Annotated in this window: 55 protein-coding genes and 1 pseudogene (2 of these 56 cut by a window edge); 16 read left to right on the plus strand and 40 right to left on the minus strand. The window is 59.1% G+C overall.

All coding sequences use genetic code 11. The annotated features are described in order from the left end of the window. Both PM3016_RS21700 and PM3016_RS21705 read right to left on the minus strand, forming a co-directional pair. On the minus strand, positions 1–788 hold the 5' end (the start) of the coding sequence (locus PM3016_RS21700; RefSeq protein ID WP_014370937.1) for a polysaccharide lyase family protein. 1207 nt of this gene lie to the left of the window's left edge; the window shows 788 of its 1995 coding nt (coding positions 1–788); it begins with the start codon at positions 786–788; its stop codon lies beyond the left edge, outside the window. Positions 789–843: 55 nt separating this feature from the next. Further along, positions 844–1755 (minus strand): AraC family transcriptional regulator, encoded by a 912-nt coding sequence (locus PM3016_RS21705; protein ID WP_013918684.1) that lies wholly within the window; start codon positions 1753–1755, stop codon positions 844–846. Positions 1756–2206: 451 nt separating this feature from the next. Here PM3016_RS21705 and PM3016_RS21710 point away from each other — a divergent pair. Next, positions 2207–3566: pseudogene (locus PM3016_RS21710) on the plus strand (LLM class flavin-dependent oxidoreductase). A 160-nt stretch (positions 3567–3726) separates the two neighbouring features. Here the strand turns inward: PM3016_RS21710 and PM3016_RS21715 are convergent. The 4 genes from PM3016_RS21715 to PM3016_RS21730 form a co-directional block, all read right to left on the minus strand. Continuing rightward, complete coding sequence (locus PM3016_RS21715; protein ID WP_014370939.1) at positions 3727–4239, minus strand: DoxX family membrane protein; 513 nt, start codon at positions 4237–4239, stop codon at positions 3727–3729. 217 nt (positions 4240–4456) lie between these two features. After that, positions 4457–4933, minus strand: coding sequence for a VOC family protein (locus PM3016_RS21720; protein WP_014370940.1), 477 nt, complete (start codon positions 4931–4933; stop codon positions 4457–4459). A gap of 68 nt (positions 4934–5001) precedes the next feature. Continuing rightward, on the minus strand, positions 5002–5694 hold the full coding sequence (locus PM3016_RS21725; protein WP_014370941.1) for an RNA polymerase sigma factor: 693 nt from the start codon (positions 5692–5694) through the stop codon (positions 5002–5004). A 17-nt stretch (positions 5695–5711) separates the two neighbouring features. Continuing rightward, a complete protein-coding gene (locus tag PM3016_RS21730) occupies positions 5712–6113 on the minus strand; it encodes an NUDIX hydrolase (protein ID WP_014370942.1) in 402 nt (133 codons plus the stop codon). Between the two features lie 307 nt (positions 6114–6420). Here PM3016_RS21730 and PM3016_RS40875 point away from each other — a divergent pair, with 307 nt between their 5' ends. Beyond that, positions 6421–6543, plus strand: coding sequence for a hypothetical protein (locus PM3016_RS40875; RefSeq protein WP_013918690.1), 123 nt, complete (start codon positions 6421–6423; stop codon positions 6541–6543). 99 nt (positions 6544–6642) lie between these two features. On the opposite strand, the gene PM3016_RS38770 is transcribed toward PM3016_RS40875, so the two are convergent. Genes PM3016_RS38770 through PM3016_RS21740 form a run of 3 tightly spaced genes read right to left on the minus strand, consistent with a single transcriptional unit; the run spans position 6643 to position 8000 of the window. Beyond that, positions 6643–6798, minus strand: coding sequence for a hypothetical protein (locus tag PM3016_RS38770; protein ID WP_016362757.1), 156 nt, complete (start codon positions 6796–6798; stop codon positions 6643–6645). Positions 6799–6808: 10 nt separating this feature from the next. After that, on the minus strand, positions 6809–7522 hold the full coding sequence (locus PM3016_RS21735; protein WP_014370943.1) for an SDR family NAD(P)-dependent oxidoreductase: 714 nt from the start codon (positions 7520–7522) through the stop codon (positions 6809–6811). Between the two features lie 13 nt (positions 7523–7535). Further along, a complete protein-coding gene (locus PM3016_RS21740) occupies positions 7536–8000 on the minus strand; it encodes a VOC family protein (protein ID WP_014370944.1) in 465 nt (154 codons plus the stop codon). A gap of 201 nt (positions 8001–8201) precedes the next feature. Between PM3016_RS21740 and PM3016_RS21745 the strand changes: the two genes are divergently transcribed. Beyond that, positions 8202–9041: a DUF817 domain-containing protein gene (locus PM3016_RS21745; RefSeq protein ID WP_014370945.1), complete on the plus strand. Its 840-nt coding sequence runs from the start codon at positions 8202–8204 to the stop codon at positions 9039–9041. A 303-nt stretch (positions 9042–9344) separates the two neighbouring features. Here PM3016_RS21745 and PM3016_RS21750 read toward each other — a convergent pair whose 3' ends face one another. The 18 genes from PM3016_RS21750 to PM3016_RS21830 all read right to left on the minus strand — a co-directional run bounded on the left by PM3016_RS21750 (position 9345) and on the right by PM3016_RS21830 (position 30595). Further along, positions 9345–10940 carry a DUF5050 domain-containing protein gene (locus PM3016_RS21750; RefSeq protein ID WP_014370946.1) on the minus strand — a complete coding sequence of 532 codons (1596 nt, stop codon included), beginning with the start codon at positions 10938–10940 and terminating at the stop codon, positions 9345–9347. 135 nt (positions 10941–11075) lie between these two features. Beyond that, positions 11076–11276, minus strand: coding sequence for a heavy-metal-associated domain-containing protein (locus PM3016_RS21755; RefSeq protein ID WP_014370947.1), 201 nt, complete (start codon positions 11274–11276; stop codon positions 11076–11078). A 160-nt stretch (positions 11277–11436) separates the two neighbouring features. After that, positions 11437–12402 (minus strand): hemoblobin-interacting domain-containing protein, encoded by a 966-nt coding sequence (locus PM3016_RS40025; RefSeq protein ID WP_238540280.1) that lies wholly within the window; start codon positions 12400–12402, stop codon positions 11437–11439. Continuing rightward, complete coding sequence (locus PM3016_RS21760) at positions 12399–14621, minus strand: carbohydrate binding domain-containing protein (RefSeq protein ID WP_238540281.1); 2223 nt, start codon at positions 14619–14621, stop codon at positions 12399–12401. The genes PM3016_RS40025 and PM3016_RS21760 overlap by 4 nt, the downstream gene beginning before the upstream one ends. A gap of 220 nt (positions 14622–14841) precedes the next feature. Then, complete coding sequence (locus PM3016_RS21765; RefSeq protein WP_014370948.1) at positions 14842–15873, minus strand: LacI family DNA-binding transcriptional regulator; 1032 nt, start codon at positions 15871–15873, stop codon at positions 14842–14844. Between the two features lie 416 nt (positions 15874–16289). After that, positions 16290–16637: an ArsR/SmtB family transcription factor gene (locus tag PM3016_RS21770; protein WP_013918698.1), complete on the minus strand. Its 348-nt coding sequence runs from the start codon at positions 16635–16637 to the stop codon at positions 16290–16292. A gap of 194 nt (positions 16638–16831) precedes the next feature. Further along, positions 16832–17755, minus strand: coding sequence for a sensor histidine kinase (locus tag PM3016_RS21775; protein ID WP_014370949.1), 924 nt, complete (start codon positions 17753–17755; stop codon positions 16832–16834). After that, positions 17752–18486, minus strand: coding sequence for a response regulator transcription factor (locus PM3016_RS21780; RefSeq protein WP_014370950.1), 735 nt, complete (start codon positions 18484–18486; stop codon positions 17752–17754). The genes PM3016_RS21775 and PM3016_RS21780 overlap by 4 nt, the downstream gene beginning before the upstream one ends. Positions 18487–18598: 112 nt before the next feature. Continuing rightward, complete coding sequence (locus PM3016_RS21785; protein WP_013918701.1) at positions 18599–19372, minus strand: ABC transporter permease; 774 nt, start codon at positions 19370–19372, stop codon at positions 18599–18601. Continuing rightward, positions 19369–20289 (minus strand): ABC transporter ATP-binding protein, encoded by a 921-nt coding sequence (locus PM3016_RS21790; RefSeq protein ID WP_013918702.1) that lies wholly within the window; start codon positions 20287–20289, stop codon positions 19369–19371. Before PM3016_RS21790 ends, PM3016_RS21785 begins: the two co-directional genes overlap by 4 nt. Positions 20290–20781: 492 nt before the next feature. After that, on the minus strand, positions 20782–21975 hold the full coding sequence (locus PM3016_RS21795; protein ID WP_014370951.1) for a serine hydrolase domain-containing protein: 1194 nt from the start codon (positions 21973–21975) through the stop codon (positions 20782–20784). 1088 nt (positions 21976–23063) lie between these two features. Beyond that, positions 23064–23384, minus strand: a complete 321-nt coding sequence (locus PM3016_RS21800) for a hypothetical protein (RefSeq protein WP_014370953.1) — start codon at positions 23382–23384, stop codon at positions 23064–23066. A gap of 542 nt (positions 23385–23926) precedes the next feature. Further along, on the minus strand, positions 23927–24568 hold the full coding sequence (locus tag PM3016_RS21805) for a polysaccharide deacetylase family protein (RefSeq protein WP_014370954.1): 642 nt from the start codon (positions 24566–24568) through the stop codon (positions 23927–23929). 118 nt (positions 24569–24686) lie between these two features. After that, positions 24687–25529: a carbohydrate ABC transporter permease gene (locus PM3016_RS21810; RefSeq protein ID WP_164923410.1), complete on the minus strand. Its 843-nt coding sequence runs from the start codon at positions 25527–25529 to the stop codon at positions 24687–24689. A gap of 73 nt (positions 25530–25602) precedes the next feature. Next, positions 25603–26484, minus strand: a complete 882-nt coding sequence (locus tag PM3016_RS21815; protein WP_014370955.1) for a carbohydrate ABC transporter permease — start codon at positions 26482–26484, stop codon at positions 25603–25605. 101 nt (positions 26485–26585) lie between these two features. Next, positions 26586–27917 carry an extracellular solute-binding protein gene (locus tag PM3016_RS21820; protein WP_014370956.1) on the minus strand — a complete coding sequence of 444 codons (1332 nt, stop codon included), beginning with the start codon at positions 27915–27917 and terminating at the stop codon, positions 26586–26588. Between the two features lie 123 nt (positions 27918–28040). Continuing rightward, positions 28041–28820, minus strand: a complete 780-nt coding sequence (locus PM3016_RS21825; protein WP_014370957.1) for a response regulator transcription factor — start codon at positions 28818–28820, stop codon at positions 28041–28043. Then, a complete protein-coding gene (locus PM3016_RS21830) occupies positions 28820–30595 on the minus strand; it encodes a cache domain-containing sensor histidine kinase (protein WP_014651726.1) in 1776 nt (591 codons plus the stop codon). The genes PM3016_RS21825 and PM3016_RS21830 overlap by 1 nt, the downstream gene beginning before the upstream one ends. Positions 30596–30802: 207 nt before the next feature. Here PM3016_RS21830 and PM3016_RS21835 point away from each other — a divergent pair, with 207 nt between their 5' ends. After that, a complete protein-coding gene (locus PM3016_RS21835) occupies positions 30803–31759 on the plus strand; it encodes an endo-1,4-beta-xylanase (RefSeq protein WP_014370959.1) in 957 nt (318 codons plus the stop codon). A 354-nt stretch (positions 31760–32113) separates the two neighbouring features. Here PM3016_RS21835 and PM3016_RS21840 read toward each other — a convergent pair whose 3' ends face one another. Continuing rightward, positions 32114–32770 carry a hypothetical protein gene (locus PM3016_RS21840; protein ID WP_014370960.1) on the minus strand — a complete coding sequence of 219 codons (657 nt, stop codon included), beginning with the start codon at positions 32768–32770 and terminating at the stop codon, positions 32114–32116. Between the two features lie 570 nt (positions 32771–33340). Here PM3016_RS21840 and PM3016_RS21845 point away from each other — a divergent pair. Beyond that, positions 33341–34285 (plus strand): ribose-phosphate diphosphokinase, encoded by a 945-nt coding sequence (locus PM3016_RS21845; RefSeq protein WP_013918713.1) that lies wholly within the window; start codon positions 33341–33343, stop codon positions 34283–34285. 157 nt (positions 34286–34442) lie between these two features. After that, positions 34443–35894, plus strand: coding sequence for an IS1182 family transposase (locus PM3016_RS21850; RefSeq protein WP_013915070.1), 1452 nt, complete (start codon positions 34443–34445; stop codon positions 35892–35894). Positions 35895–36062: 168 nt separating this feature from the next. Here PM3016_RS21850 and PM3016_RS21855 read toward each other — a convergent pair whose 3' ends face one another. Then, positions 36063–38045 (minus strand): glycoside hydrolase family 127 protein, encoded by a 1983-nt coding sequence (locus PM3016_RS21855; protein WP_014370961.1) that lies wholly within the window; start codon positions 38043–38045, stop codon positions 36063–36065. A 668-nt stretch (positions 38046–38713) separates the two neighbouring features. On the opposite strand from PM3016_RS21855, the gene PM3016_RS41170 reads away from it, so the two are divergent. Further along, positions 38714–39073, plus strand: coding sequence for a helix-turn-helix transcriptional regulator (locus PM3016_RS41170; protein WP_014370963.1), 360 nt, complete (start codon positions 38714–38716; stop codon positions 39071–39073). 123 nt (positions 39074–39196) lie between these two features. Here the strand turns inward: PM3016_RS41170 and PM3016_RS21865 are convergent, their stop codons facing one another. Further along, positions 39197–39385 carry a hypothetical protein gene (locus tag PM3016_RS21865; protein WP_014370964.1) on the minus strand — a complete coding sequence of 63 codons (189 nt, stop codon included), beginning with the start codon at positions 39383–39385 and terminating at the stop codon, positions 39197–39199. Positions 39386–39654: 269 nt separating this feature from the next. Between PM3016_RS21865 and PM3016_RS38775 the strand changes: the two genes are divergently transcribed. Together PM3016_RS38775 and PM3016_RS38780 are read left to right on the plus strand one after the other, a co-directional pair. Next, on the plus strand, positions 39655–39825 hold the full coding sequence (locus PM3016_RS38775; protein ID WP_013918717.1) for a hypothetical protein: 171 nt from the start codon (positions 39655–39657) through the stop codon (positions 39823–39825). A gap of 4 nt (positions 39826–39829) precedes the next feature. Then, positions 39830–39985, plus strand: a complete 156-nt coding sequence (locus tag PM3016_RS38780) for a hypothetical protein (protein WP_013918718.1) — start codon at positions 39830–39832, stop codon at positions 39983–39985. Between the two features lie 430 nt (positions 39986–40415). On the opposite strand, the gene pdxR is transcribed toward PM3016_RS38780, so the two are convergent. After that, the gene (pdxR, locus tag PM3016_RS21870) at positions 40416–41828 is read right to left on the minus strand and encodes a MocR-like pyridoxine biosynthesis transcription factor PdxR (protein ID WP_014370965.1); all 1413 of its coding nucleotides are present in this window, start codon (positions 41826–41828) and stop codon (positions 40416–40418) included. Positions 41829–41941: 113 nt separating this feature from the next. Between pdxR and PM3016_RS21875 the strand changes: the two genes are divergently transcribed. Then, positions 41942–42907, plus strand: a complete 966-nt coding sequence (locus tag PM3016_RS21875; protein ID WP_014370966.1) for a DMT family transporter — start codon at positions 41942–41944, stop codon at positions 42905–42907. A gap of 121 nt (positions 42908–43028) precedes the next feature. Here the strand turns inward: PM3016_RS21875 and PM3016_RS21880 are convergent, their stop codons facing one another. Continuing rightward, a complete protein-coding gene (locus tag PM3016_RS21880; RefSeq protein WP_238540282.1) occupies positions 43029–43319 on the minus strand; it encodes a hypothetical protein in 291 nt (96 codons plus the stop codon). 256 nt (positions 43320–43575) lie between these two features. Here PM3016_RS21880 and PM3016_RS21885 point away from each other — a divergent pair, with 256 nt between their 5' ends. Both PM3016_RS21885 and PM3016_RS21890 read left to right on the plus strand, forming a co-directional pair. Continuing rightward, positions 43576–43845, plus strand: coding sequence for a hypothetical protein (locus PM3016_RS21885; RefSeq protein ID WP_014370968.1), 270 nt, complete (start codon positions 43576–43578; stop codon positions 43843–43845). Positions 43846–43972: 127 nt separating this feature from the next. Further along, positions 43973–45496 (plus strand): glycoside hydrolase family 26 protein, encoded by a 1524-nt coding sequence (locus tag PM3016_RS21890; protein ID WP_014370969.1) that lies wholly within the window; start codon positions 43973–43975, stop codon positions 45494–45496. 173 nt (positions 45497–45669) lie between these two features. On the opposite strand, the gene sdaAA is transcribed toward PM3016_RS21890, so the two are convergent. The 4 genes from sdaAA to PM3016_RS21910 form a co-directional block, all read right to left on the minus strand. Further along, positions 45670–46563 carry an L-serine ammonia-lyase, iron-sulfur-dependent, subunit alpha gene (gene sdaAA, locus PM3016_RS21895; RefSeq protein WP_013918726.1) on the minus strand — a complete coding sequence of 298 codons (894 nt, stop codon included), beginning with the start codon at positions 46561–46563 and terminating at the stop codon, positions 45670–45672. Positions 46564–46613: 50 nt separating this feature from the next. Beyond that, positions 46614–47306 carry an L-serine ammonia-lyase, iron-sulfur-dependent subunit beta gene (gene sdaAB / locus PM3016_RS21900; protein ID WP_013918727.1) on the minus strand — a complete coding sequence of 231 codons (693 nt, stop codon included), beginning with the start codon at positions 47304–47306 and terminating at the stop codon, positions 46614–46616. 479 nt (positions 47307–47785) lie between these two features. Further along, complete coding sequence (locus tag PM3016_RS21905) at positions 47786–48415, minus strand: hypothetical protein (RefSeq protein ID WP_013918728.1); 630 nt, start codon at positions 48413–48415, stop codon at positions 47786–47788. Positions 48416–48611: 196 nt separating this feature from the next. Further along, complete coding sequence (locus tag PM3016_RS21910; protein WP_013918729.1) at positions 48612–49634, minus strand: aldo/keto reductase; 1023 nt, start codon at positions 49632–49634, stop codon at positions 48612–48614. A 258-nt stretch (positions 49635–49892) separates the two neighbouring features. On the opposite strand from PM3016_RS21910, the gene PM3016_RS21915 reads away from it, so the two are divergent. The 4 genes from PM3016_RS21915 to PM3016_RS38790 are packed head-to-tail and all read left to right on the plus strand — an operon-like array spanning position 49893 to position 53929. Then, positions 49893–51443, plus strand: coding sequence for a spore germination protein (locus PM3016_RS21915; protein ID WP_014370970.1), 1551 nt, complete (start codon positions 49893–49895; stop codon positions 51441–51443). 1 nt (position 51444) lies between these two features. Continuing rightward, the gene (locus PM3016_RS21920) at positions 51445–52536 is read left to right on the plus strand and encodes a GerAB/ArcD/ProY family transporter (RefSeq protein WP_014370971.1); all 1092 of its coding nucleotides are present in this window, start codon (positions 51445–51447) and stop codon (positions 52534–52536) included. Continuing rightward, positions 52533–53774, plus strand: a complete 1242-nt coding sequence (locus tag PM3016_RS21925; protein WP_014370972.1) for a Ger(x)C family spore germination protein — start codon at positions 52533–52535, stop codon at positions 53772–53774. Before PM3016_RS21920 ends, PM3016_RS21925 begins: the two co-directional genes overlap by 4 nt. Further along, a complete protein-coding gene (locus PM3016_RS38790; protein WP_013918734.1) occupies positions 53771–53929 on the plus strand; it encodes a hypothetical protein in 159 nt (52 codons plus the stop codon). The genes PM3016_RS21925 and PM3016_RS38790 overlap by 4 nt, the downstream gene beginning before the upstream one ends. Before the next feature lie 49 nt (positions 53930–53978). Here the strand turns inward: PM3016_RS38790 and PM3016_RS21930 are convergent, their stop codons facing one another. From PM3016_RS21930 to PM3016_RS21945, 4 genes are all read right to left on the minus strand, one after another. Next, positions 53979–55232, minus strand: a complete 1254-nt coding sequence (locus PM3016_RS21930) for an LbetaH domain-containing protein (protein WP_014370973.1) — start codon at positions 55230–55232, stop codon at positions 53979–53981. A gap of 123 nt (positions 55233–55355) precedes the next feature. Next, positions 55356–56240: a hypothetical protein gene (locus PM3016_RS21935; protein ID WP_014370974.1), complete on the minus strand. Its 885-nt coding sequence runs from the start codon at positions 56238–56240 to the stop codon at positions 55356–55358. A 21-nt stretch (positions 56241–56261) separates the two neighbouring features. After that, positions 56262–57305 carry a coiled-coil domain-containing protein gene (locus tag PM3016_RS21940; RefSeq protein ID WP_014370975.1) on the minus strand — a complete coding sequence of 348 codons (1044 nt, stop codon included), beginning with the start codon at positions 57303–57305 and terminating at the stop codon, positions 56262–56264. Next, positions 57298–57394, minus strand: partial view of a cell division protein FtsX gene (locus PM3016_RS21945; RefSeq protein ID WP_014370976.1) — the 3' end only. Its footprint extends 779 nt past the window's final position; only the last 97 of its 876 coding nucleotides appear in the window; its start codon lies beyond the right edge, outside the window; it ends in the stop codon at positions 57298–57300. The genes PM3016_RS21940 and PM3016_RS21945 overlap by 8 nt, the downstream gene beginning before the upstream one ends.

Genomic DNA, 57394 nt, shown 5'->3' on the forward strand with positions numbered 1-57394 from the left:
CCCGTCACATTGAGATCACCGGCATATTCGATGTGATTGTACTTGGTGTACACCTCGCCGCTGGGCAGCTTGATGCTCGCATCCATCACCTCTTCCCCGGCTTCGAGCTCTGCAGGGGCCGGCAGCGGTCCGCGCCGCTCGTCATCCACGGCGTACGAGTCGAAGAGGTTCGGATCGACGCGGAAGGCGTACCGGCCCTGGCCGATGGTGACGCCCCCCTCTACAGCTTCGGGATACCCGACTACCGAGTAGAAGTAAAGGCCGGGTTCATTCTTCACCAGCACAAAATGCAGCTCATACGAGAACGGCAGGACGGCACGGTCATCCACGGTCAAGGCGATATCGATGTGCTCTTCGTCCTGTGCCACGACTTTGTAGGTAAGCTCATCCTTCGGACCGAACTTCAGGTTCTTGCCGTTCTGCGAGTAGTTCAGTATGTAATAGCCGGCTCCGCCGCCCGCGAGCAGGTTCGGGCTGTCTTCCCCGTACGTAATGGAGGTCACGGTAGCGCTGCCCTTGTCGATGGTGACGCTGACTCTGCTGTTCTTCAGCGTGACGCTGCTCCCCTGGTCGATCAGGGCGAGCTTCTCCTTATGACGGCCGAGCTCTGCTCCCTGGCCGGATGCTTCCGCCGCCTGGTCCGCCGCCGTTCCCTGTGCGGCCTGCGCTCCGGCCGCAGCGGGAAGCGGTACGGCTCCCAGCAGGACACTGCCTGCGAGCAGCAGGGAGGCGGCCGTCTTTCCGGCAGCGGCTCCTCTGCGTTTGTTCCGTTGAGATAGTCTTTTCATATGGTTCTCTCCTTTACTCCTCTGGTATATAGGCATGAACCGCTCCGTCCCGCTGTCAGGAGGAACGTTTGCTTCTTGCGATCCGGCGGTATTCACCGGGCGTGTGCCCGACCGTTCGGCTGAACAGCTTGCTGAAAAAAGACGGGTCACCGAAGCCAACGGCCGCCGAGATGCCTTCTACGCTGCGTGCCGTCTCGTGGAGCATGATCTTCGCTCTCTCGATTCGGATTCCCTGAAGCGTCTCGGTGATGCTGCGGCCGGTCTCCTGCCGGAATACCCGGTTCAGGTGCCGCGAAGAGATGGCGAACACCTCGGCCAGCTCGGCGGCCGTGATCCGCTGGGGATAATGCGATTCCAGATAAGCCAGCACCTTGCGGACCAGAATCTCGTACCCTCCGGCTTGGACGGCTCCCGGCTTCTCCGCCCCCCGTACAGACGACTCCTCCCGCAGTTGAACGCGGGAGAGGGTGATCAGGATATCGATCAGCCGCTGGCGGACGATAATCCCGCTCCCCGGCTTCCGCTCCCGGATCTCCGTCATCATGCTCTCCAGGAGCCCGACGATCACAGCGGAATCCGAAGAAGGGAGCGTGAGCTTGCGCGGAAGCCGGCCGGCCCCCTGGTAGAGCGGAGCCACATAGGGAAGGCTGAGCAGCGCCTCGGCATCGGCAGGCAGGGACTGCCACACGGTCTCCGGCTGGAACAGGCAGTTGATGATCTCAAGCTCGCGGTCCTGCGCATCGGGGAAGGCGTGGCTCTCGCCCGGGGCGACCGCATAGATATCCCCGGCCCGGATGTCGAAGGCTTCGCGGTCGATCAGGTGACGGCCCCCTCCGTGCACGACATAGACGAGCTCGATGAAGTCATGGCCGTGTTCGGGAAGCGGATTGTGGCTGCCGTGGGAGGAGCGCTGCACCCATACGCCCCAGCCCTTTTCGGCATAGCCGGCGAAAGATTTGATTTCCACGCGTACGCACCTCCAGAGATTTGAAATGGTCGGAATGGGTCACTCACTAATTCCGAGTATGTATCTGTGAATTGTTTTAATTGTTTCTATCATAAACCAACTTCTGCCATAATGTCATGTTGATTTCGGACAAGATTCCGGTGGATCGGGACAAAAAGAGGCAGAGACCAGCTGGAATGTCCTATAGAAAAAGTCGATTGACAGGTTGCAGCAGCCTCTTTATACTTGTTTTATCTTATATATTTAGTCGGATTAATATCCGAAGCTCATCTTACCGGACCGCCGGAGATGCCAGCCTTCCCGTTCACCTGACGTGGGGGCCGGTATCTCCTTTTTTATTGGTTTAGATTTTCACTAGTCAGCGAGGGTGTATCTTTTTGGGAGCGACCTTTATGCGAAGCATAACGGAGCGCAAAAAGATACACCCGAGCGTTCAGGAGGCAATCCCCACATGACAACCCCGAACCGCCAAATGCGCCTCGGCGCCTTCCTCTCCGGAGCCGGCCACCACGTAGCCGCCTGGAGATATCCCGATGCCCGCGAGCGCGGCATCCTGGATTTCGAACACTACAAGCATCTGGCCCAAACCGCGGAGCGCGCCAAGTTCGATATGATCTTCTTCGCGGATATTCTGGCGGTCTCCGATGATCTGGACACCGCCGTCTCCTATATGTCGCCCATCCGGCCCGAGCCGGTCACCCTGCTCTCCGCGCTCTCGGTGGTCACCGAACGGATCGGCCTCACCGGCACGCTGTCCTCAACGTACAGCGAGCCGTTCAATGTGGCCCGGCAGTTCGCAATGCTCGACCACCTCAGCCGCGGGCGTGCCGCCTGGAATGTGGTGACGACCTCAAGCCGCGGTGCGGCTGCCAACTTCGGACAGGAGAAGCACCTGGAGCACCATCTCCGGTACGAGCGGGCCCGCGAATACGTCGACGTCGTAACGAAGCTGTGGGACAGCTGGGAGGACGATGCGCTGCTCTTTGACAAAGAGCTGGGGCTCTTCGCCGACCGCAGCAAGGTGCACCGCGTCGATCACCGCGGAGACTGGTTCTCGGTGAAGGGACCGCTGAATATCGCGCGCTCCCCGCAGGGGCGCCCGGTGCTCATTCAGGCCGGCTCCTCCGAAGACGGGCGGGACTTTGCCGCACAGACGGCGGAGGTTATCTTCACGGCGTGGCAGACGCTTGGCGAAGCCCGGGCCTTCTATGACGACGTCAAAGGCCGGGCCGTCCGGTACGGCCGCAGCCGGGAGGACGTTAAGATCCTTCCCGGCGTGATGCCGATCATCGGAGCAACGGATGCCGAAGCCCGGGAGAAGTATGATCACTTCCAGAGCCTGATCCACCCGAAGGCCGGCATCACCCTGCTCTCGGGGATGATCGGCCATGATCTGTCGGGATACGATCCGCACGAACCGTTCCCCGACCTGCCCCGATACCGCCGACGGTGCCAAAGGCCGCCTGCATCTCATCAAGGACATCGCAAAACGCGATGCCCTCTCCATCCTGGAGGTCAGCCGCCGCATTGCGGGGGCCCGCGGCCACCGGACCATCCACGGCTCGCCCGGCAGCATCGCGGATCAACTGCAGGAATGGTTCGAGGGCGGCGGCTGCGACGGCTTCAACATCATGGCGCCGTACTTCCCCGGCGGCCTCGAGGAATTCGCCGACCGCGTGATCCCCGAGCTGCAGAGCCGCGGCCTGTTCCGTACGGAGTACGAGGGCCGCACCCTGCGCGAGAACCTGGGCCTGCCGCGCCCGGCGAGCCGATATGCGAAGAAGGAGCCGGCGGTACAGCCTAAGGCCTGATGCTGCGCCTCTGGCGCCTGTTATTCACAGTCCGCCGGCCTCTTGTCAAAATAGTCGCTCCGAACAGCCAAAAGGGACTTCACACACAAGGTGAAGTCCCTTTCGGACTGGAAGTTCGTTTGAGCTGCTGCCCGCCGTTCCTGCTGCTGTCTGCATCCGGTTATGCACTTTTTAACGAGGGCTCGGAGCTCTTTCTTGGATTCAACATCTGCTGAAGATAAGGCAGGATCCAGCGGTCTGCGCCGATTCTGGAAGAGTTGGCGGCCGCAGCGACAAGCAGCAGCTCCAGCACGATCATCTGGGGATTCGTACTGAGGGTACCCGAGAACAGGTACGAAAAATTCATAAGAATACCCATCAGCGCGGCGAACGTGGTGAATGTACCGAGGAGAAGGCCGAGACCTACGAGCAGTTCACCCCAAGGGACCACTACATTGAACAGGCCCACATTCGGGATGGCAACCCCCTGCAGGAAATCCGCCCACCAGGACTGCACCGAAGGATTCTCTCCCTCAGCTTTCTTGACCGCACCCTGCAGGAAGCCTTCCGCATTGAACGAACCGCCGGCAATCTTCCCCCATCCCGCCTTCAGCCAGATCCACCCGAGATAAATTCGTAAAGCAGTCAAAACAAAGCTGACAAGCAAATTGTTCTGCAAGAACCGGATCAACATTAAAATCCCTCCCCACTCTTTTGGTCGATCTATAAAATATTTGTATTACCCTTATTATTAAAAATATCCCGTATTCTGTCAATCTACTTTACATAAACTTTGCAATTCATTAGACACAAGGCTGACGCAAAAAGACCGCCTGCAAATACAGGCAGCCTAAGGTGAAGGTTCGTTGCCGTTCCGGTTCTCTCCCATTGCTGTTAAGTACTACGACTGGTCAGGACGTGACCGGCTGGAACAGACGGGAGCGCAGCCTCTCCGTTTCCTCCGGTGTCCGGTGAACACGGACGCATTCGTTCACATCGAATTTATTGCCATCCGGGTCATAGAAGACAAAGTTGATGCCGCAGCTGCCGCGGTCCTCCGGCCCCTCCGTCTGGACGCCGCTTGATTGCAGGCGCTCATACAGCACTTCGATCCGCCTCACTTCGAAGGTCATCCGGAACATGGCTTCGCCTGCCTTGTTCGGGAACTGATTGTCGATCGGCCCCTCCGTTTCGACCAAATGCAGCCATTGGCCGTCCGACAGCTTCAGAATGACCTGCGATTCCGCCGGGTTGAACGGGACGGCATACTCCAGCCCAAAATGGCGCTGCCACCACGCCGCGGAATCCAAGGGACTGCGTACCGGGATATAAACGGAACACACCGCCTTTAATGCACTGCCTGCTACCCCATGATTTTTGCTGTTCATACGCAGCATCCCTTCGTTTATGATCCATGCACTCAATAAACGGTCCAACGAGGCCAAACCAAACAACGTTATGTACTTTTTTTCGAAATCACTTGAAACCAATGGCCGTCGGGGTCCCGGAACGTAAACTGCAGCCGGTCTCCTTGCACTTGAAGCCGGGTAAGCCGGATTCCTTCCCTCGACAATCCGATGTATGCCCTCAGGATAGCCTGGGGGTCTCGCCGGCGGAAGGCGTCGGCCAGCGCATCCATATCGACGGGGGCCTCCGTCTTCCGGCCCGCGGCACGGGAAAGCGGTGACGGCCCCTGGGCCAGCTGCCGGAGCCTGACCCTTGCTCGGCCCAAGCTGACCTGGACGGCGGCCTCCTTCATCTGAAGGTACCCGGCGGTTTCTTTGGCCGTAAAATCAAATACGTCCATCAGCAGCAGGATTACGCCCAGTCGGGGTGGAAGCCGCTCGGCCAGCTGCTCCAGCAGCTCCCGGGTCGTTAAGGATGGATCCGCAGCAGCCTCCTCCTTCGTCTCTTCCCAGGGAACGCCTTGGATTTTATGCTTTCGCTGTTCATCGATCCAGGCATTCTTCGCGATCCGGTATACGAACGCTTTCGTCACCGGCCTCTGCGGCTGGCGGCGGACCGCCTCCATCAGCTTCATAGCAGTGTCTTGAGCCAAATCCTCCGCGTCCCACCAACTGCCGGTGATCCTCAAACAGTACGGCAGCAGAATGGGGGTCCAGTCGGTCATCCATTTCCCTTCGGTCATAGAAGCGGATTCCACCTTCATGCCAGCAGGTTCATTTCATGCAGCCGGTCAAAAATGATCTGATTCACGGAAGACACGCGTTCGCGGTCCGCGTAAGCGAGCCAGGCGATCTCTGCGATCTCGGAGGCCGGGCACAGCTCCCCTTCGTAGTCCGCAAGGTAACAAGCCATGCGGACCCTCACGCCCTCCGCCTTCCCGTGCGCCTGCGCTTCGAACGTCCCGAGAGGCGATATCGTGCCGGGAAGGATCCGGACGGACAGCTCCTCTTCGATCTCGCGTACAAGCGTGTCGGTATCGCTCTCGCCCGCCTCCCGTTTGCCGCCGGGCATATAATAGATGTCTTTGCCCTTGGAGCGCGCGCACAGAATCCGGCCCTCCCGCAGATGAACCCAGGCGATTTTATCGATATGTCCGGTCAACCCGCTCACCCTTCCTTTTCTAAAATAGACACGTTATCTTCGATTCTATCATACCTCCCTGCTGCGGTTATAGGGCTTGATTCCACTGCCCTGCCAGCTTTCGCACGTGCGCCCTTGCGCGTTCAGGGGTCAAACGTAACCTGAATCTTCTCCGCCCCATCCGTCTGCAGTCCCACCGTATAGACTCTGAGGAAAAACCTCTTCTCCCTATAGGGCCGGCCAAATATAAGTTCGATTAAAACTTTTCCCCAACCACCCAATAGGTTAAACTGGTAAACAAATGAAAAAGTAAAAGGCGGTGAACGAAATGGAGCCCCTTCTCCCTAATTTCATTGGCGCCCTCGTTCAGCATGGTGCAGCCCTTCTCGTGACCTTCGCGGTTGTAGCGCTGGTGATCGCCCTCGTGCTGCGGACCGGGAACAAATATTGAGCCCTCACCGGCGGTAGTGATCCCTTCATTATCCCTGACAGGCCGATCTTCTCCCCCGCCACATGCCAAAAAGGCCGCCGGTCAGACCGGCAGCCTAAGCTAAAGCTGCATCCCCTTGGGGTAACGGGTACAGCTCCCGCCCGACGCTCCTCTCCTATCCTTCACGAGATCCGGACCGCCGTACGCCTTCACTTCAAGACGGAAAGCATTCTGCCCGCCGCCCGTGCGCGCCCACACGGTCAAGGTCGTCATCATGCAGGGTGCGTCAGATGGGCATGGCTTCTCCACGATAATCGATAAACACAAACGGGCCCGGAGCCGGAACCGTCCGGCGTTCGATCAAATCCGCAATCCCGCGGGCCGATGCCTCCGGATCTCCCGGCGCCTGCTCTCCGCCCATATCCGTCCGGATCCAGCCGGGATGAACGGCATAGACGGCAATGTCTCTGGCGTGGAGCTGCCGGTGCAGCTGCTGCGAGAACATATTCAGCGCCGCCTTCGACAGGGCGTACGGGTAGTCACCTCCATAGGCGTTCGTGAAGCTCCCCGCCTCCGAAGAGATATTGACAATGCACCCCGCCCGGTCACCGAACAGCGGAAGACAGTGCTTCACGATCCGCATCGGCCCGTACAGGTTGATCTCCATAGAGGCGGCCATGTCCGCAAAGTCCAGCTGCTCGATGGCGGTTTCGCGCCCCGCCAGGATCGCCGCGTTGTTGACGATCGCATCCAGCTCGATACCGCTGCTCTTCCACGCGGCGGCCGCCTCAGCGATCCCCGTTTCATCCGCCACATCCAGCGATGCGGTCTGCAGCCGGCCTGGAAACGCCCCAGCCAAATCGTACAATCGCCGGTTCCGTTCGCTCGGCTGTCCCGCTTCCCCTCGGACGCCCGCGATCACGGAATGCCCCCGCTGCAGCAGCTCCGCCGTGAGGGCATACCCGAGTCCCCGGTTCGCACCGGTAACCAATATATTCATCCTGAGCCTCCTGCTACGCATGGGGTTTGTCGTTCTCGAGCAGCTCGATCATCACCTTCAAGTCCTTGAGCGTGTCCATATATGCATAACGTCCGCCGGTGTATTCGCCATTCTGCAGCAGCGGCATCCCGCTGCGCTCCAGCACCATGACCTTCTCCTTCATTCCCTCGATGGCAAAAGCGATATGATGCACGCCCTCCCCGTCTTTGTCGAGACACTCACGCCAGACGCTCGGCTCCTGATCCGGTTCGATCAGCTCCAGCTGCAGAGAGCCCATGTCGAAGAAGGCGAGCTTGGCCCGGCCTTCGGTCCGCTGTCCCCGGTATTCGGTCTGGGCTTCCTCCACCGGACCGGTGATGATCCACTGGGGCTTGTCCACGCCGAAGAAGTCGGCATACGCCTGTGAAGTCTTCTCAATATCATGAACGAGAATCCCGATTTGCGTGATCGTTTTCGTGCCGAGCAGGTTGGTTTCCATGAATGAGGCCTCCTTGGATATGCTTATTTGATATGCTTTTTGGTTTGCTTCTATTTGATAAGTATATAGGAAAAGGTAGGTAAGCGGATAGATCACGAATCTTCTTTTTCTTGCAGTATTCTTATCTTTCCTCGGATAAGGAACCCGGGTGAGCAACATGGACGACCGCTTCGTCGTCTGATTCATCAGTGAGGTGATTTCATGAGGCTGACCGCCGACCCATCAATAGGCTTCTTCCGCTCCCGCGTTCCCCTGCTCAAGGACCTGCTCCACTTTACTTACAAGGAGGCGCTGTGCTGCGTCTTTCCTCTCGTCATCTTCCTTGCACTGGCTGTAACCAAGGTGGTATCGGTTCCCTATCTTCCCCGTTATGATGCGATTCTCCTGATCTGCCTGGCGGCCCAAGCTCTGATGATCCGCTTCCGGCTGGAAACCGTGGATGAGCTCAAGGTGATCACCTTGTTTCACGTCATCGGACTCTGCCTCGAACTGTTCAAAATCCACATGGGATCCTGGTCCTATCCGGGCGAAGGCTGGAGCAAGCTGGCGGGCGTGCCGCTGTACAGCGGATTCATGTATGCCAGTGTGGCGAGTTACATATGCCAGGCTTGGAAACGGTTTAACCTCCGGTTCGAGCACTGGCCGGCCGCTCCCCTGACGCTCCTTTTATCCGTCTGCATTTACCTGAACTTTTTTACGCACCATTTCATCTATGACTTCCGCTGGATTCTGATCCTCGGCCTGCTGGCCGCCTTCCGCCGGTGCCGTGTACACTTCACCGTATCCACCACTTCCTATGCCATGCCGGCCCTGCTCTCCTTCCTTCTGATCGGCTTCTTCATCTGGCTGGCGGAGAACATCTCTACTTATCTCGGCGCATGGGCGTATCCGGATCAGCTCCATTCCTGGCGGATCGTGCATTGGGGCAAAATCACTTCATGGTTCCTGCTCGTGATCATTTCCGTCCTGATTGTCGGGCAGCTGAAGCTGTGGAAACAAGCCGTCACCTCCAAGAACGTCAGTGAGCGGCCTGTGGAATGAGATGACAGCCCCTTCGGGATACCGGGGGAACATGCGAGCAGGTTGGGTAAGGAACTCCGGCCTTTTATAATGGTTTGGGATCTTGTAAAAATAAGAAAATCACAAGAGTGGAAACAAGTATATTGGAATCAAGTCTACGCTGCGTGTAAAAGGTTGTTGTGAATCGGAATGAAAAGAAGGCAGGGGCCTCTCAGGACCCCTGCCTTCCATACTTAACCCGCTCAATCTGCTCAAAGGTCAACCGGACAGCTCCATCATGGGAGCCCGGGGGATGCGACCCGCCGCTACACGTAAGGCAGCTTCTTAGGGCAGCTTCAGCTCCTTGATCTCTCCGCCTGCCGCCGAGATGAAGAGGAGCCGATCCCCGTATGCCCATGCCCCGGCGACCGGATCGGCTACAGCCAAGCGGAGCTCGCCGCTGCCATCCAGGATCTTCAGCCCATAATCGCCTCCCGCGGCAAGCTTGCAGAGCATGCTGCCGTTCAGGAACTGGACGCTGACGATGCCATCTCCCAGCACCAGTTCGTCCGCTCCGGACGATTCCGCCTTATAGAGCTTCAGGGTGTCATTCTCACCTGGGGAGGTATAGAACAGTTGGCCGTCCACGATCTCGAACGTCCGGACTCTTTGATCGGATCGCTTCTGCTCGCCTGATCCGTCCAGCTGGGCTGAGTACAGAAGCTGGTCCCCGGATTTTACATAATAGAGCTTGTGATCGATGATCTTGAAGTGCTGCACATCCGCGTCCACCACGAGTACGGTCTTGTCCGTCTTGAGATTGACCCGGTAGATCCGATTGAGGCGGTCCGCCTGGTCCGGATCCGGCGAAGCCATTACATAGACCTCGTCACCGATGACGGCAGTCGAGCGATCGCCGCTGTAGGAACGCCCGCCTTCATTGCCGGCAATATACCAGCCATAGTAGAGCTTCGGATCCCCTGCCGCATGATCGTAAGTCCTCTGCTCTCCCTGGGGAGTGAGGTACAATCCTCCCGCATGCGGGGGCACGGCATGACTGATCACCAGCGTTCCCGACGGGGTTTCCCTGTAATCCAGGTACCCCTGCTGGACCACGGCTCCTTTACCGTCCGGACCCACCCTGACATATATGTCCTTTCCCATGACCTGTCCGCCGATGTGATACGAGAAATGCAGCTCATCATCCACTACCCGGAACCTCAGCGACTTGTTGATCCCGTAGCCCGTATCGGCCTCATAGGAATAAACCGGCTCTCGAGCCTTCAAATCCGTCTCCGGGCTGCGGTAGATGTGATAGTACTTCTCCTTGAGCTCGGTGTAATAGTAATACCCCTGGAAGAAAGCCATTTCCTGCTCCCCTGCTGATGCGGGAAGGTCCAGGACCTTCACCTGCGGATTAACGGAGGTGATCGAAAGTCCCGCTGCGGCGTCCCAGCGGTAATCCCAGCCGAATTCGTCATGAGCGAATTTCCAGGTCAGCGGGAAATACGTGATGTTATTGAACAGGAGCAGCGGATACGCTTCTTTGGCATTGTCCACTGCTTTGCCGTTGATCGTTACCGGGAAAGAGGGCACGGCGGCTCTCGCCGATGTACGACTGCGGGTATTCGAGGCATAAGGCGCGTACGAGGAGGTGACGTTTCCTTTGCCGATGCTCAGCCCCTTCTGGGCGCTCCAGCCCGTCTCCAGGCCGAGCAGCCGGCTGTCATACCAGGCCATCGGAACATAGGTGATATCCTTGTATACCAGAAGCGGGTACTGCCGGAACTCACTCTTCACTTCACTGCCGTTGAACTTCACGGTGAACTTCGGCAGGGTGACGGTAACAAGGGGATCCGCCGCCCAGCCCTTGCCCGGGAACCCGGCCAGATTCAGCCCCAATACCGCGGCTGCGGCTGTCATTGCCATCTTGTGTTTCACCTGATCTCGCTCCTTCCGCCTGATCTCGCTGTACTTCAGACGAAGGCGCCGGAGCTTTTGTTTCGGCATGGGCAGAATCCGAAGCTCAGAAAAAAAGAACCGCCGGTGCAACCACCGACGGCCCTCCGCAGCTCCTTATACGATCCTGTAGCCTTTGCCTTCGATAGCATCCCGGATGGAGTTCATGTCCACACGGCTTTCGTCATATTCCACCCGTACGGTCTGGCTGGCCAGATCCACCTGTCCCTCGGCCCCGATGTTCCGCAGTGCGCCTTCCACGGAATCCGCACAGCTCTCGCAGGTCATGCCCGCTACCCTCAATCTGGCTTCACTCACTCGTTCTTCGCTCCTTTGGCTTGCTTGTTTTTTCCACCATGCCTTAGTGTAGCTCGAAGGGCTCTTCCCCATTCATCCGTCCGGAATTATGCTCTACTCACGAACGCCAAACAACCAGCCCCCAGCAGGACCGGTCGTTGGATAAGAGCGCTTGAGCTTATCAAAAAGAGGATGGCTCGGATTCGGCTTCAGTGATCCGCACCTCACCTAGGGTGATCCCATGCGCTTCGGCAGGCGTGGAAGCACCGTCAGCCGATACGCTCCCGATGAGGAAATTGAGCTTCAGCGGCGCGCCGCTGTCCACCGTAAAACGGTGCGTATACACTCCCGCCTCCGGCGTTAGATGGAAGGTCTTCACGCCGCCGCTTGTGCCGGTGAATTCGACCGTGACCGGACGGTTCACCGTGGACGACGCCTTGAAGCCCAGCTCGTACGTCGATCCGGCCGTCATCGGGATGCCTTCCTGGTACAGCTGGTTCGCCCAGGCGGGACCGCCGGGGCTGTGCACGAGAATATGGGCTTCGCCGTTCTCTGCCGTGAGTTCAGCCGCCCCGCCTTCACCGGACCAGGTGCTCCATCCCCGTATCCCTTCGGTGAAGCCCCCGTTCGTCACCAGATTGCCGTCAGCCGCCAGGATCACCTGGGTAACGGCGGCCGGCGCATAGCCGTCAGCCTGGACTTCAATCCGATAGCTGCCCGCCGCCGGGAAGGCCAGTGCGGAAATATCGAGGCTGCCCGGGTTTACATCATACGCCGAAGGGTCCAGTACAATGCCGTTCACCGAGACGAAGGTGAGAGCTGCCCGCCAGGCTGCGCGGTCCGCGAACGAGATTTGAACGTCCTGCCCAGCCTGGTTCCCTGTGGAGTCCTGGAGCAAGGAAGGCGGCTGGGCGACCGGCGCATCCTTGACCTGGAACACCACGTTGTCGATGGTTACGTCATGAGCAGCGCCTACAGCGCCGGTCCCGGTGATCAGTCCCAGGAGGAACTTGAGGTCAACGGTATCGTCCTGGGGCATCGTGAAGTCGAAGCGGTGCGTCTTCCGCTCGGGAGTCAGGTCCACGGTCTGGTCCACATAGCGGGTGTACGAAGCATTCTCCGCCACGACCTCCAGCTTGCGGTTCACCGATGCGCGCGCGTCGAAGCTGAACGTGTAAGGAATTCCGCCCTGGAGACGAAGCCCGTCTGAAGGAACATCGCACTCCAGGGGTTCGCCCCTTGATTCGTTACTGTGAGTCTGGCTTCGCCATCGACGGCTTTGGCCGTTACCGCTCCGCCGCTGTCCACGGCCGGCTGCCAAGGGTTCAAGCCTCCGCTGAAGTCACCGTTGGCGAGCGGGTAGAACACCGTGTCCGGAGGGAAATAAGTGCTGGTTCGGACAAGACGGATGTTATCGAACTGCAGCGTGCCCTTGCTGCCGCCAAGATGGAAGATCAGCTGAGCGTTCGGGTCATCGGCCGCCGCGGCCAGATTCTCGAAGCTCACGGTCACCGTCCGGCTGTCCCTGCCGAGAGTGACGTTCTGTTTGGCATACGTCTTCCCGTCCCCTCCGGCCAGCTCCACCCCGATCACGCGGGAATGGGATGCCTTGGCGTCAAAGCTCAGAGCATAATCATGCCCATCAAGCAGGAAGAGCCCCTTCTGCAGCAGCAGGACATCGTCCTCTTTTTTTCCGTTCTTCGTGATCTCCACATTCAGCTTGCGCTCGTCCGCATCCACTGAACCCGCTGCAGCGGCTTTGCCGTCCGGAAGCAGGTGCCAGTAGCTCATCCCGTCCGGTTCGCCGATATCGAACGTGCCGTTATACACGTGGTTGCCGCTGCTCAGCGGAGCTTTGGGCGCATCGTGCTCGAACGGAATCCCTTCGATCTCCTCCAGCCGGGCGTTGCCGATCCAGGCCGGATGGGCGTTCGACCCCAGGTTGAACTCGATGCGCGCCGCGTTATCCGAGGCCATCTTCATCTGAAAAGCCATCTCGTAGCGCTTGACGCTGTCCGTAAGCTCCGCGTTCAATCCCTGCGAATAACCCGCATAGCCGACGGATGCGCCTCCGGTTACTTTGACGTTCATGCTCCGGGCCGTATCCGTCTTGGCATCGAAGCTCAGCTTGTAGTAGCGTCCCTTCGCCAGCGACACGATCGCCTGCGGCTGGATGGAATAGGCATTGCTGCCGGCCTGACCGACTGTCACCTTGGCAAAGCGGCTCCCGCCGATGTTCTCCAGCGAGACATCCGCCTCCGCCCCCGGATCCTTGTACAGCGCCCAATGGGCCGTGCCCGGGATCCCCATCCCCGGATCGGCTTCCAGGGTCTGGGTGAACCCGCTGTTATAGATCAGGCTGCCGTTCGCCTGCGGAAGCTTTGCCCCCGGCAGGTACTCCTCCTTGGCAACCGTCGGCGGGACAGGCTCGCGGTACTCGCGGCCCGTCAGCTCGTAGACACGGACGTAATCGACCTTCATCGATTTGGGGAATACCGTGTCCGGCGCCGGGCTGCCGTCAAAGTTGCCTCCCACCGCCAGGTTCATCAGCAGATGAAACTCTTCGTCGAACGGCGCGGGATAAGCGTTGTTCGCAGGCTGGTCCGCGCTGCGGCTGTACCAGTCGTTCTTCGTGCTGTAGAGCAGGCCGTCCACATACCAGCGGATCTCCCCGGGCTCCCATTCGATTGCATACGTATGGTAATCTTCGATCGTCGAGCCGTTTGGAAGCTCATATTCCTTGCCGCTGTACGTATTGCTCGGCCACTGCTGGCCGTAGTGGATTGTGCCCGCAATCGTATGCGGCCGGCTTCCCCAGCCTTCCATGATGTCGATCTCCCCGGAAGCGGCCCAGCCGCCGTACCGGTTATGCTCAGGCAGCATCCAGATCGCGGGCCAGTAACCCTTGCCGGCCGGTGCACTCGCCCGGATCTCGAATTTGCCGTACCGCTTGGCGAACAGCCCCTTCGTCTTGATCCGGGCCGAGGTGTAGCCGAAGCCCTCGTAATTTTCCTTGAGCGCCGTAATCACAAGCTTGCCGTCTTCCTCTTTGACATTCTCCGGGCGGTTTGTATAATACTGCAGCTCGTTATTGCCCCAGCCCGGGTTGCCGACCGAAGCGCCGTTCGTCAGATCGAAGGTCCACTTGCTCCCATCGATCACCCCGTCGTCGAACTCATCCCCCCATACCTGGGTCCAGAGCGGAGTTTCTTTCCCTTTCTTCTTTGCTGCCATACCGGCGGCGGGAGCCCCGCCGGCTTGTCCGGAAACGGCGGCCGCATCGGCCTGGGGTGCGCCCAGCGGGAGCACGGCCAGGAGGGCCGCCAGTGGAAGCGCCAGGCTGCGGTTGATCATTCGGGTCATCATATGTACGAAATCACCTTCACTTTGTTGGGCTTGTACTTTCGATCCTGCATGATAACGGTGGACTTCGAATCGCACCTCCTTCTGCAAGGTATAATAACGCTTACAAAAAATCCTCGCCTGAATTTATCTGCCTCGTCACTGAGAGAAACTCATCTATGTCCCACGTGGGACATTGTACTATCAATATAGCCTACCCTCCGATTTCCTGTCAATGAAAACCTCAGATGCTGCGGCCAGCCTTACAGGATTCCCGGACCACCAGCTCCGCTGTGAATCGTTCCTGTGTGTCTTCAGCCTCCCGCCCTTCCAGCTGGTCGATCAGACGGTTCGCGAGCTGGGCCGCCATCCCGATGCGCGGCACCCTCATCGTTGTCAGCGGCGGATGCGTGTACTGCGAAACCAACAAATCGTCGAAGCCGATGACCGACAGCTCTCCGGGTATGGAGATCCCCCGCTCCTTACACGCTCTGAGCACACCGTAGGCCATGAGATCGTTCGAACAGAACACGGCCTGCGGCAGTGTTCCGGTCCGCACCCATTCCTTCACGGCCGCTTCACCGTCGGCTTCTCTGAACCGTCCGTAATGAATCCGGGATGCGGGCGCCTCGATCCCCCGCTGACCGAGCGCATCCAAGAAGCCCTGCAGACGGACCGGTGAACACGGAATGGTCATGTCCCCTGTAATGACACCAATGTCCGTGTGTCCAAGATCGAGCAGGTACGCGGCTGCCCGGTATGCGGATTCATAGTTATCCAGCTGCGGGATCACCAGTCCTTCCGCCGGGTGCGGCACATTGTTCTGGTCGAACACGCCGATCCGGAAGCCTGCCGCTGCGATCCGATCCACTGTCTGCTGCATATCGGACCAGCTGACCACGATGCCGGCATCGATGCTTTTGTCCTTATACAGGCTCAGGATCGGTTCGGGCCGCGACACGTCTTCGATGCTGACCAGCGTCTTGTACCCCCTGCTTGCGCATTGGCTGATCAAGGCTCCGATGACGACACCGTAATAGAGATCGTCCGAGTACAGGGAATAGTTCCGCTCATCCTGCACGATGAAAAGCCCGATCGTCCGGGCCGTCTTCGAGGTCAACCGGCGCGCCGCGGCGTTCGGCTCGTAATGATGCTCCTCCATCACCCTGCGGATCTTGTCCGCTGTAGCCGGCGCCACACTGGCGGAACCGTTCAGCATCCGCTGCACGGTCTTGCGGGACACCCCCGCGAGCCTGGCGATATCATAAATATCCATTCAGGGCAGCTCCCCTCTTCATCCGTTTTTGAATTTACCATGTATTAGAACATGTTCCCATCTGCCGCGCTTATCATAGCACCCTCACCGCAAAAAACATGCCGTTCCCGCAAGATCGTGCGTGTACTTATATCTCCCTCACGGACCCGGACACGCGGCAAAACAGGCCGCCGTGCAGTACCGGCAGCCTGCTCCGCTTGAAGCAAGCACTGTCTAACCCAGCAGCACCGAAACTCATTTGAGGTCGCCACTTCAGAGGCTGGGCCCCAGCTCTCTGCTATTTTTCTCACGGAGTAGATGAGTGTACGCTGCAGCTCAGGTCAAACCTCCCATCCGGGATCGAGCTTGCCATTGGGGTCATCCCCGTTGAATATTGCTATATCATGAACAATGATGTACACCATCGGGCCGGCCGCCTACGAGTCCTTCTTCCGCTCCCCTTGGGACTGGGACTGCAGCTTCTGCAGGTAATCGTCGAGACGGTCGAACCTCTCTTCCCATTCCTTGCGGAACGAAGCGGCCCACCCTTCCAGATCCTCAAAAGGCTGGGTACGCAGATGGTAAATGCGCCGGTTGGCATCCGGTTTCACTTCGACGATCCCGGAATCGCTGAGCACCTTCAGATGTTTGGACGCCTGCGGCTGATTCAGATTCAGCCGTTCGGCGATCTCTCCTACCGTCAGGGGCCCCTTCCGCAGCAGTTCGACGATGTGGTACCGGTTGGGCTCGGCCAATGCATGCAGTGTCGTCAGATTCTCGCCCATCGCTCCCTGCTCCTTTCCATACCACTATACCCTATCCAGGAATATTCCTGTCAAGGAATATTATTTACAAATCTCCCCCGACATATAACAGCCCTGAAGGAACGCCGCGCTCACACAGTCTGGATCAAGATCCCTGTTCAGACGCTAAGCGTTCCTTGCCCTGCAGGCGCACGCGGTCGGCCGTAACCCCCGGATCAGCCTCGCACCCGCTTCAGACGCACGGTAAATGCCGTCCGCTCGTAAGGGACCGAGCTCACCTCGATGGCTCCCTGCTGCCGCTGAACCAGACGCTTCACGATGACCAGCCCCAGCCCGCTTCCCCGCCGGGTTCGGGTCCGGGAAGGGTCGGACGTGTACAGCCGCTCGAAGATGAACGGCAGCTCGCCCTGCGGAATTCCCGGTCCCCGGTCCCAGACGGTCAAGGCGCAGTGCTCCTCCTCCACCTGTACGCGGATGCCGACCGCTCCTCCCGGTGCGCCGTACCGCAGCGCGTTCGAGAGCAGATTGCCGGCCACCCGCTCAAGGAGTCCCGGCTCCGCCCATACCAGAGCCGGCGCTGCGGGCAGGTCCACCTCAGGCTCCAGCCCCATCCGCTCGAACTCGGGGTAGAGGGAGAGCAGCCACTCAGGCAGCAGCTCCGCCAGATCTGCGGCCTGCAGCCGGACCGGCGTGTCGTCGGCCTCGAGCTTTGAGAGCTCGAAGAAGTCGCGCAGCATCGCGGACAGCTCCCGGCCCTTGCGGGCGGCAATGTCGAGGTAGCGGGTCCGCTGCTCCTCCGTAAGCCGTCCGTCTCCCGCCGCGGATTCGATATAGCCGAGCATCCCGGCCAGGGGGGTCTGGATATCATGCGCCAGATTGGCCAGCATCCGCCGCCGGGATTCGTCAAGCCTCCCGGACCGCAGGGCTTCCTCCTTCCATCGGTCGGCCAGCAGGCCGCACTCGCTGCGGAGCGCCGCCAGATCCCGGTCCCACACGGCAAGACGCAGCTGCCTTCGGTCCGCTTCGTAAGCGATGAGCTTCAGCCCCTGTGTCAGGGAACGGATCTCCCGCTTGAGCCGCAGCCACAAGATCAGCAGGAGGGCTGCCGCGCCCATGCTGAGTACCGTCAGCCAGATCACGCGCCTTCGCCCTCCCCGCAGCCGCCGAGCTTGTAGCCGATGCCCCAGACGGTCTGAATGTATCGGGGCTGGGAAGGCTCCGGCTCGATCTTGGACCTCAGCCTCCGGATATGGACCATGACCGTATTCTCATCATACAGATACTCCTGCTGCCATACGGCCCGGAAGAGCTGTGCCTTCGAGTAGACACGCTTCGGCTGGGCCAGGAACACCTTCAGGAGCTCGAATTCTTTCCCGGTTAAAGCGACTTCCCTGCCGCCCACATAGACCTCGTAGGTCTCGGTATTGAGCCGGATCCCCCGCTGCTCCAGCCACGGATTAGGCTGCTGCGGAGCACCGAAATCCAGATACCTGCGAAGCATCGCATGGACCCGGGCGGCGAACTCCCCGAGCCCGAACGGCTTCGCCAAATAATCATCGGCGCCCATCCGCAGGCCGACGATCTTATCGGTCTCCTCCCCGCGGCAGGAGATCATCAGCACCGGAAGGGAGCCTGCCTGGCGGATAAGCCGCAGCAGCTCCAGCCCGTCGGCGCCGGGCAGCATGAGATCGAGCACGGCCAGATCATACCCGTCCGCTGCACCGCGCGTCAGCCGCTCTCTCGCCTCGATTCCGTCGCGGCACCAGACGACCTGCAGTCCGTCCCGCTCCATGCAGTCGCGCAGGAGCTCACCGAGATCCATGTCGTCTTCGACGAGCAGTATACTTTTGAGCCGTTCCCCTTGCCGCATTTCCTTATTCACTCCCATATTCCGAAAGGGGTCCCCCGCCGCAGCGGAGAACCCTGCCAAACATTGGTTCTATTGTACCATGCTTCCTGTTCCGGCGTCACTTGCTTCCCCGCTACCCTTCGTGTGCATGGATGTCCATCCGTGACAGCTGCCTTAGGCTCACCGCGAGGAAGAGTACGAAGATGAGCGCCAACCCCACGGCGCCCTGCAGAAGCTCCGGCACCCCGGCGGTCCGTGATGGAATGTCCAGCAGACTGCCGACGAGAATCCCCGGGTACGTGAAGGGAAACCGGACGGCTGCATCCAGCACATCCCACACGACCTCACCGGCCACCGCGGCGAAGGTGCCTGCCGCCATATTGGCAATATAATTCCGGAAGGCGAGCGAGATACAGGCGAATAAGGGAACGAAGGCAAACGAGATCAGAATGAGCAGCAGCCCACATTCGGCATAGCGCAGCCACATCGTCCAGGGCACCGGAGGCAGCCCGAACAGCAGTCCCCCCGCCGCTTTCAGTCCGAAGTCGATCCCGTACACCAGCACCGTCAGCAGGAACACCGCGGCATATTTGCCGAGCAGGAACGTGCTGCGCCGGATCGGATAAGTCAGCATCCCGGTCACCGTATTGTGCTGGAACTCACCGATGAGCACATACCCCACCATCAGGCCGGAGATGATCGGCATCAGACCGAGAGCGAACTGCCGGTAGTGTGTATAGTAAGTCCAGCTCCAGGTGAGCCTCGAAGGGGAATAGGCCAGGTCCTGGTAATAGACGGAGAATTCAATCACGTGCTTGACCAGCAAAATAAAGAGCAGCAGCCACAGTCCTTTGGACCTGCGCAGCTTCAGCCACTCGGCATATCCCACGCCCGTTATGCCGCTCATGCGCCCTTCCCCCCGATCAGCCGCAGATAATAATCCTCCAGGGAGTCATGCCTGACCTTCAGCTCCCGCAGCTCCATGCCTTCGCCGACGAGGATGCGGGCCAGCTCGGAGGACTGTCCGGTCTTCCCATAGATTCGAATCGTGCGGGAATCCCGCAGCTCATAATCAAGAATCCCGAGCTTCTGCTCCAGCACCACAAGCGCCTGCTCGAGCGGCTCGACCCGCAGCTCGACACAGCTTCGCAGCGTCCGCTCCAGCTCGGCGGCCGCTCTCTGCTGGAGCAGCCGGCCCCCGTGCATGATGCCGATCCGGTCCGCGATCTGCTGCACCTCGCCAAGCAGATGGCTCGACAGCAGAACCGCCATGCCGCGCTGCTTGGCCAGGTCCAGGAGAAGCTGGCGCAGCTGGTGGAGCCCGGCGGGATCGACCCCGTTGGTCGGCTCGTCGAGGACGAGCAGCTCCGGACCGTGCAGGATGGCCCGGGCCAGCCCGAGCCGCTGGCGGAGCCCCAGCGACAAGCGCCCCGCGCGGACGTCCCTCACTTCGCTGAGCCCCAGCAGGCTCAGGGTCTCCTCCGTGCGGTCGGGCCCGGCATAGCCGGTCAGCCGGCTGTGCAGACGCAGGTGCTCGGCCACCGTCAGCTGCGGATAATGCCCCGGCACCTCCGGCAGGAAGCCGATGCGCGCGAAGCCCTCGCTGCCGCCCTCCAGCCGCCGGCCGAAGAGCTCCACCTCTCCGCCGGTCGGCCGTACGAGGCCCATGATCATGCGCAGGGTTGTCGTTTTGCCCGCCCCGTTCTGGCCGAGGAACCCGTAGATCTCCCCCGCCGCCACCTCGATCGAGACGTCTTCCACGGCAGGAGTCAGGCGTTTGGCATAGCGTTTGGTCAGTCCAATGGTTCTCAGTACCGTGCTCATGATTCATCCCTCCTGCTCTCCATTATAGGGAGGGAAATGCCGCCTGCGGCTTACGGAGTTCTTACAAAACTCTTACATTCGAAAGATGATGCAGCTAAGTGTGCGCCAACTTGCTGCACACTTCCTTCTTTTCTCATTCACACTTGAAGTATTCATTTCATTTGGAGAAAAGGATCCCAGCACCCCAAGATAAACGGCCTCGCCTAAGAACTCCGCCTGCCAGTTCATCCCAAATAAGGTGGAAGACAAGCTCAGCCTTGTATTTTAAAAATTCTATTCTATCAAAATAGACGTGCCTGGCTGTCCGCCGGGGCACGTCTGTCCCAAGGTGCAATCATGCTTTGCAGGTGTCACTTGCTGTATGGTCTGCGGGGCAGTAGTTCCCGAGCCGGCGAACCTCCGCTCAGGCCAGGCATCTGCCAAAGCCCGGCACGTCGCTGATCGACCGCGCCACTGCCCCGAGCCGTGTGGGCGCCGGAACAAGCAGGCCCTTTAGTCTTCGATGGCTTGGTAGACTGAGGTCCAGAAATCCGTGAACACGCGCGGCCCCCTCGGAGACTCCATCATGCGCTGGGTCAGCAGGATGCCCACGAGATCCTCCTGCGGATCGGTGTACCCCGAGGTTCCGAAGCCTCCGTCCCAGCCGAACCGGCCGGGCGTCTGCCAGAGCTCGGTGCGGCGAAGGCTGACCGCGCCGCCGAAGCCCCACCCGCTGTGTCCGCCGAAGAACGGGCGGGCCGTTTCTTTCTGCTCCGCCGTCAGGTGGTCGGCGGTCATCAGCTCGACGGCGGAGCGGGACAGGATGCGCTCTCGCCCCAGCCGGCCTCTGCCGAGCAGCATCCGGCAGAAGGCCAGATAATCGTCGGCGGTGGAGACGAGTCCTCCCCCGCCGGAGGCAAAGACGGGCGGCTGCGTCCAGGCGCTGTCCTGCGGATCATCGAAGACCCGTAAGCCGCCGGTCTCCGGATCGCGCGCATAGGCTGCGGACAGACGGTCCGCCTGGGCTGCCGGCACATGAAAGCCCGTGTCCTTCATCCCCAGCGGGTCGAACAGCCGCTCCTTCAGGAACGCTTCGAGCCCTTGGCCTGAAGCCCGGGCAATCAGCACGCCGAGAATGTCGGAGCCGGTGTGATACAACCAGCCTTCCCCGGGCTGATGAAGCAGCGGCAGCTGCCCGAGGCGCTTCATCCACTCGTCCGACGTCACCGCGGGCGGCGTCGGAGAGGGCTCCAGGCCCGCTTCAGCGATCGCCTGCTGGATCGGATACGTGCCCGGCGGGGCCATCACCGCGCCGAAACCGAGCCGGAACGTCAGCAGATCCCGCAGCGTGATCGGCCGGTTGGCTTGGACGGTATCGTCCACCGGGCCGTCCAGCCGGCGCAGCACCCTGCGGTCCGCCAGTTCGGGCAGCAGGCTGTCCACCGGATCGTCCAGCCGCAGGCGGCACTCCTCCACCAGGATCATCGCCGCTGCGGCGATGACCGGCTTCGTCATCGAAGCGATGCGGAAGATCGAGTCCCTGCGGACAGGCACTCCTCCAATGGTCAGGGTGCCCCGTGCCTCCGCATGGACCTCGCCCCTGCGGTAGACGAGCGTGACAATGCCCGGCACCTCACCGCGCTCGACGTATCCGGCCATAACCGAGTGCATGCGCTCCAGCCGCGTTTGGGACAAGCCGCTGTTCATGGCTGATCCCCCCCTTTCCTTTTCCACATGATATTTCCTCCTCGCCTCTGTCACACAGGCCGGCCAGCGGCCTTCCTCTATCAGCGTATCACGAACGGGACACCCGGGTTTCTTGTGGATTGCGGTTCTTCTCCGCTCGACAAGTTGACGACGCATCCTTACGACGGTCTTACAACAGGGCGGCTGCCAAGTAGCGGTATGTATACGATGGAATCTATGTGGTCCGGTGTAGTCTGGGTAAGTAGTGCGGTCTAGGTGATCTATGCTGTCTGCGTGGCTATTCGGTGGTGTGGGTAGACCAGGAGTCCGTACATTCTATATAGTCTATGTGGTCTATGTGGTCTGTGCGCTACATGTGGTCTGTATGATGCATGTGGCCTGTTTGCTTTATGTGGTCTGTGTCCTACATGTGGTCTGTATGATGCATGTGGCCTGTTTGCTTTATGTGGTTTGTGTCCTACATGTGGCCTGTGTCCTACATGTGGTCTGTGTGCTAAATGTGGTCTTTGTCCTACATGTGGTCTGTGCGCTTTATGTGGTCTACTTGGTGTCCGGCCTGTAGTCTGGGAATTATCCGTAGACTCCCGCAGGCAGCATATTCGTATGCTGTAATCCTCAACCTTCCAATACTGCACTACATTTCGGCAATGCCATTCCCCACAACAAATCCGGCTCTCTTGCGTTCCTCCGGTACCACAGGTGTTAGTCTATCAACTTTGCTGACTAAACTCTCTGTCTCTCCTCGCCGCATCCCGAAGAGCATCCAAGCGTCGGGCGGAGATAGGGGAACTCAGATGCGCTATATGCCGCCTGGGGAGCTATCTTTTGAACATAACGGAACTCAGATGCGCTATAGGGATGGCGGAGGCTGGTTTTCCACCATAAGATGACCATTAACGCATCTGAGTTCCGCTATCCGCAGAACCCCCTCCAAAAAACCTCCAAGTAAGACATCTGAGTTCCTCTATTCCGACTAACTGAGCAGAGCATGCCGTTAATCTACTTCCTCATCCTTCTGCTGTCGCCGCCCCACTCCCCAGCCAGCTCACCGTGCTTCGGCCCGATGCTTCACAACACATCCCACGGTCTTAACCGACCGACTGCCCCGGATTCTTCTCCGTTTCACGCTTCAGCTGCTCCCGCAGAGACTCCGTAGCCTGCTCCAGCGCCTCGATGAAGTGCTCCGCCGCCGCATCTCCGAACAGCTCCACCTGCACGATATCCGGCGAGTGGATCAGATAGGATACCTTGTCGGCATCTTTGTCCACCTGCACCCAGGCCGACGCTCCGCGGCCTCGCAGGGTCACCACCGTATGGCGGCCGGTCCTGGATTCCTCTCCATGCGGTAGGCGTGTCTCAGCCTCCACCTCCCACAGGGCGCTGCCGCTGTCGAATCCTTTTTCCTTCATATCCGCATCCACCCTTATCCTTTATATCTATGTATCTCTATCTGTATTTGCATAAAAGACGCCTAATTCTAGTATAAGAGCACTCCTTTCGTTCCGGCTTTCCGTTATTTACGAAAAAAGATACCGTTTCTTATGCTCCCTTCCCAGCAGCCTCCATCAGCAATCGTAGAAAACGAAAAAAAGGAACATCAAGGGTACCTTCCCTTTGATGATCCTTTTACTGAAACCGTCTCGCATTCATTAGTAAGAACGACTACTCCGCCACGCCGAGCCATAGATTCTCGAACAAGCAAGCTGAAGAACCCCGATTGAACTATAGAAACAAACGTTCCGTTCAATGGCCTGATGAGTTTCTATGTATTTGGCAGATGGAGCATTGCAAATGTTATGCTGAACAGCCATACAGCTTCTCTATGCGTATCCTTCCTGCTGTAGAGCCCGGCGTCTATTTTTAGCGTATCCATGGTGCTCTAAAGGGATTAGGCCTCTGTGCTGCCATCGAATGCAGCCCCGCTTCCCTTCACCTCACCTCACCTGAACGTTCAGCGGCTCCGTTCTCCCGCTTCAGCCTGCGACGCCAGAAGCTCGCTGACTGTGACCAGCTCATACCCCTGCGCGGACAGCTCCGCCGCCAGGATCCGGACGGCCTCCACCGTCTGCTCCCGGGCACCGTATCCGTCATGGAAGATCAGAATGCTTCCGCTGCGGACCGTGCTCCGGGTTGCCTGCAGGATATGCTCCACACCCGGCTGGCGCCAGTCCTCTGCACCCATGTTCACCGCTCCGATGACCGCGTATCCCCTCTCCTTCGTCAGAGAGGCGGCGGTCTCATCGAAATCCAGGTAAGGCGGCCGGAAAGTCGCCGGATTTCGGCCGGTCAGCGCCTCGATGCGCTCCTCCGTCCGCACAAGCTCCAGCCGGCACTCTTCTGCGCCAAGCTTCGAGAGATACGGATGCGTGTAGGTATGATTGCCGAGCTCATGCCCCTCCTCCACGCACCGACGGGCCATCTCTTCATACCGTTCGAGATGCTCGCCGATCACGTAGAAGGTCGCTTTTCCCCCGGATTCCCGGAAGATCTCCAGGAGCTGCGGCGTATAGACCGGATGCGGCCCGTCGTCGAAAGTGAAGGCGACGGCCCTCCGGTTCGTGTTCACTTCATGGATCAGCATGGAATGCGGCACGGTTGATCCTCTCCTTCACGTACTTTCATGACACTTGCACCTGCATGAATTCCAGGGTCAGGCATCGGGATCAAGGTTCTGCACCTCTATCATTCCGCTTGCCCCCTGTCCTGCCATCTTATCCCTTCACGGAGCCGGCGGCAATGCCTTCCACGATCCGGTTGCTCAGAACGAAGAAGATGAGCAGGATCGGCAGAATGCTGATCATCAGGGTCGCCCCGATCGCTCCCCAATCGGTCGTATACTGGCCGACGAAGTTCTGGACCCCGACGGTGAGCGTCTTGAGTTCATCGGTCGAGATGAACGTATTCACGAAGATGAACTCGTTCCAGTTGTAGATCATGTTAATGATCGCTGCGGTAACGATTACGGAAGCGGTCATCGGCAGGATGACGCTGAAGAACAGGCGGTTGATCGAGCAGCCGTCCATGACCGCCGCCTCCTCCACCTCATGCGGCAGCGACTGGTAGAACCCGAGCAGAATCATGATCGTGATCGGCAGATTGAAGGCCGTATAAGACAGGACGATGCTCGCAGGGGAATCGGTCAGCGACAGCTTCTGGAACATGCTGAACAGCGGGATGAGGGTCGAATGGACCGGGATCATGAGGCCCACCATGAACACCCCGAGCACAAGCGGACTCAGCTTCCAGCGCATACGGGTAATCGCGAAGGTGACGAAGCTGGCGAGCAGGATCGTGAGCAGGACGGACAGCACCGTCATCCATACGCTGTTGATGAAGTACCGGGAGATATTCCCCTGGTTCCAGACATTGGCGTAATTCTCCCATCTCAGCTCAGCCGGGAGGGCCAGCGGGGGAAGGTTGAACACTTCCTGATTATTCTTCAGCGAGAAAAAGAGCAGCCAGACCAGCGGAAGAAGCTGGATGACGGCGGCGGCGGCCAGAACCGCATACAAGAGACCATACCCGGCCCTGGTGCCGAGCGAACGGGATGCCATGGCCCTGCTCTGCGGCCGGATGACCCGCGGACGGCGGTCGGTAGCGAGACTCATATCGGAGCTCCTCCCCCTTTCACGAATATTCGATCGTATCTTTGGTGGCGGTCAGCCTGCGGATGCCCCAGGTCATGACCAGGCACACGATCAGCAGGAAAAAGCCGATGGCGCTGGCGTATCCGAAATCGAAGCTGCGGAACGCTTTGGAGTACATGTAGGAGGCCATCACCTCGGAAGCGCCGTTCGGCCCCCCGTCCGTCATGACATAGATCAGGTCAAAATACTTCAGCGATCCGACGACCGCGAGTACGACCGTTACCTTGATCACTTCGGCAGCAAGCGGCAGCTTGATCCGCAGGGCGATCTGCAGGGAGTTCGCGCCGTCGATGCGTGCCGCCTCAATCAGGGAAGACGGAATGTTCTTCAGGGCGGCATAGTAGATCAGGATGTAGAAGCCGGCGTATTGCCACAGGATCGGCACGAACAGCGCGGTGAGCACAATGTCCGGGTCGGCCAGCCAGTCCGGTGTCTCCTCCACCCCGAGCGCCTCGAGGAAGCTGTTGAGGATTCCGCTCGAGGGATGATAAATCTTGAGCCACAGCTGGGCGATCGCGACGGAGGACAGGAGCATCGGGATCAGGTAGATTTTGCGGAGCAGGTTCGCCCCCTTGATCTGCCCGGACAGCACCAGCGCAATCAGCATATAGACGCTCAGGCTCAGGGTCGAGAGCACGGCAAACAGGAACGAATGCAGCATGCTGTTCCCGAATGCGGCATCCTGAAGCAGGGTCTTGTAATTCTCCAGGCCGATGAAGGTCATCGGGCTGACACCGTCCCACTGCATGAGACCGTAATAGCCGGTCAGGATAATCGGCACATAGATGATGCCGAGAATCAACAGCAGGGAAGGCAGTACGTATAAGGCAATCATTTTGGGGTTGGACATCACTTTGTGCATCGTAAGTTACCTCCTTAAGACGGCAGATGATCTGGGAGCCGAAGAAGAAAAGGACCTGCCCTGCAGCCCGGCAAGTCCTCTCCCGCACCGCCGGGGGCCGTTTATTTGCCCGCCTTGAGTGCCTCCTCCTGCTTCTTCGCGAATTCTTCAGGCGTGAGCGCCTTGCCGGCAAGCGCCTGCACGAGGTTGTGGTGCTCTTCGGATGCTCCCGGCTTCATCTGAACGTCCACATACAGCGTTACTTTATCCGCTTTATTCAGCTCGCTCAGCAGCTCCGTGAACATAGGCGGAAGCTGGACGGCCGCCGTATCGACCTTCGTCGCGGGAATGATGCCGGCTTTCGTGACCGAGTTCTCGCCCCACTTCTGGACGAAGTAGCTGACGAACTTCTTCGCTTCCTCCTTCACCTTCGATTTCTCGGAGACGAAGAGTCCGACACCCGGGCCGCCTACCCAGTTATTGACCGTTCCCTTGCCCCCTTCGACGGTAGGGAATTTGAAGAAGCCGATCTTATCCTTGAACGCCTGCGGCACATCCGGATTCGTGGTATAGTTCGGCACCTCCCACGTTCCCATCGCGTACATGGCGGCCTTCTCGTTCATGAACTCCGACTTCGCTTCATCGTTCGACAGCCCGTTGAAGCCCTTCTGGAAGGCCTTCAGGTCCACGAGCTCCTGCATCGTCCTGCCGGCCTGAATCAGTCCCGGATCGGTGAACGTGCCCGAGGCGATCGATTTGTCCAGCAGCCCCGCGCCTCCGATACGCTCTGCGAGGTACATGTACCAGAACGAAGAGGTCCAGGCGTCTTTGCCGCCGAGCGCCACCGGAGTGACGCCGTTGTCCGTCAAAGTCTTGATCACCGTCTTGAGCTCTTCCAGCGTTGCCGGCGGCGTCAGGTTGTATTTTTTGAAAATCTCCTTGTTGTAGTACACCGGCACGATGTTCAGCTCCACTGGAAGCGCATACGTTTTGCCGTCAATGGCATAGGCCTCCGTCGTCCCGCTCACGAACTTGCCGTTCAGGTCGCCCTTCAGCAGATCGTCGAGCGGGGTGAACATGTTCCCTTTGATGTACGGCTCGAGGAAGCCGGCCGCCCAGGTGAAGCCCACATCGGGCAGGTTGTTGGAGGCCGAGAGCACCTTGAGCTTGTTCTTGTACTGCTCGTTCTCGAGCACTTCCGTCTGGATCGTCACCTTCGGGTTGGCCGCCTGATAATCGTCGATGATCTGCTTTACGAGCTTGTTCTGGGCGGAATTGCTCCCATCCGGCCACAGGTGCATCATCTTCAGCGTCACTTTCTCCCCGCCGGCCGTTCCTGCGGTTCCCCCGCTGTTGCTGCCGGCTCCTTCAGTGCCGCCTCCTCCTCCGCATCCTGCGAGCAGGGTTCCCAGCATCGCCGTCGTCAACGCAGCCGCATATACCTGTTTCTTCATCGTCTTATTCCCCCCGGATGATGGATCGTTGGATATGTAAGCACTTTCCTTACTGCTTTTTCAGTGTAGCACCCCTGCTGCGCTTCCGTAAGGACGCTCCGATTGGGTAATCTTCCACTTTTTTTAGGTCTCGCTCCGGTACGCCCCCGGACTGGTCCCTTCATACTCCTTGAAGATTTTGCTGAAATACTTGGCGGACTGGTATCCGGCCCGCTCGGCGATCTCGGCGATCGGCAGCCGCGTCTGCAGCAGCATCTCCTTGGCCTTCTGCAGTCTCCGCCGGGTGACATACTCGCTGAAGGTCATACCCATCTGTTCCTTGAAAAGTACGCTGAAATAGCTCGCGTTGAGATGAATCTGTTCCGCCACCTCCCGCAGGGTGAACGGAAGATGCAGATGTTCGTCCATGTAGCGCAGCGCTTCCTCCACCGGTTCGCTGACCGCCAACTGGTGAACAGCGGCCGTGAGCAGCTGAGGATCGGCGACCTTCTCGATCAGGCCGAGACGGCTGCGCTGCTCTTCCGTCTCGAGCGCCCGCTCCACCGCATCCAGCAGCTTCTCCCGGGAGACCGGCTTCAGCAGATAGCGGGTTACGCCAAGCTCTATGGCCTTCTGCGCATATTCGAATTCCGCATAGCCGGAGATCAGAATGACGGCCGGCTGGTTCGGCCAGGAGACCCTTTCCCCGCTGCCGGCCAGCTGTAGGCCGCTGATCTCCGGCATCCGGATATCCGAGAGGAGCAGATGCACCGGCTCGCTCTCCAATATGCGCAGCGCTTCGTAGCCGTTGTCCGCGGTCCGGATCCGGTGCCTGCCCGCGCTCCAGGCCTCCAGCATTTTGGCCAACCCCTGCCTCGAACGCGGTTCGTCATCCACAATCAGGATGCGTTTCGATGGAATCATCATGCCTGCTCCCCCTTCTCTACAGGGATGGACAGCTTCACCACGGTGCCCCTTCCCTTGCGGCTGGCGATCTCCAGCGGTTCTTCATCGCCCGCCCCGCCGCTGCCGTAATAGAGCCGCAGTCTGCGGCGGACATTAGCCAGCCCAAGTCCGGAGCCCTTGGAGGACCACTCCCTGCCCTCTCCCAGCGCCTGCTTGAGCCTCGCCAAAGAATCCCCGTCCATCCCGCCTCCGTTGTCCTCCACCGTAATCGTCAGCCGGTCTGCTCCGGGAGACCGGACGGCTGTAACCGTGACGCTCCCTTGTCCGACCCGGCTCTCCAGCCCATGCTGGATCGCATTCTCGACCAGGGGCTGGATCAGCAGCTTGGGCAGCTTCACCTCCGCAGCGTCCGGAGAGGAGAGAATCCGCCAGTCCAGCCGGTCGCCGAACCGCATTGTCATTATCGACATATACCGCTCCACCTGCTCGAGTTCCTCCGCCAGCGTCACCCACTCCTCCTTGTTCAGGCCCGAGATCGTATACCGGAACAGGTCGGACATCGCGATGACGAAGCCGGCCAGCTCCTCCTCTTCCTTGTCAATCAGCGACCAATACAAGGCCTCCAGCGTGTTGAACAGAAAGTGCGGATGAATCTGCGCCTGAAGCGCCTTCAGCTCCGTGCGGCTCTGCAGCAGCTCTTTCTCGTAGACGAGGCGGATCAGCCGGTTCGTATCCTCCACCATCCCGTTATAGGAATGGGTCAGCTCATGAATTTCCAGTGTGGACGACACCTGTTCGCTGGGCTTCAGCACACCGAAGCGGGCGCCTCTCATCGTCTTGATCAGCTTCAGAATCGGCCGGGTAATCAGGGTGGACAGCACGAACGACAGAAGGATAAAAAGCAGCGTCCCGATGCCCGCCGAAGCGAGAATGGCCGTCCGCAGCACAGAAATCCCTTCCGTAATCGCACTGACCGGCGTCAGAATCAGCAGGGTCCATCCCGTGATCGCCGACTGCTGCTTCACCATCACATACTGGCGGTCCCCCATGCGGACCACAGGCTCCGGACTGTCCATCAGCCCGCGGACCGCTTCGGATAAGGCTCCCTCGTCACTGCCCGTAATCCGGCGTCCTTGCTGGTCCACCAGCAGGGAGATCTCCTGCTCCCCCATGCCGGCCAGCGGCTCCTCGATCCGGAACACGTCCCGCTCCAGCCGCACAAGAAGATACCCGCCGGGCGCAAAATCCAGGTTGATCAGGTGGATCGACCGCAGGGCCGTGACCGTGCCGGGGTACTGGGGATCGATGCCCAGCCAGACGATTCCCCCTTTGTTCTCCTGGGCCTTGGCGATCCACTCCCTGCTGACCTTGCCCTCCAGCTCGTTGCCGCCGAGGGGGTACAGCCCCCGTCCCCCGTACGTATACAGCTCCACCGAATGCACGCCGCTTGCATAGGTTGGAATGATCGTCACCTGCGGCACGAGCGCCTGCTGTTCGGCGAATGACGAGCTTCTTCCGCTCCGCTCCCCGGCCAGCAGCCTCTGGACATAGGCGTTGGCGGCCACCTGGGTCGTCAGCGAATCGATCTGGTGCAGCACCGCCTCAAGCCTGCGGTTCCCCTGCACGGCCGTCTGCGTGATCTGCTTCTCGGCGTTATTCTTGAGCAGCGTGGAGACGGAATCATACGTACCGATTCCTACCATCGCCAGGATCACCATCATGACGAACAGGAATCCGACCAGCATCTGGTTGCGCAGCGTGTTCAGCTGCCGTATTCTGGGCCGCACCCTCATCCCTCCCCGGGAGTCTCCCCTTAAATTTTTGTAGTAAGATCTAAAGTTTGTACACTACCCATCCTGTACGGGAAACGATATAGTACCACATGTAAGCGATTCCCATTATTCCCTTCATAAGGAGGTGATACCCTTTTAAACCATAGTCTAGAACCGAAGCCGGACCGCTTTGAAAACGTATTCTACTCTTAAGGAGGAATGAAAAAGATGTTCAAATCCAAGCTAGCCAAGCTGTGTGCCTCTTCCCTGCTTGTTGGCTCCATCCTGTCCTTCACACTCATCCCCAGCGCCGATGCGGGACTGGCGCGCAGCAAGTTCCTTGGCAACATTATTGCAGGCAGCGTGCCTTCGAACTTCGCCACGTATTGGAATCAGGTGACGCCCGAGAATTCGACGAAGTGGGGCTCGGTCGAAGCGACCCGGAACCGGATGAACTGGACCGCTGCCGATACCGCTTACAATTATGCGCGCAGCAGCGGCTTCCCGTTCAAATTCCATACGCTCATCTGGGGCAGCCAGGAGCCGGGCTGGATCGGCAGCCTCTCCGCCGCCGACCAGAAAGCCGAAGTGCTGCAGTGGATTCAGGCTTCCGCCAGCAAATATCCGAATGCCGCCTTCGTCGATGTCGTGAACGAGCCTCTACATGCCAAGCCGTCCTACCGCAATGCGATTGGCGGCGACGGCGCGACGGGCTGGGACTGGGTGATCTGGTCCTTCCAGGAAGCGCGGAAGGCATTCCCGAATTCCAAGCTGCTGCTCAATGAATACGGCATTATCAGCGACCCGAATGCGGCGGCCGCTTACGTCCAGATTGCCAATCTGCTGAAGAGCCGGGGGTTGATCGATGGGATTGGCATTCAATGCCATCAGTTCAATATGGACACCGTCTCCGTCAGCACGATGAGAAACGTTCTGAATACGCTTGCTTCCACCGGCCTCCCGATCTATGTCTCCGAGCTGGATATGACCGGCGACGATGCGACCCAGCTCGCGCGCTACAAGGAGAAGTTCCCTGTGCTCTGGGAGCATACGGCCGTGAAGGGTGTGACCCTGTGGGGGTACATCGAAGGCCAGACGTGGAAGGCCAACACGCACCTTATCACGAGCTCGGGCACGGAGCGTCCTGCCCTCAAGTGGCTCCGGGACTATCTGGCAGCGCATTGAACGGCTGCCGGCCCTGTCGTCAATCTACCCATTCATTTGCCGAAAATCATGAAACGTGAACAGGTGACAAGCAGCAGGGCATCTTGGTGAGATGCCCTGCTGCTTTTTGATACGAGGGGACCATCCATGGGAAGACCTTCATGGGCAGCGGGAGCTATATCCGACTATTCAAAGTCCATTTTTCGAAACACCTATGGCCATGATAGCAGTGAATACGAATCGTGTGGAGAGTGGAACCTATAGTTCTTACTTTGCGAAACTTATAGATTCTTGTCCGGCGGAACGCAAAAAAAGGGGCCGTCGCAGGGGCCCCATGTTCCCAAAGTTGTCGTTCACATGGATGGTTGGATCTTCTTATTTTACTTTTTCATAAATGGTACCGTCCGTATCCATCACGATGATCTCACGCTGAAGCCGGTCCAGTCCAATCATAATGACAGGATTTGGTTCGCCCGATTGGTTATAGAAGGTTCTGATTTGAATGATAGTGGTATATCCGGATTCCTTCACATCCAGGACTTCGATTGAATTTCCAGCCCTCTCCCCGCCCAATGAAAGGACCAGGCCTCGTTTCCCCTCCGAAATCGTGAAGGTTCTGTAGCCGCGAATCGCAGGGTCTTTTTGCAGCCGCTTTATGTAATCTCCTGCATCTGTCAGCACAGAGTAATGCGTCTTCTTGACAATCCAGTAATTCACTTCATTCGTGTATTGGAATAAGATATAGGCAGCCGCAGACAGAAGGACAACAGCATAAATGATCTTTCTCCAGATCACCTTTCCTGCGAAGCTCAGCAGGATCGCTGACGTCAGCAGGCCTGCACTTCCCATCCCGACAGGCATGCCTTCAAACCCTCCGATAACCAAGATACTGACAAGAAAAACAACAGCCGCCGCTCCGGCAACCACAAGGACTTTCACCGAGTGCTTCAAAGGACTGTGAATCCAAGAGAGTAAGGCATACAAGCCGAATCCAGCCAGCAGGCCGAACAGATAGAAAAACTCAAACACCACTGCAAACGCCTCCCTTCGCTTACCGCTTGACGGAAGACCAATATTTGAATGACTGATGATCCTTATTTCACCATATTTAATTACCCATTTTTACTATTTATGGTATGACTTTCCTCGCCTATTGTGGAATGTACGAGATTATCCGCACGAGCTCCCCAGTTTGCTCACTCGGTCACCCGGTGTCACTCCGCGGGTCCACGCCCTTGAAGCACTGCAGCCAAGCGCCCGGCACAAGATTCCCCGCTTTCAACCGGGTTCTATAAGCAGCTCTGAGACCAGGTTCACAAACGCCCAGCAGCATCTGCACCGCCGGTACCGAGTCCTTATTCATCCATATTAACTAGTTTATTCAATTTATGTTGAGGGATTGGCATGCTCTTGCAGGGATTGAGTCCCCAATTCGTTCCCGCCGCGGGGAAGATGCATAGTTATGGTTTATTTTCCGGCCAAAGTGAGGTAAAATTTCAGTAACATACGGTTCGTCTTTACATATTCTTTACTTTTACAGCCAAGAACCTGAGGAACGTACGTATATACCGTTACCATTGAACTTACGGGGAGGCCATCATTTTGAACGAAAACATAAGCATCTTCTCAGGTTCTTCACATATCGAGCTTGCGGAAGCGATCTGTGCGCAGCTGGGGCTGCCGCTCGGGAAGATCAAGCGGTCGCGCTTCAAGAGCGGCGAAATCTATGTGAACTATGAGCAGGGAATCCGCAACCATGACGTCTATCTGGTCCAGTCCTTCTCCGGCTCGATCAATGACAATGTCATTGAGCTCCTGGTCATGATCGATGCGGCGAAGAGAGCGTCGGCGAGAACCATCAATGTCGTCATTCCTTACTTCGGCTATTCGAGACTGGTGCAGAAGGCAAAGCCGCGCGAACCGATCTCCGCGAAGCTCATCGCCGATCTGCTGACGACCGCCGGTGCCGACCGTCTGATCACACTGGATCTGCACGCCGCGGCCATCCAGGGCTTCTTCAATATCCCTGTGGATCATCTGACCGCGCTCGACCTGTTCCATGACTACATCAAGGCCCGTAAGATTCAGAACCCGATCATCGTCTCCCCTGACGCAGGACGGGCCGGTACGGCGGAGAAGCTCGCCAGCTACCTCGACTACCCCTGCGCCATCATGGTTAAGAAGCATACGGGCACCGATTCCCCTATCACGCATGTCATCGGGGACGTGGAGAACTACACCCCGATCATCATCGACGACATCATCGATACGGGCGGCACGATCGTCAAAGCGGTCAATGCGCTCAAGGAACGCGGCGCGAACGACGCCTATGTGGTCGCCACGCACCCGGTCTTCTCCGGACCGGCGCTGGAGCGTCTGAACCACCCGAACCTGAAGGAAGTCGTGGTTACGAATTCGATCGCAATCCCGGCGGAGCGCCCTGCATGCATCAAAGTGATTCCGGTTGCCGAGCTGCTGGCCAACGCGATCCGGATCAATATGTACGGCGGATCGATCTCCACCCTCTTCACCATTACCAAAGTGTAGGGCCCGCGCAGTGCAGACACATTCAAAAAAAAGAACCGGCCCACTCGGAGGCCACTGAAAAAGTCCGTCTAAAAAAAGCACAGCCCTTCAAGAAAATTGAAGAGGCTGTGCTTTTTTTGACGTATAATTGAGTCATCTCGAAAAGCGGGTGAGACGGATGATTCAACAACAACAAAGCTTGGTTCTGAGCCCTTACGCGGCTCTGTATGATATCGTCGTGCCGAAGGACAACATGCTCCGTCAAATTAACGAACTGGTGGACTTCACTTTTATCTTTGAAGAACTGCAGACAAAATATTGTTTGGACAACGGACGTAACGCCATTGACCCCATCAGAATGTTTAAATATTTGTTGCTGAAAGCCATCTTTGAACTATCTGACGTAGATATTGTCGAGCGTTCTAAGTATGACCTGTCGTTTAAGTATTTCCTGGGCATGGCACCGGAGGATCCGGTCATCGACCCGAGTTCTCTGACAAAATTCCGCAAACTGCGGCTCAAAGACATCAACTTATTGGACATGCTCATTGGTAAGACGGTAGACCTCGCTATCGAACTGAAAATCCTGAAGAGCAACTCCATAATCGTCGACGCTACGCATACAAAAGCGCGCTACAATCAGAAGTCGCCGCTAGAAATTCTGCGAGACCGTGCACGAAAGCTGCGAAAGTCCGTTTACACGATGGATGAATCGCTCAAAGCCAAAATGCCCGCAAAGAACACGAGCGACGTACTCGAAGACGAAATCGAGTATTGTCAAAAGCTTGTGACCTTCATCGAGTTGGAATCCGGGATCGCGCAAGTACCAAAGGTTTTGAATCCGTTACACCTGCTGAAGGAAACGGTGGAGGATGACATCGAACAGCTTCGTCTAACGGCGGATCCGGATGCTCGAGTGGGACATAAAAGCGCCGATTCTGCATTCTTTGGATATAAAACTCATCTGGCCATGACGGAGGAGCGCATCATAACGGCAGCTGTCATTACAACAGGCGAGAAGAATGACGGCAAGCAGCTGCAGACGCTCATCGAAAAAAGCAATGCAGCAGGAATGCAAGTTAAGACCGTCATTGGCGATACCGCCTACTCCGAGAAGGATAATATTTTGTACACAACGAACAATGAGATTGAACTTGTAGCAAAACTCAATCCGCTGATCACGCAAGGCAGCCGTAAGAAAGAAGAGGAATTTCTATTCAACAAAGATGCCGGCATGTACGTATGCCCGGCTGGTCACATGGCGACTCGAAAGGCCCGGCAAGGCAAAAAAGGCGTCGGTAAAAACCAACAGGATACCTATTATTTTGACGTAGAGATCTGCAAGAGCTGTCCGCTCAAGGAGGGCTGTTACAAAGAAGGCGCCAAGAGTAAAACTTATTCCGTAACGATTAAATCTGATGAACACGCGGAACAGATGGCGTTCCAGGAAACGGAATATTTCAAGGCGAAATCCAAAGAGCGCTACAAGATCGAAGCGAAAAACAGCGAACTCAAACATAGACACGGGTATGATGTTGCCACATCTTCGGGTCTGATTGGCATAGAAATGCAAGGTGCAATGGCCATATTCGCTGTAAATCTTAAGCGTATACTGAAGCTGGTAGATTGAAAAAACGTATCGAGCAGACCAATTTTAAGCCTATAAAAAAGCCATCTGACCCTAAAAATGGGGGTAGATGGCTTTTTTATGACTTATACGAGGCTCCTGAGGAAAAAGCGTAAGTTCTTCAGTGGCCTCCCCACTCGGCCGGTCCTTTTGTATATGCACCTCGCTCCCCTACTGCCCCTGTGTACGGATCCAGACGGTCATCTCGCCGGGCTGACGGTTGCCCCAGAGATAGTACGGCACCGCCTTCAGCTTCACGGGCTCGGCCGGCCGGCGAACGGCCAGCGGGCGGTACGGCGTATCGGCCTGCCAGGAGTCCTGCTCCTCACGGAAGCCCTCCGCCTCGATCACGACCGCTCCGCCGAGCAGATCCGTCACGTATTCGCTTCCCAGCGGGGTATCGGGCCGGATCGACAGTGAAGCCAGCGGGCTTCCGTTGTCCGTCTCCTCCAGGCAGTACACCAGCGGCCCCCGTTCGATGACCGCCCTCCCCGCATTGGCGCGGATCTCAGGATGCGCAGCCGTCAGCTGCGCCTGCAGCGCGGGCGCCCATTCCACCACATCTCCCGCCGTCCACCGCCGGGTGACCACCGCATAGCCGTTCTCCACCTCGTACGCCTCGGCAGCGCCATTGATTCGCAACTCGGCGCGGCCGCCGCTCCACGAGGGGATCCGCAGCGCCAGGGTGACCGGCGCCTCCGGCACGGCGGTGAGCTCGAACCGGGCGCAGCCCTCCCACGGCAGGCGGGATTCCTGCTTCAGCGCCACCTGCCCGGCAGCCAGCTTGAAGCTCGCTTCGCTGCCGATGAACAGGTGCGTATACACGGTATTCTCCCCTGCGGAAGCCGAGTAAATATAGTCGTTCAAGGAGCTCAGCAGACGCGCCACATTGGGCGGACAGCAGGAGCAGCCGAACCAGGGCTGGCGGACGGCTTTGACATGATGGCGCCCCGGGTTCTGCTCGGACGCCTTCGGCCAAACCTCCAGCGGATTCACATAGAAATAATGTTTGCCGTCCTGCGACATACTGCCGATGACATTGTTGTACAGCGCACGCTCGAGCACGTCCGCATACTCGCTCTTCGCCTCGAGCTGCAGCATCCGGCGGGCGAAGAAGATCAGCCCGATCGATGCGCAGGTTTCCGCATACACCGTATCGTTCGGCAGGTCGTAATCGAAGGAGAACGCCTCGCCGTGATGCGTGGAGCCGATGCCGCCCGTGATGTACATCTGCTTCTTCGTCGTGTTGTCCCAGAGGCGCCGGCACGCTTCGAGCAGCTCCGCATCGCCTGTCAGCCGGGCCAGATCAGCCATGGCCGTGTACATGTACACCGCGCGGACCGAGTGCCCGACGGCCGTGTCCTGCTGGCGGACCGGCTTGTGCGCCTGGTTGTACGCCATCTGCTCGGCCGTCGGGATCGGGAGTTTCTTCTTCGCCCAGTGACTGTAGCCGTCTCGCTGCCTGCATTCCTCCACCAGGAAGTTCGGCTCCGTCCCCCGCTCGTCGATGAAGAACTGGGCGAGCTTCAGATACCGCTCCTCGCCGGTGGCCCCGTACAGCTTCACCAGCGCAAGCTCAATCTCCTGGTGTCCGTCATAGCCCCGCAGCTTGCCGGGCTCGCGACCGAAAACGCTTTCCATATAGTCGGCGAACCGGCACATGACCTCCAGCAGCCGCCGCTTGCCCGTGGCCTCATAATAGGCCACCGCGGCTTCCATCATATGGCCGGCGCAGTACAGCTCATGCGCCTCGTGAAGATTCGTCCACTGCCCGCCCGGCTCCTTGATCGTATAGTATGTATTAAGATACCCGTTCTCGTGCTGCGCCTTCGCGATCAGCTCGATCACCTCGTCGGCCGTCCGCTCCAGCTCCGGGTCCGGGTGGTTCGCCAGCGAATAGCCGACAGCCTCCAGCCACTTCGCCACATCGCTGTCCTGGAAGACCATGCCCCCGAATTCGCCCTCCTCCAGCCCCGCGGCAATCCGGAAGTTGCGGATCGCATAGCTGGGTTCAGCCCCCGGAATCCGGTCATTCAGCGCCTCCCATTGATAGGGAATCACCGTGTCCCGCACCAGCTCCGTGAACTTGTTCCAAAAGGCATCCTGTATGCGTATGCTGCTGCTGTTCTGCTGACCGCTCGTTGACAGAGTCATGATCGTTCCTCCTCGACTTCTCACTAAGATTCGTTTTTGTATACATTTGCATCTGTCCTGCTATCAGTTTATCTTGGAATCTAGGCGAGAGCTACGGAGAATCCGACCCCAAAAATGATAATATTTCACACTCGAACACTCGAAGAGAAAGGGAGGAAAACGTATGGACGGCAACCACCTCATCTCCCTGCAGCTGCCCCCGATGCCCTATTATATCTGTACCGGCCTGACGACACTCCGGCCCGGGGAACAGCATCCGAGCCGGAGGAATCTCGGTCTGTTCGATCTGCTGTGGGTGGTCCGGGGAGTGCTGTACATCGGGGAGGAGGAGCGGCAGTGGGAGGTGGCGGAAGGCCAGACGCTGCTGCTCCTGCCCGACCGCTATCACTATGCCGTGAGGCCGTGCGATACCGAGACGGTCTTCTACTGGGTGCACTTCGACTACCGGGGAACGTGGAGTCAGGAAGGGGACCCTGCGGCCTTCCCTCCCTCACCGGTGCGGCTGACGTGGGCCAATCCGTACACGGTCCGGCTGCGGCAGTACGCGGCCCCTGCGGATACCGCGCTTGGGGAGCGCCACCTGCAGCAGCTGCTCCACCTCGCGGACCAACACCGCTCCGCAGCGTACTGGAGCGAACAGCAGCTGTTCATGGAGCTGCTGCGTCTGCTTGAAGAGGGGCAGGCCGAAGAGGCCGCCTCCCCTTCCCGGAAGCCTGGCGGAGAAGACGGAAGCGTATCTCCGCCAGCATTACCAGGCGGACGTGACGAACCAGTCGCTTGCCGCCGCCCTTCATTTTCACCCGAACTATATCGTCCGCTCAATGAAAGAAATCTACCACTGCACGCCGATGGAATACCTGCATCAGTACCGGCTCGAGCAGGCCAAGCTGCTGCTGATCAAGACGGAGTGGCCGGTCGCCCAGATCGCCGAACGCGTAGGCTTCCACTACGCGCCCTATTTCTCGAGCTGCTTCAAGCAGTACATCGGCATAACCCCGCTGCGCTTCCGCAAGCAGTACTCTCCTTGACGGTAGCCTTCGCCTGGGCGCCTGCCCGCATCATCACCAAAAAAGACGCAGCTCCGGGGAGCAGAGTAAGCCCTCCGGGACTGCGTCTTTTGATTGTGCCGCCCAGTTCAGCATCAGCCTTCGTCAGTACTCGGCATCCACTTCGAATAGGTCCGCATACAGGCGGCCGTCCCGCCCCATCCGGCAGTCCGCCTTGGACACGATATAGCGGACCTCCTCCCCGTCCGGCGCAAACTCCATCAGCTCATAGCTGCCCTCATGCTCATACTGAATCGGAAACTGCTTGCCCTGCACGATGACCGTCCGGTCCATCCGTTCTGCCTCCTTTCAAGGGGACCTGCCGCCGCTTCATGCCCGGCCCTGACAGGCTCCCGTCCGTTTACCCCTCATTATGGCAAAAGAGGAAGCCGGGCATACCTGGGCCCTCCGTACGTTCTACTCCTTCAGCAGCGGCTGGTTCCGTTCGTGCCGGCGGTACGGAGGCCGTAATTTGGTGTCACGCCGCTCCGCGATTACCGGTCCGCCGCCTCCCTTCCCGGCATATCCTTACTGTATGACCTAAGGACAAGGAGGGCCCACTATTGGTGCACAACCGTGTCAAGACCTACCGGTACCGTTATGGCAAGAACCGTTACATCGTCATCCGGATCTTCCAATCGGCCCATGCCCGTGCCCGCAGCGGGAATGTGCTGGCGAGCAATGCGGTCAATGTCAAAATTTTCGAGTCCCCCAAAAGAAGAAGAAGGAGGTAAGCTCATGGCATCGGTCAAACGAAGCGGTCTGAAGAAAAAACGGATCTCCGTGGACGTCAGGCAGTCCGCCTCCGCACGGACGGGCCAAGGCGGCAACCCCATTGCCATCAACGCCTCCGACGTCGGTGTCGTTCGGACGGACATCACCAACCGCAAATAGAGCCAGGCGGATCTCCACATGGCAAGGCGAACCGGACGGCTTCCTCGCTCAGCCCCCAGCTTTGCTCTCACTCCCCTAAGACGCGAACGAACCGGCTGCGCCCTGCAGCCGGTTCTTCGTATGCCGTTGCCCCCATTGCTGGAGCTGGAGGGTCCGGTCCTGCTCCAACTGCAGGGAGTTCACCGGCCGCTGCAAAAGAAGCTGGCCCGAGCGGCCACTCAGCAAGCTGTGCCGGGGTCAAAGGCTCCTTTGACCAGCTCCCCTATGCCGGCTGCCGGTACTGCAGCTGCATCAGAGGCTGGGGCTCACTCGCAAGCCAATCCATCTGCCACTCCCCAACCCTATGTATGAATACGCCGCCCCCCTTTAACTGCTTCTTATCCCGATCTTATGAATTTCTTGATTTTGAACAAGAGAAGACAGCTCTCTGTTAAGAGAGCGCCTGGAGGGAAAGGTCCTTCGGCCCCCGTCTCAGCGCGCTGCAGATCCGGCGTACGCCCTCGGTAAGCTGCTCTTCCGCCAGATGGCCGTATCCGAGGAGGAGCCGGCGGCCTGGAAGCACGGCAGCCGTCACCCCATGCTCGTGCAGGTGCCGCTCAAAATCCGGCGGGAGCGGGGTCTCCAGCTCGAGCACCAGATGCAGTCCGGCCGGCCGCCCCCACACGCGGAATCCGCTGCCGAGCTGCTCATGCAGGGCCTGAAGCAGATGGGCGCGGCGTTTCTTGTATATTTTTTTCATCCGGTGCACATGCGTGCTGAGGTGGCCGCTCCCCATAAACCGGGCCAGGGCAAGCTGTTCGAGGGTCGGGGTCTGGTAATCGGACAGCCGTTTGATCTGACGCGCCCGCTCCACGAAGCGCTCCGGGAGAACCATGTAGCCGATCCGCAGCGATGGAAACAGGGTTTTGGAAAAGGTGCCGATGTAGATAACATGCTCCGGACACAAGCTCTGGAGCGAATGCACGGGGGGGCCGTCATAGCGGAATTCGCTGTCATAATCATCCTCGATGATCCAGCTGTCCCTGCCCTGTACGTACCTGGCCAGTTCGATCCGCCTTTGCACGGGCAGAATGCCGCCCATGGGGAACTGGTGGGACGGCGTCACATAGATGCATTTGGGCCGTATGCCGTCTCGGGGCAGCTCTCGCGTCATGAGGCCGTCTTCATCTACGGGAAGAAGACGCAGGGAGGCGCCCGTGGCGGTCAGTACGCTTTTCAGGTCCTCGTTGGACGGGTCTTCCACCACCGCCTCATCCCCGCAGCCGAGCAGCAGCCGCACAATGATCTGCAGTGCCTGCAGGGCGCCGTTCGTGACGAGAATCCGCTCCGGGCGGCATACGACGCCCCGTGTTCTCCACAGATGCTCCGCCAGCACCCGCCGCAGCTCCGGAGCCCCGGCCGGATCTCCATAGCTGAGGTCATCCGGGGAGGCTTCCAGGCATACCTCCTGCAGGGCCGACGCCCACTGCTTCACCGGGAAGAACTCCAATGCCGGGCGCCCTGTCCGGAAGGAAATGCCTCCCGGTGCAGGGACCCCATCGCCTGTAAGTTCCGCAGCCTGCTGTCGTTCTGCAGGTGCTTCCGGTGCATAACCCTCCAGCCGGGCTCCTTCCGCCACAAAAGTGCCCGAGCCCGAACGCCCGGTGATATAGCCCTCGGACATCAGCAGCTCGTACGCTTCGAGGATGACGTTGCGGGACACCCCCAGCTCCGCGGCCAGCTCGCGCGTAGACGGGAGCTTGAAGCCGGAAGCCAGCGTTCCGCTCAGGATGGCCCCCCGCAGCGCCTCGAACACCTGCCGGAACATCGGCAGCTTCGCTTCCGGATCGATGGAAATCCACATGTCTCCGCCTCCTCCACAAGTGGTACTCTTCAAATAGCCGGTAAATGGCACTACAGCCAACCACTTGTCATTTGTTACAGTATACAATAACGAAATCCAGAGGAGATGCCTACGTGAAAAAAAACCAAATCACCGCCGGCCTGGAGCTGTCCGGCGCCGCCGTCCTCATCGGCAGCTCCGTGGTGGCCGGCAAAATCACCGCCATGCACATTCCCGTTTTCTTCTCGCAGACCGTCAGCCTTGCGATTGCCCTGCTGGTTCTGCTGCCTCTCTCCTGGCGCAAGCGGGAAGAGCTTAAGGTTCTTGGAAGAAAGGATCTCCTGCTGCTGCTCCTGCAGGCTTTTCTCGGGATGTTCCTGTTTCGCGTACTCATGCTGTACGGCCTGAAGACCGCCTCGGCCGCAGAGGCCGGCATTCTTACCAGCTTTACGCCGGCGGCTGTCGCCCTGCTCTCCATCGTTTTCCTGAAGGAGCGCATGACCCCGCGGCTGGCGTCCGGCGTACTCTTCGCCGCAGCTGGCGTGGCGTGTCTCGGAGCCCCCGGATGGTTCGGCTCCGCCCCGTCCTCCGCGGCCCCCTCCTCCTCAGTCGGCCTTCTCCTGATTCTGGGTGCGGTGGGCGGGGAAGCCGCGCTGACGGTCATCCGGAAGCTGACGGCGAGCAGCGTGTCTCCCCTGACGGGAACGACCTGCGTCACGTTCTTCAGCTTCCTGATGTTCCTGCCCTTCTCCCTGGCGGAGGCGGCACGCACCGACCTCTCCGTCTTAGGGCCCCAGGACGCCGCCCTGCTGCTGTACTATGGCGTCTTCGTGACAGCGGTCGCCTACCTCCTGTGGTTCTCGGGCGTCTCCAAGGTCTCGGCCGGAACCGCCGCCGTCTATACCGGCTGCATTCCGGTGAGCACCGTGCTGCTGTCTTACGCCCTGCTGCACGAGCCGTTCTCCTGGGCCCATGCTGCGGGTGCAGCCTTCGTCTTCCTCGGCATCCGGCAGGTGTCCGCACCTTCGGAGAAGCGTATACTTCCCGCCTCCCGGGGAAGGAAGGGCCGGACGGCAGCCGAGCCTGCGCCCGGGAAGTGAGCGGCGGAGCGGGCAATAGCAAAGAAGACCAAGCCGTGGTCCGTGGAGGACGGGGCTTGGTCTTCTTGGGGGGGGGTGATTCTTGATCCATTGGATTTGCTCACATTCAGCTCGCCAGGCATTACCCGGCCATATGCCGTGCACCGGAACCCATCACCCGATCCGCCGCCGCATCGTACGTCTCCTGCGAATCAGCTCCGGCGCCGGCCACCTCAGCATTCGAGAGATACGCGCTGTACCAGGCGTAGCACCCGAACAAGTAGAACATCGGCACGAGATACAGCATCATGCTGATGACATTCATCCGGTCATAATAAGCATCGGACCAGGAATACATGAACGCGGTCAGCACATAGGAAAGAAACCCGGCCAGGAAAAGCAGGAACGCCAGACGGTGTTTCAAGCGGATCATTTTCAATGGAAACCAAAACAACAGCACCCCGAACGCAGCAAACAGCAACGATGACACACCCTTATGTATAAAGTCTAAGAAAGTACGAGCTATCTCTGTCTTATATCGGATGAACCTGTGAAAAAATGAACAGCAAAAAGCGATTTTTGTCGATTTTCCTGAGGGCCGGATTCTCTCAAAATGAACGTTTACCTTATTATGGAATTTATGATATACAATAGAAACCACCTTGGTTCTGTTAAGGAGTGTGTTGGCTGTGCTGAGAGCAACTGCGGATCTGTTGTTTATCGTTTCGCTGTTCATTTTGGTTACCCGGACCCTGATCTTCTTTGTTCGAAGCGGAGGCCTGTCCGGTACCATGAATACGGGAGATGCCGGAGGAGCCGCCACAGACCTGCAGATGAATCACGATCAAAACCGGCTGACGGAGCGGCAGCACCGCGCCATGTACGGATTGTTACGGTCTTATGTGCTTTGGGCGGCCGTCCTGGGCATTCTGATCTCCGTCGTCATGGGACAAATGTAGCGTCCCGCCTCACGAGGCTTTCGCTCCTTTGGGGCGAAGGCTTATCGGGCATTCACGGATTTGTCCGGCGGGTCCTCCACGCCCTATAATAGAGATATCTATTTGGACGGCCTGGAGGAGAACGACGATGAACAACAAGGCACGCCGAACCGGATTCTCTGTGCTGCTAGCTTTGCTCCTGCTGCTCGGGTTATGGGCCGTCTTCCGTATGGTTCCCCCTGCCGGCGGGCCTCCGGACGGGGAACGTCAGGCAGCACCGGCGCCGGTGCTCCCTTTGACGGAATATTGGCGCACTCAGGCAGAGGCCGCGGAGAAGGCCGGCCATGCGGAGGCCGCGGCGAATTACCGGGCGCGGCTGGAAGCCCGTGACGCTCTCTTGGCGTCAGGCGCATCCGCTCCGCCGGAGATACCCGAAGCCGCAGATGCGGATCTTCGGCTGTATCTGCGCACCGCAAGATCGGCAGCACCGGATCCGGGCCTGCCGGCCAAATTCGAGCCGGTGTCGGGTACGTATCTGGGCATGCTGGGGGCCGACAGCCGCGTCCGCTATGACATCACGAAGGTCGAGCAGGTCTACGGCCGCCGTCACGCCCTCTATCTCTCTTACGTGGGATGGCGGAAGCTGCAGACCGATACGAACACTTACTTCCCGAAGCGCACGGCAGACCGGGTCCGTGCCCTGGACGGTGCCCTTCAGATCGGCTGGGAGCCGCGGTACGGCCTGCAGGATGTGCTGGATGACGAGTATGTGCGCCGGTTCGCCAGAGAAGCCAAGGAATCGGGGATTCCCATCTTTCTGCGGTATGCCTCGGAGATGAACGGCGCCTGGGTCCCCTGGCACGGTGATCCGGCCCTGTATGTCGAGAAGTTTCGGCTCATCCACGACATTATGGAAGAGGAGGCGCCGAACGTGGCCATGGTCTGGTCCCCGAACTTCTCTCCGGCAGAGGGGATTGACGCCTATTACCCCGGCGACGAGTACGTCGACTGGGTCGGCTTCTCCTTGTACTCCACCCCCGTAACGAACGGGCAGGAGGATCTGAAGGACAATGTGATCGAAGCGTTCGCCCCGCTCTATGCCGAGTACAGCCACAAGCCGATCATGATCTCGGAAGGGGCCGTAGCGCACAGTGTCATCTCCACCGGCCGGTCCTACTACGAGTGGGCCGAGGAGCAGCTTGGCTATATGTATACGTATCTGCCGGTAATGTTCCCTCAGGTCAAAGCCATCACCTATTTCAACTTCAGCCGGGCCCAGGCCGGACGCTCCAATATGGATTTCGTGTATGATCTCGGCGAGAATCCGTATACGGACGGAGGGTACCGACGGCTCGCCGCCTCGCCCCGGTTCCTCGGCCGGATCGACACCGCCGCAGATCCGGTGGACTTTGCTTACAAGCTCCACGAGGAAGCCCCTCTCCCCGAGGGACGCCAGACGGTCAGCGTCTATGCCAAGCTTCCTGACGGGAGCGCGCCGTTCGCCGCGGCACTCTACCATGGGGAAGAACGGCTCGGGATCTCGTTCGAGTTGCCGTGGGAGATGGAGGTTGAGCTCCCGGCCGGGGCAGCGGAGCAGCCGCTCCGGATCGTGGTCTACGACAAGAACGGGAAGCCTGCTGCGCTTCGTACGCTGCCGGCCGGCAAAGGGTGAATGCGTCTCTCATCCATTCCCAAGCCTCCGGCTTCGGGAGAGTCCATCTTCCCATTCTGTTCGAATCCGGAACCAAAAACCATGCGATCGGCAAACCGACGGCATGGTTTTTGGTTGGTTTTTCAACGTATGGGTGCCTCGAGCACCTCCGGCCGGGCCGCAAAGTGCGGAGCTCATGATTCTTCCGGGTCCGGCTTCCTCCGCAGGTTCCTCATGATCTTCCGGCCTGTGGGGGTCTGGGCCAGCCCGCCCTGTGCGGTCTCGCGGTGCTTCTCCGGCATGGAGGAGCCGACCTCCAGCATCACGCCGATGACTTCATCCGACGGGATGACGCTGCGGACACCGGCCAGGGCCATATCCGCGGCAGCCAGCGCAGTGACGGCCCCGAAGCCGTTGCGGATGATGCACGGAATCTCCACCAGACCGCCGACGGGGTCGCAGATCAGGCCGAGCGAGTTTTTGAGCGCGAGACCGACCGCATGCACAGCCTGTGCCGGAGTGCCGCCGCGCAGCTCGGTCAGCGCGCCCGCCGCCATCCCGATCGCGGAGCCGACCTCCGCCTGGCACCCGCCCTCCGCACCGGAGACGAAAGCGTTGTTCGCGATGACATAACCGATGGCCCCCGCAGCAAACAGGCCGTACACCATCTGCTCGTCGGACCAGCCGAAGCGCTTCTGGCAGGAGAGAAATACGCCGGGAATGATGCCGCACGAGCCGGCCGTCGGCGTTGCGATGATCCGGCCCATGGAGGCATTCACCTCCGATACCGCCAGCGCGTAGGCCATCGCTTCTCCGGCTGCCGGCCCAAGGCTCAGCTCCTGCTCCGCTCCGAACGCCATCACCCGCTGGGCGTCCCGTCCGGTGAGTCCGCTCCGCGAGGTGGTGTCTTCCGTTAGTCCCCGCTCCACCGCCTCCCGCATGATGTCATAGTAAGCTGACATCGTAGCGAACTCCTGCTCCGGACTCCTGCCGGACTCCGTGCTCTGCTGCTCCAGCATATAGTGCCCGAGGGTCATGCTCCTCTCGGTGCACTGGGCTGCCAACTGCTCCAGCGTGCGAAACTGCATGGTCATCCCTCCCTTCCCTTAGTGACCGGGCGGACCGCCTGACGCAGGCTTCAGGCCGAACTGATTTTCGACAGATCGACGCAGCGCACGCTGCCGACCTGCTCCAGCCGGGACAGCTGATCCAGCAGCGGCGGAGCAAGCGGAGCATCCAGCTCCAGAGCCGTCAGCGCCTCCCCGCTTCTTCCCTTCCGGTCCACCGACATATGAGCGATATTGCAGCCGCCGTCCCTTAAGGCATCCGTAATGCCCGCAATCGTCCCCGGTGCATCCCGGTGCTGTACGATCACGGCCGGATAGCCCCCCGTCAGCTTGACGCCGAACCCGTCGATATCGGTAATCTCAATATTGCCCCCTCCAATGGAAGCTCCCGTAAGCGCCAGCTCTCTCCGGGCTGGGGGTGCGCCCGCGGTGAGCAGCAATCGGACCGTGTTCGGGTGGGCATACAGGCCCTTTCCTTGACCGAACAGGACGGTCATCCCCTGATCCGCCGCATGCTTCAGCGCGCAGGGAATCCGCTTGTCGTCCGTCTGCCAATCGAGCAGGCCCGCGGCAATGGCAATATCCGTGCCGTGCCCCTGATAAGTCGCGGCGAACGAGCCGAAGAAACGCACCTCCGCCCGCTCCGGAAGCGGCCCGAACAGCTGGCGGGCGAACCTGCCGATTCGGACCGCCCCGGCCGTATGGGAGCTGGAGGGTCCGATCATGGCGGGACCAATGATAGAAAATACGTCTTTGAAGCGCATAAGTCCCTCCCCGGTTGGCCGCAGCCGACAGATTGCAGCGGCTTCCGGCCCGGCTCTCCGTGCCCGGCTGCCTCGGCCGGTCCAACCTCAAACTTCCGCATGCCCCGACGATCGGGCTCTGACGATTGGCTCCGACGATTGGGCCCGACGATTGGGCTATATAGCTATCATCTGCCTCAGCGACTCCAAATATTACTGTCTTCTCTAGTGTATGGCCGGCACCTGCGGGACCATGCCAGCATACGGGCAGCCAGGACTGCTGCCCTGTTGAGAAAAGACGTGACGGTCCCCCGCAAGCCGCGAGGCTCCCGCTCCGGCTGCCGCCTAATCGGGTCTGCTCAAACAAAAAAGACCTGGCCCCTCCCGGGCTCAAGTCTTATGATCGTTCGATTACGGCGGCCTGCCCGGTGCGGGAGCTGCGGGACAAACCGCCCTTCCGGGATGCCCCCTTTTCGCGGTCCTGCCTTGTGGCCTCCACGCTACTCTATTAAGGCCCCTCCTGAAGAACCGTCCGGGTACAGATAATGCGTATACAGCCTTCTCTCGCTTCCTTGGACCTTCGAATACCACATCTCGATCCGTTCAACGCTCCCGGCTTCCGACCAGGTTACAAGCAGCTGACCTTGGAGGCTTCCCTCTTCCAGGCCGCTGCGGTCGATAGCGAATGCGTCATATCCGTATCCGGCTGCCGCGGCAAAATCATATCGCCAGACGGCCTTCTGCCCGTCTCCCGCCGTTCTTTCCGCTGCAGGGGGGCCAAGCAGTTCCTTGACAGCCGCAGCATCCTGTCCTATTTTCAGCCGGTATTGGACCCGCCAGAGAGCCTTCGAGGCGGCATCCGTTTCCCCCGGCTCATTTTGTACGGAGATCACCCGATCCCGGTCGATGTATCTGACGCCGAGCCCCAAGCTCTCCCCGATGAAACGGATCGGCACATAGGCATGCCCGTTGTAGTTCAGCACCGTATATTCGATGCCTGGCTCCTTCTTTTGGCCGTTGATCTCGAAGGCGGCCGGGAACCCATACACCTGAAGGGTTTCGGCTGCTGCCGCAGCGGCCGCGGCGGATAGAGCCAATCCGCATGTCAGTCCAAGTATGAAAGTCTTCAACTTCGTAATCCTCCCTGTAACCTGCATCTCTTGATGCTATCCACCTCTTAACGTGCCGGCTCCTGAAGAAGTTGCTGTAATATATACCGAAGCGAGCCATGTTCGTTGTACTTTCTGATATTTCACATAAAAAAAGACAGCCGCCGTCCGGACGCCCGATCGGGCCGTATCCTGGACAGCAAGCTGCCTTGGCTTCCTATCTTCGTAACGCTTCTTCGACCTGGGTGTCCTGCGTAGCGGCCGAGAACCAGTTCGGATAGAGGGCGGCCGGCCTCGTCAGCTCATTCAGCCGCTCGAGGTCGGCGCCGCTCAGCTGCAGCTCGGCCGCGCGGAGGTTGTCCTCGAGCTGGGTAAGCTTGCTGGAGCCGACCAATACGCTGCTGACATGGGGCTGGGCCAGCAGCCAGGCCAGCGAGACCTGGGCCGGGGTGGCGCCGTAGCCTTCGGCCAGCTCACGGACGGTATCCAGAACCTGGAATCCCCATTCCTTGTCGTGCGGAAGAAAATCAAAGCCGCTGAGCCGGTTCTGTTCGTCCTTCAGGTTCTCCCGGGTGTACTTGCCGCTGAGGAAGCCGCCGGCCAGCGGCCCCCAGACGGTCAGGCCGACCTTGCTGCGGACCGCGAAAGGAACCGTCTCATGCTCGATATCCCGGCCGATCAGGGAGTAGTACACCTGTCCGTTGATGAAGGAAGCCCACCGGCGTTCCCGCTGGATCGTGACGGCCTGCGCCGCCAGCCAGGCCGGCCAATTCGAGTAGCCGATATAGCGGACCTTCCCCTGACGGACAAGGTCGTTCAGTGCCTCCAGGGTTTCCTCGAGCGGCGTGTGGGGATCGGTCTTATGTACGATGTAAAGATCAATGTAATCCGTACCCAGGCGGCGCAGGCTGGCTTCGCAGGCAGCGAACAGATGCTTGCGGGATAAACCGGCCTGCACGAGCCCCTGCCCTACGCGGAAGCCGCCCTTGGTGGCGATGACGGTTTCGCTGCGCCGGGAGCCGAGCAGGCGCCCGAGCATCTCCTCGCTTTGTCCGTCCGCATACCCGTCCGCCGTATCGAAGAAGTTGATCCCCGCGTCCAGGGCGCGGTCTACGAGCTCCTGTGCGCCGCTCTCGTCCACCTTGTAGATGCTGGGCATGTTCCCTGTGCCGAAGGTCATCGCTCCGAAGGCAAGCCTCGAAACCAGCAGGCCGGACTGCCCCAATACCGTGTACTTCACTCCAATCCCTCCTCAATATCCCTTAATTGGCATGCATACCCAATATATCATGAATGGAGTGAACCGGAATCAGACTTTGGTCTTGGGCTCGTCCTGCCGAGGTCCCCCCTTTCTCCTGCGAAGAGTTCGTCTTGGTCATGAACGGATCCGATGCCGAACCTTTGGAAGAACCCTTCCCTGCTTCATACATATTTTACATGCCTAAGAACATACTACCTGCGTAACCTGTGCATTTCACTCGGGTACGGAGGACTTCCTATGAACAAAGGCGCTGTGGGCCGCGGGGAAGAAAAAGAAAAAGAAAAAGAAAATGGTAAAGAAAAAGAACCGCGGCTTTCCGTGAATCTGGCCGAAAACGTCGACACGATCAAACGGGCCTTTTCCTATCCCGTCAATAGAGCCTTGGTGGTCAGGGAGCTGTTCGCCGCGTCACTTCAACGGGAAGTGACCGTATTGTTCCTCGAAGGGGCGACGGATACCGAAAGCATTGAATCCCAGATCATTCAGCCGCTGGTAACGAAGACGCTGACGCTCCTGCGGCATCATAACGCAGTAACCGTCACCATGGAGGAGATTCTTACAAGCTCCTCCGTCCGGACGACGTCCCTGTTTCAAGATTTGATTCACGGTCTGGTTAACGGCGGCACGATCCTGCTGATCCAGGGCGAAGCCCAGGGATTGACCATGGATACGCCGGGCTTCCAGTCCCGGTCGATCACCGAGCCGCAGGTCGAGCACGTGCTTAAGGGTCCGAAGGAAGCGTTCATCGAATCCGCCGCCGCCAACCGTTCCCTGATCCGCAAGCAGGTGAGAGACCATCAGCTGATGTCCGAAGTGGTCACCGTGGGCGAGCGTTCGATGAACGAGGTCTCCCTCATGTACATCAAGAACTTGGCGGACCCCGATCTCGTGACGGAAGTCAAACAGAGGATCTCCGAGATTCAGGCCGACACGGTGCCCAACCTTTCCATGCTGGAGCAGCATATCGAAGAAAGGTCCTATTCTCTGATCCCGACCGCACTGCTGACCGAGCGGCCGGACCGGGCCTCTTCTTTCCTGATGGAAGGCCATGTCATTCTGATAATGGAAAATTCTCCGACGGCGATGGTTGTCCCGATCACCTTCTGGTCGCTCTTTCATACGCCGGAGGATCAATATTTGCGGTGGGCTTACGGCAACTTTATCCGCATTGTCCGCATTTTTGCCGTCTTCGTGGCCCTGCTTACCCCATCCCTGTACATAGCCGTAAGCACGTTTCATGAAGAGATGCTGCCCACGGATCTGCTTCTGGCCATTGGAGCGACAAGGGAGCGGGTGCCCTTCCCTGCTTTGATCGAGGTGCTTCTCATGGAAGCCGCCTTCGAGCTCGTGCGGGAAGCGGCCGTCCGGATCCCGACGATCATCGGTCCGACGATTGGGATCGTAGGAGCGCTGATTCTCGGACAAGCCGCCGTGGAAGCGAACATCGTAAGTCCGATATTGGTCATTATCGTGGCCATGACCGGCATCTCGTCCTTTACGATTCCGGAGATCTCCTTTAACTTTGCCGTCCGTATTCTTCGCTTCATCATACTGTTCACTGCTTCCTTCATGGGCTTCTTCGGGATCGCGCTGACGTTAACCTGCGTCATCTCCTACATGGTTTCGTTCAAATCGTTCGGGGTGCCCTTCCTTACACCGCTCTCACCGCATGACCGCTCTTCCAAGGATCTGATCGTGCGGCCTCCCGTGTGGAAGCAATGGCTGCGTCCGTTCTATACCAACCCGCAGGACAAGCAGAGGAAGAAAAAACCGGAGGGACCTTCGTAAGATGATCAAACGATCGGATGGCAAGATCGGAATACGCGAATATACGTCACTCATCCTGATCACCGTCGGGCTGAAGTTAGCGGATACGACCCCTTCACTTCTGATGGATAAAGGCAAGAATGCCGGCTGGATCCTCCCCCTCCTGTCGTTTGTCCTTATGGCCGTGTCGTTTCTGATTTTGCTGTCCGTGCTGCGAAGGCATGAGGGAAAAGGGCTCATGGAGCTGATCCGCCAGCTCGTCGGAACCTACGGCGGGTTTGTGCTCGGGATGCTTCTCGTGCTGTTCACCTTGGGCTCCACCGTGCTCAACACCCGAAGCTATTCCGATATCCTGAATACCATGGTGTACCAAAAGACACCTCTCAGCGCGCTGTATGTCATGCTCATGCTGGCGGCTTTCTACGTTAGCAACCGCGGCTTTGAAGCGATCGGCCGCACGGCCTGGATCGTCATTCCTTATATCGAAGTCTTCCTGTTCCTCCTGGTGGGGTTCGTGTGGAGGGATATCGATTGGCTCCACCTGGGCCCGATAGCCGGCCCCGGCTGGATTGATCTGATCAAGGAGAGCACGATGCATACCTCCGTCTATGGCGAGATGGTTCTGCTCACCGCGCTGCTCCCTTTGGTCCGCAGCTTCGAGGACTTTCGCAAGGCCTCCTATTGGGGGTTCAGCTTCTGCGCATTGAAAATCGCTGCCATGACCGCAATTTATGTCGCCGTATTTGATTATCCGGCCGCCAAAAACATGGCTTATCCGTTTCAGCAGTTAACGAGAACGGCAGCGATCGGGCAGATCATCACGCATATTGAATCGGTCTTTCTGGCGTTCTGGCTCATCGCTTCCGTGATTCATTTTGCCGTCTATATCTATCTCCTGGCCTTCCTGGTTGCCCGGACGCTGCGCATGGAGGAATTCGAGCCGCTCCTGCTTCCCCTCACCGGATTGATTCTACTCCTCGGGCTGCTGCCGGAGAATATCTCGAAAGTGAATCAGTACCGCGAGCTCTTCCTGCAGGGCAGTACCGTGCTCTACCTGCTCCTGCCTTTTGTGCTGTGGAGCCTTGACCGGTGGAGAAGGAGGGGCCCGCAATGAAGCTGCTGAAAATGCTGCCCTTCCTTCCCCTGCTGCTGCTGCTTTCGGGCTGCTGGGACCGGCTGGAGCTGGAAGAGCAGGCCTTCGTCGTCGTCGTAGGCCTGGACAGCGGCCCCAATCATACCGTTGCCGTAACCTTTCAGATCGCGAACCCGCAGGTAGGCTCCAGCGATAAGGGCTCCGCCCAGAACGAGCCGCCGAGCGACATCGTCACATTCAACGCAGCCGACATTCTGTCCGCCAAGGAACTGGCGAACAGCGTGATTACCAGGAAGATCTCCTTCGCCCATTTGCGGACGGTCATTGTCAGCCAGGAGTTTGCCAAGAGCGGGCTGTTTCACCGGATCCTGGGCTCGTCCGTCCGGGACCCCGAGATGCGGAGGGAGATCAACCTGATCGTCTCCAAGGAGAAGGCCTCCGACTTTGTCAAGAATAACAAACCGAAGCTGGAAACCCGACCGCATAAGTATTATGCATTCATGCAGGAGCGTTGGCGGGATACGGGATACGTGCCTTATTCCACCTTGAACCGTTATATGCAGCGGCTCGGGGACGATACGTTATTCCTGGCCATCTATGCTACGGCATCCAAGAAGGAAACGAAGTACTCCAAGAATGAAGACAATTACCTGGCCGGTCAAATCCCCCACAAGGGCGGCGACCCTGTCGAGATCATGGGCTCGGCCGTCTTCAGAGCCGGCAAAATGATCGGCACCCTTACCGGGGAGGAAACGCGGTATGCTCTCTTTCTGCGGCGCAAATCACTGACCCATTCTTTCATTGCCACGTATCCCGACCCCCTGAACGAGGAATACCAGATCACCTGCCGCTTCATGAAGAACGGGAAAGCCAAGATCAAGATGAACGCCAAGTCGGATCCGGCGCAAGTGTCGGTGAGGATCCCCTTCAGGGTACAGGTGCTCTCCACCGCCAGCTTCGTCGACTATGCCTCCGATGCGGAGAAGCAGCGGCAGCTCAAAGACGGGCTGCAGCGGAAGCTCGCCGACCGAATCAAGCAGCTCGTGGCCAAAACACAGCGGACCTACAAAGGGGAGCCCTTTTTATGGCATCTGATTGCCCGGAATCAATTCTGGACTCTGGACGAGTACGAGAGCTATAACTGGTCGGAGCAGTACACCCGGGCACAGGTCCAGGTTCAAGTGGATTTAACCATCGTGAATTTCGGCAAGCAGGTAGAGCCTCCCATCATGCACATATCAGGAGATGAGCAGCCTTGAATTGGATTTTAATCGGCATTGCCTTGTATTTGACCTACTACACCTTCACCTACGCCCGGAAGGTATGGAGCGATAACAACAAACCCGCCGGACTGGCGCTTCTGATGCTGTCCGGCTGTTACCTGCCGCTGTCACTCTATTTACATTTCCGTTAGGCTTGGGGGGCTGCCCGGACATGCAAAGGGCAAAGAAGTACAGCGCGGATCATTCCGCGCTGTACTTCCGTCTGCCTTCGATCCAGATCTCCCCTTCCGGAACCACGGTGCCATCCGGCAGAACCGAGTCCATCACCAGACTGCGGGCCCCCACCCGGACACCCTTCCCGAGTTTGGACCGGAATACGACGGCACCCGCACCGATGACGGTTTCGTCCCCGATCTCCGTCCAGGTTTCTCCCTTAAGGTGCGGCCCCCTGCCCCCATGGACAAGCGCTCCAGGCTCAAGCACCACTCCTCTTCCTGCGTAGATGCGGGTCGACTTCAGCGCATGGAACGTATTGCCGCCAAGAAACCGTCCGTGCGCCCCGATCCGGATGAGCGGCCCTTCATCCGCACGGAGGGAAACCCCGTCACGGACGCCGGCCAGATCGGCAATCTGCACATTGCCGATGATCCGGAAGCGGTACGGGCCGGTATCGGGCTGCTGGGTTCGGACCCCGCCAACAGCCGGCAGGGTTCTTTGCTCGTTGCCCGGGATCCGCCCCGGATTGTAGTTGATCCCGCGGACGAAGCTCGCATGCTCCCAGGCAAGCTGTGCATAGCCTGCAGCCAGCTGCGTATTCACTTCCACGACATCGGTCATGAATTCGATGTCCCCGGTCCCGATGTACTCTACCTTGCCGAGAGTCGGGTTATCGGCCTCCTCCTGCGTCCGGAGCCACTTGCCCTCCTTCACCTTCACCCCGCTCCTCAGCGTCACGCCCGGGCTGACTTTGGCCAAATGCATGACCATGCTGCCATCCGAGATGACGGCGCCGTCCACCGCGGCATTGAAGCCGATGAACGCGGGAACCGCCCCCCAGTGAAGCTCACCGGGATGGGCGGTCATATAGCTCTCGAGCGCCTGGATGCCCGGATTGCTGTACTCCGGACGCTGTGTCTGTACGGCGATCATCGCCGGCCGGGTGGACCGGACCTGTGCCCCATGGGCCACGATGGCCCGGTCGCCGAGCACGATGTCATGCTCTGCGGCATCCAGCAGCGCATTGTCCTGCACATTCGCCCGGTTGCCGATGCGGATCACATGGCCGTCTTTCGCGGACAGCCGCACGAACGGCGCCACGTACACCCGGTCGCTGAGCTCGACGTTCCCGGACTGCGGCAGCTCGGCCGTCGGATCGACGAAAGAGGCCGGTCCGGCGGTTCCCCCGGCGGTTGCGGCCGGTCCCGGAACGATGCCCAGCAGGACCGTCAGCGCCGCGGCGCGCCATGCTTTCTGTTTCCAGTTCATCTTAGCCATGCGTCAGCCCCTCATCTTCATCCTGGAGTACTCCACCTGTTACTCTTCCAAAAATAGGATGAATTATTCGGGCCTGGGGGAGCCGGACCATCTGCCTGCTTGCAGAATGTTTCTTGCTGAATGTTACTTACTGAATTTTTTTCCGCGGACCAGCCAGAAGACGATGCCTGCGCCCAGCAGAGCCGCGACCAGCGGCAGAACGGGAAAGCCGCCGGAGGTTACGGACGGCTCATCGTGATGATGAGCATGTGCTGCTGCCGAGGCTTCCATCGCTTCGCTCCCGAACTGGCCTTTTTCCAGCTTCAGCACCTGAAGCTCCGGAGCGGTCCCGTTCGCGCCGGAAATCCAGGTTTCGGCGAGTGTTTTCCCCTCCCACTGCTTCAGATCCGCCGGGCCGTAGAGCGCCTTCGGGTGGGGAGACACCCCATATTCCCTGCCGCCGATGACTACGCGGTATACCGGATAGGCAGAAGAACCTTCCCCGGCCTGGCTGGAAGTGACCTTACTGATCACGCCCGAAGGCCCCGCCGTGATGCCGAGCTTGTCCAGCAGCTTCTGCCCACCTATCGGCTCCTGGGCATGCTTGCGCAGGTAAACGGCCAGCTCCGCCCGGGTCAGCTTCGTGCCCGGCTTCTCCACCGGGGCCTGGCCTCCGAAGTAAGCCCGGCTCACATCCTCATACGCGGCGTCGCCCTCCAGCGAATCGACCAGACCGTTCTTCAGCGCCGCGTCCCTGACCTGCTCCTCGGACTTGCCGCCGCCCCCGTATCGGTGATAGACGCCCGCCCAGTAAGCGAGATCGGCTTTGCGCAGCCCGGCCTGCGGACGGAACAGCTTGGCCCCCCCCTCCGCCGACACGAGACCCAGTGCACGGACAAACACGATATCCTCGAGGGCCTGCGTATGCTCCAGATCGTCATACAATGTCTTCTCATTCTCCACGTGTGCCAGAGCCGGCGCTCCCAGGAGCAGGAATAGCAGCAGCGCCAGCGGCCAAATTCGTTTCATGCCATGTCCTCCATCTGATTCTTATTCCTTCAAGAACTCCGCGGGCTGGATGACGACGGCTCCGTTCTCCTGTTCCACATAAAACTCTCCGCCGCCCGGATGCAGCGCCGCATAGGGCAGCTCGAAGCCCGCCAGCCGTCCGACTACTTCTTCCGGAAGCACAAAGCCGTTCAGGAACCCGGCCTCGAAGCCCAGCGCGGCCGTGCCGGCCTCTTTCTTCTGCACGGTTCCGATCAGCAGAAGATCGGCGCTGCCTCGGACCAGATGTACATAGACATGGTCCGTGAACATGTAATAGGTCAGCGGACTCGACGCGTTCAGCAGACGGTCCTCCAGCCGGTAGGGAGAGGAAGCGGTCTTGCGTGTGACGAAGGCGGCCGGATTCTCCCTCAGCCGCTCCCCGTCCTCCTTCAGCTCGAGCAGATAGCCGATATGCGCGGACCAGATCTCGTCGAGACGGTGAGTCAAGGGATCGATCTCCTTCTCCTCGGTCAGCAGCGCCCCGATCCACTCCCCGATATCGAGCCGCTCCGCCCAGCTTTTGGGGGGCTCGGGTCCGAGCGCCTCCGCTTCCTTCAGGGTCCTCTCACGCGCTTCCAGATTCCCGCGCAGCACCTGAAGAAGTTTCTCATGATTCGCCAGTGAATCCCTGACGGCCTTCACCGGCATATATTCCGCGTATAAGGCTTCCAGCGACCGCAGGTCTCCCTCCAGTTCATGCTCGAGTAGCCTGCGGTTGGTCAGCACATCCACCGGATTCCCCGTCTCCAGCATGAACTGCAGATACGTATCCATCCCGACGGCCTGATACACCCCAAGCTTGTCCTGGGCAGCTTCGGCTTTGCGGTCGAACTCCTGCTGGAGGTCGTTCAGCTGCGGGGTGAGGCGTTCCATTTCGTCTTTGCTTGCGGCCAGGTCATCGAGCAGCCGCTGCGTGACTCCCGCATCGTGGGAGCCGGCCAGATAATCGCCGAATACGCCGCTGACATGCCCGTATACGGTCGTGGTGACGAGCAGGCCCGCCAGAAGGCAGGCCGCGGTCCTCCAGGGGCTCCATCTACTCATGCAGCCACCGCCTTGTCGCCCAGAAGCTGCCGGCCAGCCCGATCAGGAGGCCTCCGAGCAGAATGCCGGCCGCAGTAAGCTCGATCCAG

Source organism: Paenibacillus mucilaginosus 3016 (assembly GCF_000250655.1).
GTDB lineage: Bacteria > Bacillota > Bacilli > Paenibacillales > NBRC-103111 > Paenibacillus_G > Paenibacillus_G mucilaginosus.

What these genes read in the sequence shown, in the direction of transcription:
- PM3016_RS21800 (WP_014370953.1), bottom strand. Translation starts at nt 23,384, where the DNA reads ATGAAGGAAAAAGGATTCGACAGCGGCAGCGCCCTGTGGGAGGTGGAG.
- PM3016_RS21890 (WP_014370969.1), top strand. Translation starts at nt 43,973, where the DNA reads ATGAACAACAAGGCACGCCGAACCGGATTCTCTGTGCTGCTAGCTTTG.
- sdaAB (WP_013918727.1), bottom strand. Translation starts at nt 47,306, where the DNA reads ATGCGCTTCAAAGACGTATTTTCTATCATTGGTCCCGCCATGATCGGA.
- PM3016_RS21915 (WP_014370970.1), top strand. Translation starts at nt 49,893, where the DNA reads ATGAACAAAGGCGCTGTGGGCCGCGGGGAAGAAAAAGAAAAAGAAAAA.
- pdxR (WP_014370965.1), bottom strand. Translation starts at nt 41,828, where the DNA reads ATGTGGATTTCCATCGATCCGGAAGCGAAGCTGCCGATGTTCCGGCAG.
- PM3016_RS21830 (WP_014651726.1), bottom strand. Translation starts at nt 30,595, where the DNA reads ATGAGGGTGCGGCCCAGAATACGGCAGCTGAACACGCTGCGCAACCAG.
- PM3016_RS21925 (WP_014370972.1), top strand. Translation starts at nt 52,533, where the DNA reads ATGAAGCTGCTGAAAATGCTGCCCTTCCTTCCCCTGCTGCTGCTGCTT.
- PM3016_RS40875 (WP_013918690.1), top strand. Translation starts at nt 6,421, where the DNA reads ATGGAGCCCCTTCTCCCTAATTTCATTGGCGCCCTCGTTCAGCATGGT.
- PM3016_RS21940 (WP_014370975.1), bottom strand. Translation starts at nt 57,305, where the DNA reads ATGAGTAGATGGAGCCCCTGGAGGACCGCGGCCTGCCTTCTGGCGGGC.
- PM3016_RS21745 (WP_014370945.1), top strand. Translation starts at nt 8,202, where the DNA reads ATGAGGCTGACCGCCGACCCATCAATAGGCTTCTTCCGCTCCCGCGTT.
- PM3016_RS21855 (WP_014370961.1), bottom strand. Translation starts at nt 38,045, where the DNA reads ATGACTCTGTCAACGAGCGGTCAGCAGAACAGCAGCAGCATACGCATA.
- PM3016_RS21770 (WP_013918698.1), bottom strand. Translation starts at nt 16,637, where the DNA reads ATGGGCGAGAATCTGACGACACTGCATGCATTGGCCGAGCCCAACCGG.
- PM3016_RS21790 (WP_013918702.1), bottom strand. Translation starts at nt 20,289, where the DNA reads ATGAGCACGGTACTGAGAACCATTGGACTGACCAAACGCTATGCCAAA.
- PM3016_RS21850 (WP_013915070.1), top strand. Translation starts at nt 34,443, where the DNA reads ATGATTCAACAACAACAAAGCTTGGTTCTGAGCCCTTACGCGGCTCTG.
- PM3016_RS21740 (WP_014370944.1), bottom strand. Translation starts at nt 8,000, where the DNA reads ATGGAAACCAACCTGCTCGGCACGAAAACGATCACGCAAATCGGGATT.
- PM3016_RS21765 (WP_014370948.1), bottom strand. Translation starts at nt 15,873, where the DNA reads ATGGATATTTATGATATCGCCAGGCTCGCGGGGGTGTCCCGCAAGACC.
- PM3016_RS21820 (WP_014370956.1), bottom strand. Translation starts at nt 27,917, where the DNA reads ATGAAGAAACAGGTATATGCGGCTGCGTTGACGACGGCGATGCTGGGA.
- PM3016_RS21735 (WP_014370943.1), bottom strand. Translation starts at nt 7,522, where the DNA reads ATGAATATATTGGTTACCGGTGCGAACCGGGGACTCGGGTATGCCCTC.
- PM3016_RS21930 (WP_014370973.1), bottom strand. Translation starts at nt 55,232, where the DNA reads ATGGCTAAGATGAACTGGAAACAGAAAGCATGGCGCGCCGCGGCGCTG.
- PM3016_RS21920 (WP_014370971.1), top strand. Translation starts at nt 51,445, where the DNA reads ATGATCAAACGATCGGATGGCAAGATCGGAATACGCGAATATACGTCA.
- PM3016_RS38780 (WP_013918718.1), top strand. Translation starts at nt 39,830, where the DNA reads ATGGCATCGGTCAAACGAAGCGGTCTGAAGAAAAAACGGATCTCCGTG.
- PM3016_RS21835 (WP_014370959.1), top strand. Translation starts at nt 30,803, where the DNA reads ATGTTCAAATCCAAGCTAGCCAAGCTGTGTGCCTCTTCCCTGCTTGTT.
- PM3016_RS21825 (WP_014370957.1), bottom strand. Translation starts at nt 28,820, where the DNA reads ATGATTCCATCGAAACGCATCCTGATTGTGGATGACGAACCGCGTTCG.
- PM3016_RS21935 (WP_014370974.1), bottom strand. Translation starts at nt 56,240, where the DNA reads ATGAAACGAATTTGGCCGCTGGCGCTGCTGCTATTCCTGCTCCTGGGA.
- PM3016_RS21815 (WP_014370955.1), bottom strand. Translation starts at nt 26,484, where the DNA reads ATGCACAAAGTGATGTCCAACCCCAAAATGATTGCCTTATACGTACTG.
- PM3016_RS21780 (WP_014370950.1), bottom strand. Translation starts at nt 18,486, where the DNA reads ATGCGGCAAGGGGAACGGCTCAAAAGTATACTGCTCGTCGAAGACGAC.
- PM3016_RS21720 (WP_014370940.1), bottom strand. Translation starts at nt 4,933, where the DNA reads ATGAACAGCAAAAATCATGGGGTAGCAGGCAGTGCATTAAAGGCGGTG.
- sdaAA (WP_013918726.1), bottom strand. Translation starts at nt 46,563, where the DNA reads ATGCAGTTTCGCACGCTGGAGCAGTTGGCAGCCCAGTGCACCGAGAGG.
- PM3016_RS21715 (WP_014370939.1), bottom strand. Translation starts at nt 4,239, where the DNA reads ATGTTGATCCGGTTCTTGCAGAACAATTTGCTTGTCAGCTTTGTTTTG.
- PM3016_RS21725 (WP_014370941.1), bottom strand. Translation starts at nt 5,694, where the DNA reads ATGACCGAAGGGAAATGGATGACCGACTGGACCCCCATTCTGCTGCCG.
- PM3016_RS21880 (WP_238540282.1), bottom strand. Translation starts at nt 43,319, where the DNA reads ATGATCCGCTTGAAACACCGTCTGGCGTTCCTGCTTTTCCTGGCCGGG.
- PM3016_RS38770 (WP_016362757.1), bottom strand. Translation starts at nt 6,798, where the DNA reads ATGATGACGACCTTGACCGTGTGGGCGCGCACGGGCGGCGGGCAGAAT.
- PM3016_RS21810 (WP_164923410.1), bottom strand. Translation starts at nt 25,529, where the DNA reads ATGGCATCCCGTTCGCTCGGCACCAGGGCCGGGTATGGTCTCTTGTAT.
- PM3016_RS21795 (WP_014370951.1), bottom strand. Translation starts at nt 21,975, where the DNA reads ATGAACAGCGGCTTGTCCCAAACGCGGCTGGAGCGCATGCACTCGGTT.
- PM3016_RS21760 (WP_238540281.1), bottom strand. Translation starts at nt 14,621, where the DNA reads ATGATGACCCGAATGATCAACCGCAGCCTGGCGCTTCCACTGGCGGCC.
- PM3016_RS21865 (WP_014370964.1), bottom strand. Translation starts at nt 39,385, where the DNA reads ATGGACCGGACGGTCATCGTGCAGGGCAAGCAGTTTCCGATTCAGTAT.
- PM3016_RS21785 (WP_013918701.1), bottom strand. Translation starts at nt 19,372, where the DNA reads ATGAGCGGCATAACGGGCGTGGGATATGCCGAGTGGCTGAAGCTGCGC.